The 54937-nt window shown below is 45.8% G+C and carries 46 protein-coding genes, 1 tRNA gene and 6 pseudogenes (1 of these 53 running past the window's edge); 20 read left to right on the top strand and 33 right to left on the bottom strand.

From position 1 onward, the window contains the following. Nucleotides 1-726: 726 nt before the first annotated feature. The 6 genes and pseudogenes from P3T48_RS10720 to P3T48_RS10695 all read right to left on the bottom strand — a co-directional run. Nucleotides 727-1107 carry a hypothetical protein gene (locus P3T48_RS10720; RefSeq protein ID WP_276506671.1) on the bottom strand — a complete coding sequence of 127 codons (381 nt, stop codon included), beginning with the start codon at nucleotides 1105-1107 and terminating at the stop codon, nucleotides 727-729. A gap of 13 nt (nucleotides 1108-1120) precedes the next feature. Next, on the bottom strand, nucleotides 1121-1456 hold the full coding sequence (locus P3T48_RS10715) for a hypothetical protein (protein WP_276506670.1): 336 nt from the start codon (nucleotides 1454-1456) through the stop codon (nucleotides 1121-1123). 588 nt (nucleotides 1457-2044) lie between these two features. Further along, nucleotides 2045-2548, bottom strand: coding sequence for a hypothetical protein (locus P3T48_RS10710; protein WP_089542656.1), 504 nt, complete (start codon nucleotides 2546-2548; stop codon nucleotides 2045-2047). A 647-nt stretch (nucleotides 2549-3195) separates the two neighbouring features. Continuing rightward, nucleotides 3196-3690, bottom strand: a pseudogene (locus tag P3T48_RS10705) (RHS repeat domain-containing protein); the annotation flags it as partial. A gap of 151 nt (nucleotides 3691-3841) precedes the next feature. Continuing rightward, nucleotides 3842-3985: pseudogene (locus P3T48_RS10700) on the bottom strand (helix-turn-helix domain-containing protein); the annotation flags it as partial. A gap of 4 nt (nucleotides 3986-3989) precedes the next feature. After that, nucleotides 3990-4154: pseudogene (locus P3T48_RS10695) on the bottom strand (tyrosine-type recombinase/integrase); the annotation flags it as partial. Nucleotides 4155-4165: 11 nt separating this feature from the next. Here P3T48_RS10695 and P3T48_RS10690 point away from each other — a divergent pair. After that, a pseudogene (locus tag P3T48_RS10690) lies at nucleotides 4166-4459 on the top strand (hypothetical protein); the annotation flags it as partial. Nucleotides 4460-4484: 25 nt separating this feature from the next. Here P3T48_RS10690 and P3T48_RS10685 read toward each other — a convergent pair. The 9 genes and pseudogenes from P3T48_RS10685 to P3T48_RS10650 form a co-directional block, all read right to left on the bottom strand. Next, nucleotides 4485-5045 (bottom strand): hypothetical protein, encoded by a 561-nt coding sequence (locus tag P3T48_RS10685; protein WP_276506669.1) that lies wholly within the window; start codon nucleotides 5043-5045, stop codon nucleotides 4485-4487. 113 nt (nucleotides 5046-5158) lie between these two features. Continuing rightward, nucleotides 5159-5623: a hypothetical protein gene (locus P3T48_RS10680; RefSeq protein ID WP_217756852.1), complete on the bottom strand. Its 465-nt coding sequence runs from the start codon at nucleotides 5621-5623 to the stop codon at nucleotides 5159-5161. Nucleotides 5624-5639: 16 nt separating this feature from the next. Continuing rightward, nucleotides 5640-5819, bottom strand: a pseudogene (locus tag P3T48_RS10675) (hypothetical protein); the annotation flags it as partial. A 1648-nt stretch (nucleotides 5820-7467) separates the two neighbouring features. Continuing rightward, complete coding sequence (locus tag P3T48_RS14425) at nucleotides 7468-8523, bottom strand: right-handed parallel beta-helix repeat-containing protein (RefSeq protein WP_443217188.1); 1056 nt, start codon at nucleotides 8521-8523, stop codon at nucleotides 7468-7470. A 264-nt stretch (nucleotides 8524-8787) separates the two neighbouring features. Further along, nucleotides 8788-9630 (bottom strand): annotated as a pseudogene (locus P3T48_RS14420) (DUF4886 domain-containing protein); the annotation flags it as partial. A 68-nt stretch (nucleotides 9631-9698) separates the two neighbouring features. Beyond that, complete coding sequence (locus P3T48_RS10665; RefSeq protein WP_276506667.1) at nucleotides 9699-11048, bottom strand: alpha/beta hydrolase fold domain-containing protein; 1350 nt, start codon at nucleotides 11046-11048, stop codon at nucleotides 9699-9701. A gap of 29 nt (nucleotides 11049-11077) precedes the next feature. Further along, nucleotides 11078-11236 carry a hypothetical protein gene (locus P3T48_RS10660; RefSeq protein ID WP_276506666.1) on the bottom strand — a complete coding sequence of 53 codons (159 nt, stop codon included), beginning with the start codon at nucleotides 11234-11236 and terminating at the stop codon, nucleotides 11078-11080. 52 nt (nucleotides 11237-11288) lie between these two features. Beyond that, nucleotides 11289-13136, bottom strand: a complete 1848-nt coding sequence (locus tag P3T48_RS10655; RefSeq protein WP_276506665.1) for a right-handed parallel beta-helix repeat-containing protein — start codon at nucleotides 13134-13136, stop codon at nucleotides 11289-11291. 553 nt (nucleotides 13137-13689) lie between these two features. Further along, nucleotides 13690-15717, bottom strand: coding sequence for a glycoside hydrolase family 97 protein (locus P3T48_RS10650; protein WP_276506672.1), 2028 nt, complete (start codon nucleotides 15715-15717; stop codon nucleotides 13690-13692). Between the two features lie 842 nt (nucleotides 15718-16559). Between P3T48_RS10650 and P3T48_RS10645 the strand changes: the two genes are divergently transcribed. The 4 genes from P3T48_RS10645 (at nucleotide 16560) to P3T48_RS10630 (ending at nucleotide 22250) form a co-directional block, all read left to right on the top strand. After that, complete coding sequence (locus P3T48_RS10645; protein WP_022252213.1) at nucleotides 16560-17558, top strand: lysylphosphatidylglycerol synthase transmembrane domain-containing protein; 999 nt, start codon at nucleotides 16560-16562, stop codon at nucleotides 17556-17558. A gap of 12 nt (nucleotides 17559-17570) precedes the next feature. Beyond that, nucleotides 17571-19034: an aminoacyl-histidine dipeptidase gene (locus tag P3T48_RS10640; RefSeq protein WP_158463176.1), complete on the top strand. Its 1464-nt coding sequence runs from the start codon at nucleotides 17571-17573 to the stop codon at nucleotides 19032-19034. Between the two features lie 319 nt (nucleotides 19035-19353). Beyond that, nucleotides 19354-20280: a magnesium transporter CorA family protein gene (locus tag P3T48_RS10635; protein WP_022252217.1), complete on the top strand. Its 927-nt coding sequence runs from the start codon at nucleotides 19354-19356 to the stop codon at nucleotides 20278-20280. A gap of 155 nt (nucleotides 20281-20435) precedes the next feature. Continuing rightward, nucleotides 20436-22250, top strand: a complete 1815-nt coding sequence (locus tag P3T48_RS10630) for a DUF349 domain-containing protein (RefSeq protein WP_276506664.1) — start codon at nucleotides 20436-20438, stop codon at nucleotides 22248-22250. 168 nt (nucleotides 22251-22418) lie between these two features. Here P3T48_RS10630 and P3T48_RS10625 read toward each other — a convergent pair. Continuing rightward, a tRNA-Gln gene (locus tag P3T48_RS10625) sits at nucleotides 22419-22492 on the bottom strand. A 251-nt stretch (nucleotides 22493-22743) separates the two neighbouring features. Here P3T48_RS10625 and rsfS point away from each other — a divergent pair. The 3 genes from rsfS to P3T48_RS10610 all read left to right on the top strand — a co-directional run bounded on the left by rsfS (nucleotide 22744) and on the right by P3T48_RS10610 (nucleotide 26182). Beyond that, nucleotides 22744-23103 carry a ribosome silencing factor gene (rsfS, locus tag P3T48_RS10620; protein WP_022251480.1) on the top strand — a complete coding sequence of 120 codons (360 nt, stop codon included), beginning with the start codon at nucleotides 22744-22746 and terminating at the stop codon, nucleotides 23101-23103. A 94-nt stretch (nucleotides 23104-23197) separates the two neighbouring features. After that, nucleotides 23198-25297, top strand: a complete 2100-nt coding sequence (gene ftsH / locus P3T48_RS10615; protein ID WP_276506663.1) for an ATP-dependent zinc metalloprotease FtsH — start codon at nucleotides 23198-23200, stop codon at nucleotides 25295-25297. 15 nt (nucleotides 25298-25312) lie between these two features. Beyond that, the gene (locus P3T48_RS10610) at nucleotides 25313-26182 is read left to right on the top strand and encodes a phosphatidate cytidylyltransferase (RefSeq protein ID WP_276506662.1); all 870 of its coding nucleotides are present in this window, start codon (nucleotides 25313-25315) and stop codon (nucleotides 26180-26182) included. Between the two features lie 358 nt (nucleotides 26183-26540). Here P3T48_RS10610 and lpxB read toward each other — a convergent pair whose 3' ends face one another. Further along, a complete protein-coding gene (gene lpxB / locus P3T48_RS10605) occupies nucleotides 26541-27848 on the bottom strand; it encodes a lipid-A-disaccharide synthase (RefSeq protein WP_276506661.1) in 1308 nt (435 codons plus the stop codon). A 22-nt stretch (nucleotides 27849-27870) separates the two neighbouring features. Next, nucleotides 27871-28665 carry a 5'/3'-nucleotidase SurE gene (gene surE / locus P3T48_RS10600; RefSeq protein ID WP_276506660.1) on the bottom strand — a complete coding sequence of 265 codons (795 nt, stop codon included), beginning with the start codon at nucleotides 28663-28665 and terminating at the stop codon, nucleotides 27871-27873. 121 nt (nucleotides 28666-28786) lie between these two features. Between surE and P3T48_RS10595 the strand changes: the two genes are divergently transcribed. From P3T48_RS10595 to P3T48_RS10565, 7 genes are all read left to right on the top strand, one after another. Then, the gene (locus P3T48_RS10595; protein WP_022251485.1) at nucleotides 28787-29551 is read left to right on the top strand and encodes a ParA family protein; all 765 of its coding nucleotides are present in this window, start codon (nucleotides 28787-28789) and stop codon (nucleotides 29549-29551) included. A gap of 50 nt (nucleotides 29552-29601) precedes the next feature. After that, complete coding sequence (locus P3T48_RS10590; RefSeq protein ID WP_022251486.1) at nucleotides 29602-30513, top strand: ParB/RepB/Spo0J family partition protein; 912 nt, start codon at nucleotides 29602-29604, stop codon at nucleotides 30511-30513. A 4-nt stretch (nucleotides 30514-30517) separates the two neighbouring features. After that, the gene (locus P3T48_RS10585; protein WP_276506659.1) at nucleotides 30518-31246 is read left to right on the top strand and encodes a DUF5683 domain-containing protein; all 729 of its coding nucleotides are present in this window, start codon (nucleotides 30518-30520) and stop codon (nucleotides 31244-31246) included. A 61-nt stretch (nucleotides 31247-31307) separates the two neighbouring features. Continuing rightward, a complete protein-coding gene (locus P3T48_RS10580; protein WP_276506658.1) occupies nucleotides 31308-32669 on the top strand; it encodes a lytic transglycosylase domain-containing protein in 1362 nt (453 codons plus the stop codon). A 63-nt stretch (nucleotides 32670-32732) separates the two neighbouring features. Beyond that, nucleotides 32733-35021 (top strand): RelA/SpoT family protein, encoded by a 2289-nt coding sequence (locus P3T48_RS10575; RefSeq protein ID WP_276506657.1) that lies wholly within the window; start codon nucleotides 32733-32735, stop codon nucleotides 35019-35021. Nucleotides 35022-35076: 55 nt separating this feature from the next. After that, entirely contained in the window at nucleotides 35077-36066 is a 990-nt protein-coding gene (locus P3T48_RS10570; protein ID WP_276506656.1) for a pectinesterase family protein, read from the top strand. Nucleotides 36067-36102: 36 nt separating this feature from the next. Then, on the top strand, nucleotides 36103-36975 hold the full coding sequence (locus P3T48_RS10565) for a LicD family protein (protein ID WP_276506655.1): 873 nt from the start codon (nucleotides 36103-36105) through the stop codon (nucleotides 36973-36975). On the opposite strand, the gene P3T48_RS10560 is transcribed toward P3T48_RS10565, so the two are convergent. The 5 genes from P3T48_RS10560 to P3T48_RS10540 all read right to left on the bottom strand — a co-directional run bounded on the left by P3T48_RS10560 (nucleotide 36970) and on the right by P3T48_RS10540 (nucleotide 41841). Further along, on the bottom strand, nucleotides 36970-38034 hold the full coding sequence (locus P3T48_RS10560; protein ID WP_276506654.1) for an NAD-dependent epimerase/dehydratase family protein: 1065 nt from the start codon (nucleotides 38032-38034) through the stop codon (nucleotides 36970-36972). The genes P3T48_RS10565 and P3T48_RS10560 overlap by 6 nt on opposite strands. A gap of 69 nt (nucleotides 38035-38103) precedes the next feature. Further along, complete coding sequence (locus P3T48_RS10555) at nucleotides 38104-38820, bottom strand: IspD/TarI family cytidylyltransferase (protein ID WP_022251493.1); 717 nt, start codon at nucleotides 38818-38820, stop codon at nucleotides 38104-38106. A 175-nt stretch (nucleotides 38821-38995) separates the two neighbouring features. Further along, complete coding sequence (locus P3T48_RS10550) at nucleotides 38996-40933, bottom strand: heavy metal translocating P-type ATPase (protein WP_276506653.1); 1938 nt, start codon at nucleotides 40931-40933, stop codon at nucleotides 38996-38998. Between the two features lie 230 nt (nucleotides 40934-41163). Further along, nucleotides 41164-41604, bottom strand: a complete 441-nt coding sequence (locus tag P3T48_RS10545) for an Hsp20/alpha crystallin family protein (protein ID WP_158463234.1) — start codon at nucleotides 41602-41604, stop codon at nucleotides 41164-41166. 114 nt (nucleotides 41605-41718) lie between these two features. Beyond that, nucleotides 41719-41841, bottom strand: coding sequence for a hypothetical protein (locus P3T48_RS10540; protein ID WP_262898450.1), 123 nt, complete (start codon nucleotides 41839-41841; stop codon nucleotides 41719-41721). A gap of 536 nt (nucleotides 41842-42377) precedes the next feature. Here P3T48_RS10540 and P3T48_RS10535 point away from each other — a divergent pair. The 5 genes from P3T48_RS10535 to P3T48_RS10515 all read left to right on the top strand — a co-directional run bounded on the left by P3T48_RS10535 (nucleotide 42378) and on the right by P3T48_RS10515 (nucleotide 46455). Continuing rightward, on the top strand, nucleotides 42378-42575 hold the full coding sequence (locus P3T48_RS10535; RefSeq protein ID WP_228114114.1) for a prevent-host-death family protein: 198 nt from the start codon (nucleotides 42378-42380) through the stop codon (nucleotides 42573-42575). After that, nucleotides 42565-42918, top strand: a complete 354-nt coding sequence (locus tag P3T48_RS10530) for an addiction module toxin RelE (RefSeq protein ID WP_276506652.1) — start codon at nucleotides 42565-42567, stop codon at nucleotides 42916-42918. The genes P3T48_RS10535 and P3T48_RS10530 overlap by 11 nt, the downstream gene beginning before the upstream one ends. Before the next feature lie 525 nt (nucleotides 42919-43443). Beyond that, a complete protein-coding gene (locus P3T48_RS10525; RefSeq protein WP_276506651.1) occupies nucleotides 43444-44742 on the top strand; it encodes a M18 family aminopeptidase in 1299 nt (432 codons plus the stop codon). A gap of 40 nt (nucleotides 44743-44782) precedes the next feature. Then, the gene (locus tag P3T48_RS10520) at nucleotides 44783-45820 is read left to right on the top strand and encodes a glycerate kinase family protein (RefSeq protein WP_276506650.1); all 1038 of its coding nucleotides are present in this window, start codon (nucleotides 44783-44785) and stop codon (nucleotides 45818-45820) included. After that, nucleotides 45817-46455 carry an HAD family hydrolase gene (locus tag P3T48_RS10515; protein WP_276506649.1) on the top strand — a complete coding sequence of 213 codons (639 nt, stop codon included), beginning with the start codon at nucleotides 45817-45819 and terminating at the stop codon, nucleotides 46453-46455. Before P3T48_RS10520 ends, P3T48_RS10515 begins: the two co-directional genes overlap by 4 nt. 22 nt (nucleotides 46456-46477) lie before the next feature. Here the strand turns inward: P3T48_RS10515 and P3T48_RS10510 are convergent, their stop codons facing one another. The 10 genes from P3T48_RS10510 to P3T48_RS10465 form a co-directional block, all read right to left on the bottom strand. Beyond that, nucleotides 46478-46951, bottom strand: a complete 474-nt coding sequence (locus tag P3T48_RS10510; RefSeq protein WP_022251669.1) for a PaaI family thioesterase — start codon at nucleotides 46949-46951, stop codon at nucleotides 46478-46480. A 50-nt stretch (nucleotides 46952-47001) separates the two neighbouring features. Further along, on the bottom strand, nucleotides 47002-47547 hold the full coding sequence (locus P3T48_RS10505) for a 2-oxoacid:ferredoxin oxidoreductase subunit gamma family protein (protein WP_022251670.1): 546 nt from the start codon (nucleotides 47545-47547) through the stop codon (nucleotides 47002-47004). A gap of 56 nt (nucleotides 47548-47603) precedes the next feature. Beyond that, complete coding sequence (locus P3T48_RS10500; protein ID WP_276506648.1) at nucleotides 47604-48371, bottom strand: thiamine pyrophosphate-dependent enzyme; 768 nt, start codon at nucleotides 48369-48371, stop codon at nucleotides 47604-47606. Next, the gene (locus P3T48_RS10495) at nucleotides 48371-49471 is read right to left on the bottom strand and encodes a 3-methyl-2-oxobutanoate dehydrogenase subunit VorB (RefSeq protein ID WP_158463242.1); all 1101 of its coding nucleotides are present in this window, start codon (nucleotides 49469-49471) and stop codon (nucleotides 48371-48373) included. The genes P3T48_RS10500 and P3T48_RS10495 overlap by 1 nt, the downstream gene beginning before the upstream one ends. A gap of 2 nt (nucleotides 49472-49473) precedes the next feature. Beyond that, a complete protein-coding gene (locus tag P3T48_RS10490) occupies nucleotides 49474-49713 on the bottom strand; it encodes a 4Fe-4S dicluster domain-containing protein (protein ID WP_022251673.1) in 240 nt (79 codons plus the stop codon). After that, a complete protein-coding gene (locus P3T48_RS10485; protein ID WP_022251674.1) occupies nucleotides 49710-49889 on the bottom strand; it encodes a tetratricopeptide repeat protein in 180 nt (59 codons plus the stop codon). The genes P3T48_RS10490 and P3T48_RS10485 overlap by 4 nt, the downstream gene beginning before the upstream one ends. A gap of 197 nt (nucleotides 49890-50086) precedes the next feature. Next, nucleotides 50087-51373, bottom strand: a complete 1287-nt coding sequence (locus P3T48_RS10480) for an MATE family efflux transporter (protein ID WP_276506647.1) — start codon at nucleotides 51371-51373, stop codon at nucleotides 50087-50089. Further along, nucleotides 51373-52458 (bottom strand): tryptophan--tRNA ligase, encoded by a 1086-nt coding sequence (gene trpS, locus P3T48_RS10475; RefSeq protein ID WP_276506646.1) that lies wholly within the window; start codon nucleotides 52456-52458, stop codon nucleotides 51373-51375. The genes P3T48_RS10480 and trpS overlap by 1 nt, the downstream gene beginning before the upstream one ends. 188 nt (nucleotides 52459-52646) lie before the next feature. Then, the gene (locus tag P3T48_RS10470) at nucleotides 52647-54803 is read right to left on the bottom strand and encodes a hypothetical protein (protein ID WP_276506645.1); all 2157 of its coding nucleotides are present in this window, start codon (nucleotides 54801-54803) and stop codon (nucleotides 52647-52649) included. Nucleotides 54804-54832: 29 nt separating this feature from the next. Beyond that, a protein-coding gene (locus P3T48_RS10465; RefSeq protein WP_276506644.1) for a transglutaminase-like domain-containing protein crosses the window boundary here: on the bottom strand, nucleotides 54833-54937 show its end. It continues 1719 nt past the right edge of the window; only the last 105 of its 1824 coding nucleotides appear in the window; its start codon lies beyond the right edge, outside the window; it ends in the stop codon at nucleotides 54833-54835.

The raw sequence follows: 54937 nt of genomic DNA, 5'->3' as shown, positions 1-54937 counted from the left end.
GTTATAAAATACCTAAAGGAGAGTCAAAATCTTTCACTATAAATTTGCAAAAAGAACGATATAAATATTCAAGAGGTCAATACAAAATTGTAAAGCCGTTCTCGTTCTCAACAAATGAAATGAAAGATTCTATGATGTACTATTTTTCTATAAAGTAAGTAACATACAAGAACATGTCAGAATTGTGAATGACCTTCATATTTTGACAAGTTCTTGTATATAATAGTTTAGGAGCTATGTACAATGTTTGTCCTTTGTGAAACACATCTATTATTGAAGGTGATAAAAAGATAGTGTTTGTAATAGTTCTACTTTGCAAACAAATTGTGTCTAAACTATTTATCTTGCCAAAGTATTTCTTTTTTTGTTAAAATCTCCTTGTAATCCATTGGATATTTAGAAAATTGTCGTATCTTTGCCCCCGAATTGAGGCGTTCTTTGCATATTGCAAAATACAGAAACGAGCAGGAAAGGTTAAAAAATACTTGACTACAACATCCTGATGCTTGTGCATCCTTCAAGTGGTGAGCATACCTTCTACAAGGTGAAGGATGGCAACCATATTATTCTGATAGATTCGTTTGGCAATGAACCCCAAATAGAGGAAAGAAAGAATTACATTCTGAGGAAGGAAAGATAAAATGCAAATAAACTGTGTTAAACCATAATATTATAGCCTAACACAGTTTATATTACACTACCTCAAAATGGGCTATGTTTTTACGTTTACCCTATTAAATCCTTGATATTTTTTGATTGTTTTGTTAATCTAATCAGAACCGACTTAGCTAAATTATCATCTAATGAATTGTATCTATTGATTAAAAAATCCTTCAATACAGAGAAGCTAATAGTCTCACCACAATCCTCAAATATCAGTTCTTTTTTATTAAAATGGATTATTGAATTTATAAAATTTGATTTTCTTTTTCCTATTATTTTAAATATATGCCCACTTTGGTCAACATATTTTTGATTATTGTAGTATTCTTCAAAGATACTATTATCGTCAGGATAATCCCATAAGTCTCCAATATGGGTTTCTTCCAAATCCTGTGAACTTAAATTACTTAAGGAAATATTAAGTATAGGGAATTGTATTGACATATTACTTGATTATTTATTCAAAAATTCTAAACAGACCATACATTATAGACACAAAACCAACAACATATCCTTTAAGATAATCAATATAGTTTCTTGTAAAACTCGGTGGGAAATTACGCCTGTCTTTGTATGTGATATTTAGGAATATAATACCAAAGGATATTGCACAAATACTATCATATCTTTTAAATAAGATGGTTGTTATTCCTAAGCATATCATCAAAATTGAAAAAATCAAGTAAGTGCCATATTTTACGGCACTTACCGACTTTTTGTGCTTAATAACTGAAAACATTATTGCAATTCCTGTTATAGACGCTAATATTCCCCAACCACAAATATAGTTCATATTGTTTTGCTTTTATGTTATAACTCAAGAACGACTGGATATTGAATTTATTGCATTGAATTGTAGTATTAATCAAAAAACGCACAATAATATGTCTGTCAATGTTTTTCCATTGTCTCACCAAGCAGGGACTATTTGGCGACACGCATGTTCAAGTCATACATGCTTTTCCGCCAAAGGTGCGTCTCTGCAATCCTGCTCTCCATCCTGCTTCTGTCCCGCCATTCAAATAGGCCGATTACACTGGTACATCCTACGACGACGGTGACAATCGTGATGCCAAAAGCCATCCATCGGCAGACATGCCCGGTCTGTTCCTTACGTTCAATTTTGTTGCTGAATTTAATGATTCTACTACATTTTGATATGATTAAAGTTATTTGAACTGGCAAAGTTACGGTTGGAATGTCACAATCAAGAATTTTCGCAGCATTTATAACAACTTTTATGGAATAAAGACCTTTATGGGAATGCGATGAAGATGGAGAGGGTTGCAATCATACAATTGGGCATACAAAGACCTTTGTATAATATCTTATAAAAAGGGACTGTGCCATTTCACACAATCCCTTTTTGAAAGAATTTTAATTAGTCTATATTGACTTCAGCTTTATAGCTCTGATAAATTTCTCCTCTATTATTATATTTAAATAGAAAAGCCGAAATAACAGGCGATCCATAAATGCCAACCATTTTATCTTTTGGTAGGATGTCGCATCTTATCATTCCTTTATATGGCTCCGAAAAATTTGCTATATACATACAAGAATCACAAGTTTCAGGACCGAATATAGATAATAAAGCTTCAGAATATGTTGGAGCGTTCCAAATAAATTTTTTCTCTATTCGATAAGACCAGAGAATTTGTTTGGTCTGAGTATCAACCATATCTGAAAAAATATCCCAATCAAGATCATAAATCGAATCTGAAACACACAGTTCTTTTGAATGGTAATAAACTTGCAGAATATCAAATGCCATATTTATAGCTCTCTGCTCATTTTTATTACCATAAATGATATTCTGAGCTGCTATCGTCAAAGAAGCCCCCAAAATGCACATCAAAAAGAATATTCTCATAATGATTCTCATTTTGTTTTAATATAATGAGCCTTTTTCCCCATGGAACTATTGTACTTCAACGAAGTTAAAGCCGATTCATTAAAAGGAATAATATTACCTTCTTTTGTATGGATCGCTTTATAATTTAACCTTTCTCCATAATTAAACCCTTGTTTGTTGAGTTCATTGCGGATTATATTCATGTTATCAACAACTGGTCCAGTTCCAAAAAGTTCTGTAGAATCATGATAGTCTCCACCTATTGTTGTATGATGAAGTTCATGTAAGAAGGTCATGCCAAAACCAAGCGTATTGCCATCTACACCAACAGCACCTTTAACCATGTTACTGATTTGCTCAAAACTGAGACCTATTTGAGTTCCAGATGTAACAGTACGTTTAGCATGATAGGATACTTCTATCTCGGTTTTGTTGTCAATCATTTTTATCAAGAAATTCCTTGCAGTTTTACTTCCTGCATCTATTTCTTTTCCTTTTTTGTTGGTAATCTTATTAACAATAGGTTTTCCTTCATCATTTTTAGCATATTGCAACTTGTTATCCTTGTCCAAACTGAGTTGTAATCCCGTTTGAGAAGCCAAATCTTTTATTACAGACTGAGTTGTTGACAATTTAAGTTGTTCATCAGCCAAACGAACTTTTGTCATATCAATTTCCATACCTGTAGGATCTGTATATTTCAGCGGATTAGAAATAACATAACAATACGTTGACACATTGGAATATTTTTCCTCTTTGGGATCTATAGAAAGCCAAAGACTCAACCTCGAATCATAGTACCTCGCTCCATAGTAATACAATCCTGTCTCCTCATCAAATTCCTTCGCATTGAAAAGATAAGGTGTATTCCAAATGTTGTTGCGTTCCTCAATAAACACTTCACCGAAAGGAACATACTCGATATGCTGCACCACCTCGCCATCAAGGTTGGTGATGTAACTGCTGCTACCCAAATGGTCTGGGTGGTAGTAGAACTGCATCTTCTCGTATGAGTCACCCTCTTGGAAATTGTTCTTCATTGCTCTTGCCATTACACGTGCTTGCGCAGCCTCCAAACTGCCGTCATTGCAGCAGAAGCCCTTGCCATCGACATAATCGTTGTTGTCCTCGCCATTGTACGGCACTGCAAAGGTTGCCTCCTTTTTTTCTATTTTATCTGTCATATTTATATTCATTTTTCCAATATCACAAATTGTGACTTTGAACATTACCATATTTAACAGCATTCAAAGGTAGTGCTTTTAGCCTATAAGCCACTATTGCACAAACCCTTTCTTTGAAAAGAACGTAAAATCAATAGTATTATTGCGGTGATTGCACTTTTATTAATCGCTTCACTCGTTGTACGGTATTTACCCCTTTACCACTCAACTTTGCCACATCCCGAATGGAATACCCCTTGCGGAGTAAACTTATTACTTCCCTATATTCGGCTTTCACCTGTTCTTCCCTATTTTCCAAGAGACTTGAACATCTTGGTGATGCACTTTTTCTTCTGTTCCATGTTCGGGTGAACATAGAGATTAAGGGTTGTTGTAATATTGGCATGACCGAGCAGTACGCTTACGGTCTTGTAGTCGCAGTTGCTTTCAATGCAGCGTGTCGCAAAGTTGTGATGCGCAGTGTACCATTAATCAGGTGAAACAAGAGCTGAATGCCACATCAAAAATTGTGCAGGACAAACTTCACGCAATGGATAATACACCTCTGAAGAAAGTAGTGACTCATCGCTTCGAGCCAACTTCAAAGTATGTTCTTCTTTTCATTGTAGGCTTGGCTCTATCTCTTGTCATCTCCATTTGGGGCAACCTAACCCAATGGCGAGAGCATCAAGCTTGGGAGGTAGCAGACTTGAAATATCGGGCATTGAAGATGGTTCTTCCATCTGACGACCCCAATGTTCGATACATCGAAAGTCACAATATGACTTGGCAAGAAACATGTCTTATTTGGTTTCATATATGAAATCTATTGTTTCATAGTGTTTCCTATATTCTTTTTTTAATTTTACGACCCTATTATTCTTATCATAAGTAAAGACACATGTATATGAAATAATGACGTCAGACATGTTTGGCTTATATGTATAACTATATTGAGTAATAAGACAATCCTTGACTATAATTTCAATACTTAACACATAGTCAACACTGGCATCAAGATATGTGTAATACTTATTGATATTTTGTATAGAAATCTTTTTTTTTCCCCCTATTGGCTTTGTAAATGACAAGATTTCGCTTGGGTCATAACTTGATAAAATATCAGCAATAACACATGCATCCTTATATATGACCTCGGGATATTTTAGCTTTATTCCATAATCTGTTAGGCTATTAGATTGATTTAAAAATATCTTTTGACGCGTTTTGTCATCTGTGGACAATTTAATCAATCTACCCTTTTTATTATATACCCCGATTTTTTTCCCGTGTAGAAATAAACTTCTCTCTAACTTATAACCATTACTTAAAATGTTTACAACAGTCTGTGATTTCAATTCCAAACTGTTTAGAATTGAAATTACAGAAAGTATTAATATCGCGCAAAATCTCATTACTAATTTTTATTTAGTTCCTTGCTTTAGGATTTCTATTCTTTGTCAATTCAATGAATTTCTTATATTCCATTGAAACCAGTAAGGGTCTCGTCTTTTTTTATTTCATACAAATACGTGTACCCTGTTGGAATATTATAATTTATAAATACACATTTTTTTTTATGTCTTATAGCCTTTGCGTAACTCGGAGATTTATCGTCAAATAATGTAGTCTTAAAACTATAGTACATTTTTTTTATTGGTGCGCCAAACACAAAGAGATATGTATGATTGTTAAAATCAAGTTTATTTGTATCAATAATGGCTTCTACTTTTATTGCATTGTTAATTAATTTCATATTTGACAAGAACTCTTCTTTTGTATTTACAAATTTATAAGCATCTGGATAAAATGGAGTTTTAGGTATCGGAAGCTTGTAACAAGCACTATACTTAATATAATGCTTGTTACAAATAATAAAAGATAGTCCAAAGACTATTACTACAAAACATAATTTCATATAAAGCATCCTATCTTTTGCCATTTTTCTCTCTTCTTAATGGATTATTTGAAATGTTATTGCGTTCCTCAACGAAAACCTCACCGAAAGGTACATACTCAATATGCTGCACCACCTCGCCGTCCACATAGTCGTTGTTGTCCTCGCCATTGTACGGCACTGCAAAGGTTGCATAATTATCCTTGATAACCTGCAACTATTGGACATATTTTTGCTTATATCATGTAATATAATATCACCATTATCCCATAGAACATAAAACCAATACCGCAATAGTAGCCCTTAAGAACTGAAGGATGAGGAATTGTTATTTTGAAATAAGTCCTATTAACAGGACTCTTTTTCTGTTCCATATATGTATCAATAAATATTTCTATACCAAATAATATTGCACAAAATGCATGACAGATGTAATAAAAAAAACTTATCACACCTAAGAACAGTCCTATCAATGAAGCTATTCCATATATATATGTGGAAAAACTTTTTTTACTCCTATTTCTGTATAAATATATAAGTATCCATACACTACTCAAGAGCGTTATGCAATTAATAAATATTATGCACCATAGAGGTATCGTATCCATTATTTATTATCTTTTGTATTATTATTTTTAGAGTCCTTTTCTTCTATTACCTTATCGGTGATTTTTTCAGCTCCAGAGATTTTAAATTGGCGACTTTGATCTATCATGCGCTGTCAATTTGGAGTGTTTGAAAAATATAAAAACGTATGCCTCTGCCGCGCAGGGAGAGACCAGTGAGAGAGAACGGACTGTTACTACGGAGAAGAATTGTGATATAGGCTTGCTCCGTAAAGTCCTATTGTCACGTGGCAGGCCAATAGGCTTTACCACCAAACTAATGCTGCAAATATACAAAAATAATCTTAATAAACGGATATAATCTTTAAGAAATTTGCTGATTTGGTGTTTTTTTTCTTATGATTTTGGTCGATTTTGCAGAAATCTTTTACATCTGTTGTATGTACTGGAGTTAGTTTGGCAAAAATACACAAATGGTCACGGCTTCACTTTCTTATATAAGAATGTAAATCATGGTTTGAAACTGTACACACTCGGAGTACAAACGAAAACAAGATATGCTTGTGTCGAAAAGGTATATATGAGCTGATGGTAGAGTCGTCATCAACAACAATGGCCCTTATTTGATAAACTCAGCAGGAATACTTGCTATTCATTTTATGATGGGGTTATGTTCACAAGTTTGAGATTTCATGTAAAAAAGTCCTAATTTCTATGTTTCTCTTCTTGCAAATTATGGGATATTTAGAAAAATATCGTATCTTTGTCCCCGAATTAAGGCGTTCTTTGCATATTGCAAAATACAGAAACGAGCAGAAGTCCGCTCGTTTCCATATTGTTACCTATATAATATGGGCAAACGCCCAACTTCTTGATTTTCAATCAAAGTCCAATTTAGAGCGAGTTAGATTTATTAACATTACATTTAACTGCTGTAATTACTCAGCACCCATATTGTCATGAGTTGTTACGTTAATATTGTGAGTCAACGTGTATTATCAATAAAACTTAAAGTGGTCAACTAAAATCGTTAAACCACAAACTAAAATCGTTAAACCACAAATGCAATAGGCTTCAACTGCTTACGAAGCCGCTTTCATTGCTCTACGCAATAGGCTTCATTGACTATCGAAGCCGCTTTCATATTGTGGTTTAACGATTTTAGCCCATCATGATGAGCATTTTTGCCCATAAGGATGAGCAGAATTGCTCATCCTTATGAGGAAAAGTGCCCGTACCATTGGGCAGAAATGCCCAAAGCCTTGGGGAGTCTTGGGCAAAACCATGGGGAACCTTGGGCAAAAAGCATGGTGACACTCCATATCATAGCCTATACTTTTTACCACGATATATGCAAATACCTTTCTGCCGCTTGCTTACACTAACACCCAATACATTATAGGCAAAAGGACTTTTTACAACATCTGTCATCACCTTTTCCACATTGTGAATACCAGTACTTACCGCCACGAAAGCTCCAGGAAAACTATTATCCAGACGAGAGTTACCAAGTTGATCTACGGAGACATCAGCTGCATCAAATCCCCATTCATTCACCTTGTCATTGAGGTCATTTACCTGCACTCCTGCCTTGACCGAAGCCAATGGTTTCAATACACCATTAGTTAGTGTCGCATCACCAAAAACCGCAGCATAGTCATCAAGTAAATTTCCATCACCTTCTTCAGTGGCAAGATTATCGCCACAAATAATTGAGTTGATAAATTTCAAGTTCTGTACTCCAGCAAGTTGCAACTGTCCATCTCCCTCGTTGCCAGCAAGTGTACTGCTAATAATAAGCAACTCATTCTTGTAATCATTATTCTTTCCGTTGGCAAAGACAGCTCCGCCAGAAGTTGCGATGTTGCCATAGATGGTGGAATTAACAATCGCGGTACGTTGAGCATGCTGTACACAAACTGCACTTCCTGTACCTTCTTTTACTTTGTTTCTTGCAATCAGACAACGCTCAAACGTACTATATCCCTTTGTTCTGTTGTTGGATGACAGACGAATGGCTCCTCCACGGCTTCCAGCCTCATTGTCGGTAAAATCACATTCGAGCAAATGAGAAGTGCTATATTCTGCACGAAAGGCTATACCACCATAACCAAGAGATCTGTTTTGATAGAAACGACAATTCTTTACGACAGCATTTCCACAATCTTTGAGATACAATGCACCGAGCTGTGCATTACTGGCCGTGTTGGAACAATAAGCTCCGGTGAACTCGATGCCCTGGATACATAACTCTTTCTCCTTTTCCAGGGAGCCCGTAAAATCAACCGAGATTATTTGACTCAAATCGCCTGCGTCAAAGGTATTCGAATGATTGGAATCACCTGAGAATACTGTGGAATTAAGAGAAGGATAAACCATATTCGGAATGTTTACACCCGTCAAACTTGGATCACACCCTCCTATAAGTTTACAAGGCTCCGTGATTGTAATTGTGGTCTGAGGATAGTAGGTACCTCCTGCAAAATAATAAGTGTCACCAGGATTGCCATTGGCTATATGGCTCATAAAACCGCTCAAGGAAAAAGCTTTGTCCCATGATGAGCCATCTCCATCTTCTGTCAATCTGGAATCATTGTCAGGCCTCACAAAATAGACTTTAGCACCTATTGTATTCTGGATATAATTCAAGTCTGTTACTGCATCTGGTGTTTTGCACGCTTCATGAGCTGCAGTCTGAGCTGCAATTTTAAGACTTTCACTCATATTAGGAGCCACAAAAGAACATCCTATAGGGTTGACACCCAATACAGCCTCCAGCCAAGTGCAGGCAGCCGTATACCTACCATAATAAACATTCAGATGCTGTCCGTCACGATTCATCCTATCACCGATAAATGTGGTACGGGCATTCTGAACAGCCGTTCCCACCGGTACAAGAATATCAAAACCATAATTAGTGACACACTGCCGTGCTGCATCAACTATGGCATGATACATGGTAAGCTGATCCTTGTTGTAATTAGCAAAACCAGAATGAGTACAGTTGGCTGCATAAGCCCATGTCTGATGCCATATCAACTTCACATTTTCAGGTGCCAAATTTCTGATATAGCTGATAAGGTAACTAAGATATGGAGTATAGGTTTCATACAGACCAGACAAAGGACTGCCTTGCTGTAAACTGACATAATCCCACTTTTCGTCTTTCAATGCTGTTTCTAAGGTGACACCTTCCTTAGAAGCCTTCATTCCGTCAACCCCTATCTTACGATAAGAATACGCAGCCGTATTGTTCTGGGCATTGTTGTAATGACGTTCCAGGGTACAGCCACCAATGTACATATTGGCAATAATTGTTTGCTTCCCGGAGGCTTCTGCCAGTTGGTGTAGATAATTCTCTATAGCATCTTGCGAGAAACTGTTTCCTATAGCAAGTATACGAATAACACCATCATCGCTTGCATAGGCATGAATGTTGATTACTAATAATAAAAGTAATGACAGAAAATATTTCATCGTTCTCATAACTATGTTATTGTTTTGGTTAGAATAAATATTACTTTCAAATTTCATCTATATGTACATTATAGTTACTACATATAGCCGTGTTTACACAAAAAAGCCGACAACAGCAACAACAGCCTGTCGTAGTCATCAGTCAAAGGTTTACGATAATAGAATATCGGATGATGCCTTCCCTCGAAAAGGTGGAACTCACATTCGTTCCCTTTTCGGCGCACTTCATCAACATATTGTTCTGCTACCTCCTTCTTCGTAAATTCATCTTTCGTCCCCATGCAAAGAAGCATCGGAGGCATACCATCGCGCACCGATTTCATCGGCAAAGCCAAAGTTGGATATTCCAGCAACAGCAAATCAGGAACAGAAAGGCTGTCTGCCCCCATGCGGTCTATGCTACCCAAAAGGGCAGACATACATCCTCCCGCAGAAGCTCCACCCACAGCCACTCGATGGGGGTCGATATCTAATGTTCGAGCATTTTCCCTCATCCATTTTACAGCATCCTTGGCATCTTCCAAAGCATCTTGCCATGAAGAACCATATAGATAAGATATACGATAATCAAAAGATACCGCCAGCACGCCCTTACTTGCCAGATAAGCAGACTCTTTGTAGAACTGTAAAGGAGAGCCATACTTCCAACCACCCGCAAAGAACCAAGCCACGGCCGAATACTGCGCCTGCCCTTGCGGACGAAAGACATGGGCATACAGACTTTCGCCCGAAGGCAGCAACTTGTAAGCCACTCGATTCACCCGATAAGCATGAGGCGGCTGCATCAAAAGCTTGCCCAAGGCTGCAAACCACACATTCGCCATCTGTTCACGCCCCAAGCAGTTAGGATGCACTTTGTCCTGAATGGTCATTGTCGCCCAATGGAATCCCTTGCTTTGGTCCACCAATACAACATGATCATTATGTAAAGCCTTCACCATTTTGGCAATCTCTTTATTCAACTTGGGAATATAAGAGTATTTGGGTAGCTTACCACTCTCCACCACTTGTGCCATCAAGATAGTCGCATTCGGATTAATGAGCAAAATGGAAGAAATAATCTTACGATAGGCAGTAATCATTCCTTTGACGGGGTTCTCCTCTGAAAAGTGGTTGTGCCCAGCATGAAGCAACACAAAATCAGCAGGATACTTGCTGTAGATACTGTCTATTTTGGCAGCAAGAAACTCTACGTTTTTACCACTGAAGCCACAATGATTCAACTTGCCGATACGACACTCGCTTTGACGCGGCCCGATGAAATCGAAGTCATAACCAGCCGAGTACAGTTGCTCCCATAGAGGATAGAGATAAGAAGAAAAATTACTTCCCCCTTCCGTAATAGAATCACCCAAACCCATGACAGTAAAGCGTTTCTGCTGCCCCTGTACAAAAGCAGTCGTACTCCAAAGGAGCACAACTGCCATGAATATTCTTTTTATTAAATACATTCCAATTAATAATTCAATCCCCAGACATACTGCACAGAGTCGGCTTCTTCCTCATCTTCGTCAAAATCAAATGGGTCGGTAAAAGGCTTCGCTAATTGCTCAGCATCACTCACCTCATTATTAAAGCCAATAGAGGCTGCCAGGATTATACTGTCTACCGACATCTCACAAATACTTATGGAAGGGCATATATATTTCTTTTTCATCATGAATGCTTTATTTTACAACAAACTTCTTGCCATTCACGATACAAATGCCTTTCTGCAATCCCTTCTGCTGCATACCTTGCAGATTATATATCTTGCCTGCCATCTTGCCTACCTCTGTCACTTCTTTGATACCAGTATCCACACCACCCAGAGCAAAGCCCTTAGCAGCACTTGCCTCTCCTGCTACTGCAAGATAAGCCTTGTTGGCACTATTGGTGAAAGCTGCACCATTCTCAGCATCCCAATAGAAACCTATGCCTTTGTCTTTATCATTGGCAAACTTATAAAACTTGGCACCAGCCTCATCAGAAGTTGTCAGCGACTCATCGCTTGTACCCTTCAACAGATTGACATCCTCGGTAGTTTCCTCTAATTTCAATGCCACCTCATAGTCATTCTTTGCACCATTTAACAAGAGAGCCGACTTAGCTGGCACGACACTACCCGAGCCATACTTGTAATCAACAACCAAGGTTCCTTCTACTTTTGCATCGGTCACTACGCCACCCTTTACTCCTTCTGGCATCATGTAACCGAAGTCATGATAATATGTAGCATATTGAGCATCCGTAATTCTGAACTTACCCTTCAAAGGCTCTGCCACTACTGCTCCAGGAACAGCAATATCACCACGAGAAACGCCATTGATATCCTGTTTCAAGTCTTGACCAAGGCTCCAACCTTTCGCTATTGCCTCCATCTGCACTTGGGTTGCACCATAAGGTGCTGCCAAAGGACCATTTGTCACTGCATTGCTACCAAAGATGCTACTCAAGGTGTTGTCATCACTTACAAAATCAGAAGTTTTCCATGCTGTAGTAGAGGCATCGTCAACTTGATACATACCTATTATATTATAGCCTTTGGAAAGAACCTGCTTAGGCTTTTCCTGGAGAGAAATAGCAGGAGTCGTTCCATCACCGACTATTATGGAGTTAGCTATACGAATAGCTGCATCTTTTCTGCCCAACACTTGTGCGCCACCCATATTCCCGGCTACAGTAGAATTGATAAGTGTAATCTGGCGTGCATAATTGCTATCGGCACCTATAGAGAAGATGGCACCAACCTCACCCTCTGTACCAGAAACATTTTCTGTAATAACAGAATTGATAATATTCAACTCTTGACCATGATTAAAAAAGATGGCACTACCAAGAGTTTTTGCCTTATTGCCAGAAACAAGACAACGAAGCAAATTTGTATATCCCTTCGTTGAAACATCTGAAGTCAGTTTTATAGCACCTCCACGACCAACAGACTCATTATTTGTAAACTTGCAATCAGTAAAGTTTACCGTACTACGCTCTAATAAGCATGCGGGTCCACCATGATTATTATCCTTTGAATAAACAGAAATATTCTTATCAAAGATACAATTCTGCACATCAACCCAACCACTGTTATCCACTCGTAACGCCGATGTTCTTGTCTGATTCACATATGCCCCGGTAAATGTGATATTTTTTAGAACGAAATGCTTAGAAGTATCACCATTCTTTGTCGCCAACTGGATGAAAAGCAAAGTTGAAGCATCACCTTCAGTAGCAACACCATCACCATTTACATCTCCAGAGAAAACTGTAGGTGTCCCAGTAGTAGCTCCAATAAAAGAATACCCATTAGAAACAGTAGGCACTTTAGCTGGAACATAATACGTTCCTCCTTGAAAATAAAAAACATCTCCATTCTTATACTTAGTGTTGATGTTACTATACATCTCGGTAAAGGCAATGGCATTTTCCCAAGAAGAGCCACTTTTTTCACCAGAACCATCAACGCTGACATAATAATCAGTTGCAAAACTTGCAGATGCACAAAGCACACCTGCCAACATCAAAGTAAATCTTTTCATATTCATCCAATTTAGGTTGTTAGTAAAAAACTTTAGTTATTTACCTTATATGTCGCAAAGAAAAGAAAAAGATATAGGTAAAATATATAAAAAATATCTATATATATTCCTATCAACGATTCTATAAGCTATTTGACATACTAATAAGGAAAGAAATTTATCAGCAGCAAGAACTGAGAAGACAAGACTAAAACTTGTTGAAAAGATCCAACCTATAAGGAAAACTGTTCTACTCAACTTTCGCAAACGGAAAGTCAGAGGTGAGTTAAGAGAAATTAAGGGACAAATGCCTTTGTGGACTTGCCCCATCCCCATTCCCTCAAGGTTGTTGTCCCTTAACTTCCCGAACGACCGAAGGGAGTGATAACTTCCCTTTACTTCTATAACTTCCATACATGCGAGACTTCTGTACCTATATAATAAAAGCAGTAACAGCTTCATTTTGTTACTGTTACTGCTTTTCCATATGATCACAAAGTAAATTTCTGTGTTTCGATGGTTTATCCGACAGCCATCCTGCCGTTTTGTCGCTTATATAAGTCGTTCTACGACATTATTCTACTATAGCTGTCCAGCCGCCACCTGGTGCAAGATGTATCTGGAGCTTATCGCCAGAAGTTACCTGTCGATAAGTATGTTTGTAATCTGTGGCCTCACGGTCTGCATTGATACCATCGGCAAAGATATTGGCCTTGCCATTCATTTTTTCCAATTTACCTGTTGTGTCATTCGGTGTTACTAAACGGGAAAGATCGACAGTAAGATCACGAGCCTGCCAATTGTTCATCGCGGCTATATACCATTTATTGCCTTTCCTCTTGGCTACAACCACGTATTCACCGAGTTTTCCATCCAAAGGAACCACCTGATCATAAACTGTAGGTATCTGCGAGATAAAGTCGGTACACTCCTGATTCTGCATATACTTGGTTGGACTATCGGCCAGCATCTGCAAAGGTGCATCAAAGATCGTGTACATCGCCATCTGATGTACTCTCGTACCCAGACTCATCGGATGGTCGTTGTTGCCGAAAAACTGCGAGCGGACGGCATTCACCATAGCTCCCGGGGTATAGTCGAAGGAACCAGGAAGAGCACGGAGGAAAGGAATCGTCACATCGTATCTTGGCTGATCATGCAGTGGACCAACACCTGTACGAGGTTCCCACTTGGAATTTTCCAATCCTTTCACTCCCTCGATATTCACGATGTTAGGATAAGAGAACTGTACGCCAAACGGACGCATACCATGCAGGTCGAGCAGAAGTTGATGCTTTGCTGCACATGCCGCGATTTCATAAACAGAATTGATGGCCTTCTGGTCATCTCGGTCGAAGAAATCTACCTTGAATCCCTTCACACCCATATCGCCGTAATGCTTCATGATTGCCTCCATTTTATCATGTCCACGCTGTACGAGATTACGCCATGAAGACCAGAGTATCACTCCCACTCCATTTTCTTTGGCATAATTGATGATGCCTGCCATATCCATCTTGTCGGAGAATGTCAGCAAATCTTCCGGGTCACTCCATCCTTCGTCGATGATGATATATTCCAGATGGTTGTTCCTGGCGAAATCCACAAAGTACTTGTAAGTCTCTGTATTGATACCCGCACGGAAGTCTACACCTGTGATATTGGTATTATTCCACCAGTCCCAAGCTACTTTTCCCGGCTTTATCCACGAGGTGTCCTTGACACGGCACGCAGGACCGAGAACTTTGGCAATATCATTACCCACCAGTTGCTTGTCCTCATCCGTAACAAGGACTATACGCCAAGGCAACTTGGTTACTTTTTCTGCTATATAATTAGCCCGTTCGGTAGGAACTAAGTTCAGACGGGCATAGCCTCCTATCTCCTCTTTTAATGGTAATGGAGGAAAGGCTGCATGTATCGAATAATCCGTAGATGCATCTGAAGAGAATACTCCTGAAGCTGTAGAGGAAGGTGTTCCTTTCAAGAGATACATACCAGGATAATTTTCCACATCAGCTTCCATCACCACTGCCTTCTTTCCGTCAGGTAAGCAAACAGCAAGAGGGGTGATGGCAAGAGAATCCTTATACATCTTAGACAGTGGGGCCTCGTCATAATATGACTCGAAGGAATAACACCAACGTTCCCCTCCCCGATTATCATTCACGTAGGGAACAAATGCCTGATAATCGCCAGCGAAGCGATATTCCGAAGTTTCATTAAGCACCTTGTTGATCATCTTTTTAGGGATGATGCGATAAGCTGCAGCATTCATAAAGGCCCGGAATTCCACATCGTACCCATTGCAGGAAAGGAGCAGTCGCTGATAACCACCATTATCATCGTTTTTCCAGTTGGTGACAGATGCTTTACGCACTTTGGGATTCACACCAAAAGTTTGCTTATCAGTCTGTAAGGAGATAACTGATGGCTGCAGCACTTGAGTTTTTCCCTTGACTACAGCCCATGTTATAGACTTATCCACATGGACGTTGACAACCAAATCTCCCAATAATGATTGAATCGTATATACTTTAGCCGTTATTGGCAAGCCGCATACGAGGGCTAACATGAAGGATGTAATAAATTTAGTACGCATCATAATAAATGGTTTTAGTGACACATGTACGGAAGTTGAGTTGTTTGATCTTATCTTTTTATCGAAGACCCTGCAAAGTTACGATAATATCATGAAACTGCAAACAAAAGGGGGAAAAAAGACTAACTGATCACACCTTTTCGGAGATATTATGCCACAAGATGCCAAGCGGCTAAGTGACGATAAAAAAACATACCAATTTATTTTTTCACCGTCACTAAATAGAAAAACGGATTTCAGCTCTCGTGAGCCAAAACCCGTTTCCATTTCTATAATCTCTCTAATAAATTGTTCTTTAGAAAAAGGTGGAGTGCTTAGTCAAGCTTGTTCTCCACATTCACTGCCTGGGCAATCATTACTGCCACAACGGCAAAAGTCATCATGAATACCATAATCTTTTTTACCTTTAAACTAATTAATACTTATTGAATATATATAGCGTTATGCTTTATTATCCTTTTGACGATGCAAAGGTACGGCATTTTCTGTGTGTGCGCAAACATTTCGAACAATAAAGTGTAATTTCTACTCTTTTTTTGACTCAGGTCAAGTTCTTGTCCGGTATTTTAAAGCTTTTGCCCTTACAGGGCGACAGGTTTGCTGACGTAATTACCCAGGGCGATGCCCTGGGCTAAGAGCTTCTGCCCCTTCAGGGCATGCTAACTATTCTAACTTCCCCCCAAACCCCTTAGCCCTGGGCTAAGAGCTTCTGCCCCTGAAGGGGCGTGTGGGGAAAAACTTGCGAAACTTGAATTACAAAGAAACCCTCAATCGTTTATTTATGCTAAAAAAATCCGAGATAATACACTTTTGACGATAAAATGATTACCTTTGCATGAGTTATGGACATAAAAAAGATAGTAAACAATACATGTAAGGTGGCTTTCTCGCTCATTTTGGGCGGTGCCATTCTTTACTGGATGTATCGTGGGTTCGATTTCAAACAGGTGGAGCACGTGCTGTTTCATAAGATGAACTGGACCTGGATGCTACTGTCGTTCCCCTTCGGCATCCTGGCCCAGCTCTTTCGTGGCTGGCGATGGAAGCAGACTCTCGAACCCGTTGACGAGCATCCTCGTACCAACGTATGCGTCAACTCCATCTATCTTTCCTATGCGCTGAGCCTTGTCATTCCCCGCATAGGCGAGTTCGCACGGTGTGGAGTACTGAAGCGATGGGACAATGTGTCATTCCCCAAGTCGTTGGGCACCGTAGTCACCGAACGTGCCATCGACTCGCTCTTGGTAATGATCATTGCCATACTGGTGTTTCTGATGCAGATTCCGGTATTTCTCAATTTCTTCAATACTACAGGAACGAGTCTCGACGGCATTCTGTCTAAGTTCAGCGCTACTGGCTATCTGGTATGCGGGATTTGTGGCATTGCCGTACTCATCCTGTTGCATGTGCTGCTCAAGAAGCTATCTATATATAATAAGGTGAAAGCCACTCTTGGCGGACTGTGGCAAGGTGTCATCTCGCTGAAAGGTGTCAGCAACGTACCGCTGTTTGTCGCCTTCACCCTGGGCATCTGGGTTTGCTATTTCCTGCACTATTTCCTCACGTTCCAGTGCTTCGAGGCAACCTCGCACTTAGGGCTGACGTGCGGCCTCGTCACCTTTATCGTGGGAAGCATAGCCGTGATAGTGCCCACACCGAATGGTGCCGGCCCATGGCATTTCGCCGTGAAGACAATGCTCATTCTCTACGGCATACAGTCGGACGACGCGCTCTTCTTTGTGCTCATCGTTCACTCCGTACAGACGCTCTTGGTCATCCTCCTGGGCATATACGCCTGGTTGGCCCTGGCATTCACTAAGAAAACAAACAACATTCATTAAAATAATCATATTATGGCTGACATTAAGAATCTTAAGCCAGAAGAAATCTGGCGCAACTTCGACGCACTCACACAGGTGCCACGTCCATCAGGACATCTTGAAAAAGTACAGGCTTTCTTGCTCGACTTCGCCAAGAAGGCTGGCGTAGAGGCTTTCCAGGATCCAGCAGGCAACATCGTTATGCGTAAACCCGCTACTCCTGGTTTCGAAAACAGAAAGGGAGTTATCCTGCAGGCCCACATGGACATGGTGCCACAAAAGGCCAAGGACAGCAAGCACAACTTTGAGACCGACCCTATAGAGACTATCATCGACGGTGACTGGGTACGTGCCAACCGCACCACTTTGGGCAGCGATGACGGTTTGGGCGTAGCTACCATCATGGCTGTGATGGAGGCCAAAGACTTGCAGCACGGTCCGGTAGAAGGACTTATCACCCGCGATGAGGAAACCGGTATGTATGGTGCCAACGAATTGCCAGCTGGTGAGCTCAATGGCGACATCCTGCTGAACCTCGACACCGAGTCATGGGGCGAGTTCGTGATAGGAAGCGCCGGCGGTATTGACATCACTGCCACACTCGACTATAAAGAGGTGGAAACCGACAAGGAAGATGCAGCCGTAAAGGTTACGCTGAAAGGTCTGAAGGGCGGACACTCTGGTATCGAAATCAACGAAGGCCGCGCCAACGCCAACAAGTGCATGGTTCGCTTTGTACGCGAGGCTGTCGCCGAACTCGATGCTCGCCTGGCTTCATGGCAGGGCGGCAACATGCGCAACGCCATCCCATTCGAGGCAGAGGTGGTGCTTACCCTGCCTAAGGAGAATGTAGAGGCTCTGAACGACATGATTGCCGACTGGAAGGATGAACTGAAGGACGAGTTCAAGGGCATCGAGAATGTAGAGAAGATAGAATTCTTTGCTGAGAACGTAGAAACTCCTAAGATGGAGGTTCCTCAGGAGATACAAGACAACCTCATTGACGCTATCTATGCTTGTCACGACGGAGTACTGCGCATGGCTCCATCCATGCCCGATATCGTAGAGACATCTTCCAACCTGGCCATCATCGCCATAGGTGAAGGCAAGGCTTCTGTCAAGATTCTGGCTCGTTCCTCACACGACGGCTACAAGGAGTACATCGCCACCATGATGGAGAGCTGCTTCTCTATGGCTGGCATGAAGGTAGAGTTCAGCGGAAGCTATGGCGGCTGGAATCCAAACCCAGAGAGCGACATCCTGGAGCATGTACTCAAGGTTTACAAAGAGCAGAATGGTGTAGACGGCAAGGTTCAGGCTGTTCATGCCGGACTGGAGTGCTCTATCATCCTGAGCAAGTATCCTCATCTCGACGTGGTATCATTCGGTCCTACCCTGCTCAGCCCTCACACCCAGAACGAGCGTTGCCAGATTAGCTGTGTGGCTCCTTTCTGGAACCTCATGAAGCAGCTGCTTACCGAAATTCCTGAGAAGTAAGGACGGAAGAGGGAGACCTGTTCTCCCTTTTCAACCTGACTTTTGTTACATTTATGATAAAAAGATAGCCGAGGAAGAAATTTCTCGGCTATTTCGTTTACAATTTCAATATTTTTAGTTACCTTTGCACGCGAATTTGCCAATAGAGTGTTTTCTTTTTGGCACATGTCAAATCAAAATAAAACAAAAATGGACGATTATCACGCGGAAAATAACCAATTTCAAGCGTGGAGATTCATAGGATAAAGCCTCACCCGAAGGCAGCCTCATGCCAATCTCCATAGCTCAGAGTTTATTATTTTTTTTGGAGATTAGCACAATGAGAACATTCTGGAACATCGAAAAGAACCTTACTGCCATCAATGAGTGGCAGCCCAACTGCTGGATACAAGTAACTTGTCCCACCGACGAAGATCAGAAACTACTGGAAGAGAAATTCAACATTCCCGACTACTTCCTTTCCGACATCAGCGATACCGATGAGCGTGCCCGCTACGAATATGACGACGGCTGGATGCTCATCATTCTGCGTATTCCCTATGTCAAGGAGATAAGAAGCCGAACTCCTTACACTACAGTCCCTTTGGGCATCATACACAAGCGTGATGTCACCATCACCGTGTGCTATTACGAGACTAATATGATGATCGACTTCGTGAGCTATCAGCAGAAACGAGGAGAAGGATTCACCGACTACGTCGACATGATCTTCCGACTGTTCCTGTCGTCTGCCGTATGGTATCTGAAACGACTCAAACAGATCAACTCTCTCATAGAGAAGGCTAAGCGCAACCTCGACCACGGTGTCAACAACGAGAGCCTGATAGGACTGAGCCGCCTGCAAGACTCGCTCACCTACTTCATCACCTCCATCCGTGGCAACGAGAATCTGCTGTCGAAACTGAAATTCAAACTGCAGGTAGACGAGTTGGACGCCGACCTCATTGAGGACGTCAACATCGAGATGACACAGGCTCGTGAAACCACCAATATCTATTCCGACATCTTGGAATCGACAATGGACACTTATTCGAGCATCATCAACAACAACATGAACACCACCATGCGTACGCTGACCTCCATCAGTATCGTGATGATGTTGCCAACGCTGATCTCTTCTCTGTTCGGTATGAACCTCATCAACGGAATGGAGAACAGTCCCTACGGATTTATGTTCGCACTGGTCATCTCATTCATCGTATCAGGACTCACTTGGGGCTTCCTGCGCTACAAACGACTGCTCTAAAACACAAAATATATTAAAAATATACCGTTTTATTAGGATTTGTCGTTTATTTTGACTAAGTTTGCAACTTATAATACAAACATTTTTGTGTGGCGGGCTGACTCTACGACAGAGCCACCCCCAAGGAACTCGAATCATAAACTAAATCAAGTGACATGATGGACTCTCAAGAAAATACCCTCAATCAGGGTACCATTGAAGAACCACAGGTGGAAGCCACAGTGGCTGAGACACCTGCAGTAGAGAACACTTCAGAAGCCGAGACTAAAACCTATGCTACCAAACAGGAAGTACTCGACCGTGTAAAGGAAATAGCGCACAGCGACGAAGCTCCTCAGAAAAACGAGCTAGACCTGCTGAAGACTACTTTCTACAAACTACATCTCGCTGAAAGAGATGCACAGATGAAAGAGTATCTGGCTGGTGGCGGTGACCCCGAGAAGTATGTTCTCCTGCCCGACGAGGCGGAGGAGGCTTTCAAGGCGGAGATGCAGATCATCAAAGAGAAAAGAGCCAAGATTTTCCTCGCACAAGAGGAAGAGAAACAGGCCAATCTGCAGAAAAAGCTCGACATCATCGAAAAGATAAAAGCCATGGCAACGTCGCCCGACGAGGCCAACAAATCATATCAGGAATTCAAAGCCCTGCAGCAAGAATGGAAAGAGATTAAGGCCGTTCCTGCCGACAAGGCCAACGAGCTCTGGCGCAGCTATCAGCTCTACGTAGAGCAGTTCTACGACCTGTTGAAGCTTAACAACGAGGCTCGTGAATACGACTTCAAGAAGAATCTTGAGGCTAAGACCAAACTCTGCGAGGCTGCTGAGAAACTCGACGAGGAAGAAGATGTCATCTCTGCTTTCCACCAGTTGCAGGAACTCCACGCACAATATCGCGAAATAGGACCTGTAGCCAAGGAGTTGCGTGAGCAGATTTGGAGCCGGTTCAAGGCTGCCAGCACGGTTATCAACAAGAAGCATCAGCAGCACTTCGAGCAGTTGCGTGCCAAGGAGGAGGAAAACCTCGAGAAGAAGACAGCACTCTGTGAGAAGATAGAAGCCATCAACCAACAGCAGTACAAGCTCGCTTCCGAATGGGAGAAAGTCACTAAGGAGGTTATCGAGCTGCAGAGCGAATGGAAGAAGATAGGCTTTGCACCTCAGAAGATGAACGTGAAGATCTTTGAACGCTTCCGCACTGCCAACGATGAGTTCTTCGCCAAGAAAGCTGAATACTTCAAGGTGCTGAAAGAAGAATATACTGCCAATGCCGAAAAGAAAAAAGCGCTCATCGAAAAGGCTAAAGAACTCGCTACAAGCACTGAATGGCGCAAGACGGGCGACAAGCTCATCAACCTGCAGAAGGAATGGAAGCAGATTGGTGTTGTGCCTCGCAAGTTGGGCGATCAACTGTGGCAGGAGTTTATCAATGCATGCAACCAGTTCTTCGAGGCTCGTAACAAGGCTAATGCCGGTACACGTAGCACAGAGCACACCAACTTAGAGAAGAAAAAAGAGGTAGTGGCAAAGCTCAATGCCCTGCTAGGGAATGCTGGCGACAACGTACAGCAGCAGGTACAGTCACTCATCGACGAGTACAAGGCGATAGGTCACGTGCCCTTCAAAGAGAAGGATGCTATCTACAAGCAGTACCACGATGTGCTCGACAAAATATACAAGAACCTGCATATCAGCAACGCCAAGCGCCACCTCGACAACTTCAAGAACAACTTGAAGAACGTGGCAGAAAAGGGCTCGGATGCTCTCGACAATGAGCGCGGACGCCTCTTGCGCCGCTTCGACCAGTTGCGCTCCGAGATTACCACCTACGAGAACAACCTTGGTTTCCTCAATGCTGCCAGCAAGAAGGGAAACAGCCTCGTAGAGGAGATGAACCGAAAGGTGCAGAAGCTCAAAGACGATCTCGAACTCGTAAAACAGAAAATAAAGGCTATCGATGCCGAAAACAAATAAAAAAGAACAGCCGGAGTGCAAACCAAGCACTTCGGCTTTTTTTATTGACGAGAAAACAACAGAACCTTTACTGAAAGTCGCACCGAATATTGATGGACGGGAAGGAAAAGACTCATCCACAAAAACTCCCTAAAACAAAAAAGCATCTTTCTAAAAGAAAGATGCTCTTGGTTGGGATACCCGGATTCGAACCAGGAATGACAGGACCAGAATCTGTAGTGTTACCATTACACCATATCCCAATGTCTTTTTGTTGTTGCAATGTCATTTCTTAATTGCGAGTGCAAAGGTAATACTTTTTTCTGAACCCACAAAATTTTTCTCAACTTTTTTATCGAAAATCGTTATTTTTTTCATTTTTACGCCTTTTCCCTCAAAAAACACGTGGTTTTGCGCCATACCAACCTTAAAAAAACAGAAAAGTTGGAGGAAAGTAACGCATACTCATTTTTTTGCACTATCTTTGTAGTCGAATAAACATAATAACAACTCAATGAATACAGCAAAACAATTAGTAGAGACAATTAAAGAAGGAATACAAGAGAAAAAAGGCAGCAATATCGTCATTGCCGACCTGAGCGAGATAGACGGCACCATAGCCAAGTACTTTATTATCTGCCAAGGCGGTTCACCCTCCCAGGTAGAGGCTATTGCAGAATCAGTAGGCGACTTCTGCCGTAAGAAGTTGGGCGAGAAACCTGTCAACGTAGCAGGATTAGGAAACGACCAATGGGTAGCCATCGACTTTGTGGATGTACTCGTACACATCTTCCAGCCTGAGGTAAGACAGTTCTATGATCTGGAACACCTCTGGGAAGACGCCAAACTGACAACCGTGCCAGACGTGATGTAACAGTTGCGCGCGTACATTATTATATATAGATACATAAGAAAGCAAGAAACAAAAGTCTTTTTTAAAACAAAAAAAAGGAAAGGAAACATTCAATATGGAACAAGGCAACAACAAGAACAATCCCGGCGGGCCCCAACCCCCCAAGATGCCTAAGTTCAACATGAACTGGCTCTATATACTTATCATCGTCGGACTGATGGTAGCCTACTTGAGCGGAGGCACAAACTCTTTAGGAGGAAGTGCCACACAAGAAGCCACCTACACACAGTTTAAGCAATACGTGGAAAAAGGTTATGTGCTGAGCGTTGTAGCCAACAAGACCGAGAACACCCTGAAACTGTATATCAACCCCAAGTACTCACGCGAGGTGTACAAAACCTCAGCCAAGAACTTAGGCACCAACCCTTATGTGGAGGTGCAGTTTGGTTCGGTTGATGAGGTGGACAGGTTTGCCAACGCCATGGTGCAAGCCAAGAAAATCAATTCGTTCAGTTATAAGAACGAGTCAACGGACGGTTTCCTCAAAATCTTGTGGAATATCTTCCCGCTGATTCTTTTCTTCGTCTTCATCTGGTGGATGTCGGGACGTATGGGCGGCATGGGCGGCTCAGGCGGAGGAATCTTCAATGTAGGCAAGAGCAAAGCACGCATGTATGAGAAAGGCAATGCCATCGGCATCACCTTCAAGGACGTGGCAGGACAGGAAGGAGCCAAACAGGAAGTACAGGAAATCGTAGACTTCCTGAAGAACCCCAACAAATATACCGACTTAGGTGGTAAGATACCTAAGGGAGCCCTTCTCGTAGGACCTCCGGGAACTGGTAAGACGCTCCTTGCCAAAGCCGTGGCAGGCGAAGCTGGCGTACCTTTCTTCTCGATGAGTGGTTCCGACTTCGTAGAGATGTTTGTCGGCGTAGGTGCATCACGTGTGCGCGATCTCTTCCGTCAGGCTAAGGAGAAAGCACCTTCCATCATCTTCATCGACGAGATTGATGCAGTAGGACGTGCCCGCAGCAAAAATCCATCCATGGGAGGCAATGACGAGCGCGAGAACACGCTCAACGCCCTGCTTACCGAGATGGACGGATTCGGAACAAACAGCGGTGTCATTATCCTGGCAGCCACCAACCGTGTGGACATGCTCGACAGCGCCTTGCTGCGTGCAGGACGATTCGACCGTGAAATACACGTCGACCTTCCTGACCTGAATGAGCGAAAAGCCATATTCCTGGTTCATCTAAAACCTGTAAAGGTAGACAAGAGTGTTGACGTAGACCTGCTGGCACGACAGACACCAGGATTCTCGGGAGCCGATATTGCAAATGTGTGCAACGAGGCTGCCCTTATAGCAGCACGCCACGACAAGAAGAGCGTAAGCAAACAAGACTTCCTCGATGCTGTAGACCGTATCGTAGGCGGACTGGAGAAAAAGACCAAGGTGATGACAGCAGAGGAGAAGCGAAGCATCGCACTCCACGAGGCTGGCCATGCCACCATTTCATGGTTCTGTCAGTATGCCAATCCACTTATCAAGGTAACTATCGTACCACGCGGACAGGCTCTCGGAGCAGCCTGGTATCTGCCCGAAGAACGACAGATCACCACCAAGGAACAGATGCTCGACGAGATGTGTTCGCTCATGGGAGGACGTGCTGCCGAGGAACTCTTTACGGGCCATATATCATCGGGAGCCATGAACGACCTGGAAAGAGCCACCAAGAGTGCCTATGGCATGATAGCCTACTTAGGTATGAGCGACAAGCTGCCTAATATATGCTATTACAACAACCAGGAATATTCCTTCCAGCGTCCATACTCCGACACCACTGCCCGCATGATAGACGAAGAGGTGCTCAAGATGGTGAACGAACAGTATACCCGAGCCAAGAACATCCTCGTAGAGCACAAAGAAGGCCATAACGCCCTTGCCGAGCTCCTCATCCAGAAAGAGGTGATCATGGCAGAAGACGTAGAGAAGATCTTTGGCAAACGTCCATGGCTTAGCCGTTCACAGGAAATCATGGAGGACGAGCAGCCCAAGATTGATGACAAACTGAAGGAACTGCCCGAGGTTCAGGCAGCCATCAAGGCTCACGAACAGGCACAAAAGGAAGACAACTCGTCTGAAAGCACCGAAAACAATGATACCGACGTGCAGAACGACGAGAACTCAGAAGAAACAAACAACAAATAAAATAAGGAATCACAAATGACCGACAAACAAAAGAATCTTATCGTGAGGTCTATCACGGGCGTCTTGTTCGTGGTGTGCATGGTGTCTTGTTTCCTCAACCCAAGAGCCATGATTTTCCTCTTTACCATCATTACAGGACTCAGCATCTGGGAATACTGCGGACTGGTAAACAACGAGAAGGAAGACGTCACCGTCAACCGTCTGATCTGCACCATTGCCGGAGTATACTTTTTCCTGGCCGTGGCAGGACTGCGAATGGGCATCGTAGGCAATTTCATTGTCTTTGTTCCCTATCTGCTCACCATCGTATATCTGTTTATCAGCGAACTGTATACCGGCAACAAAGATGCCATCAACGACTGGGCCTACACCATGCTCTCGCAGATGTACATCGCCCTGCCCCTCTCTATGATCAATATTTTGGCTTTCGAATACTCAGCTTTCGACGGCCAGATACACTACGACATGCTGTTGCCACTGAGTATTTTCATATTCCTTTGGACAAACGATACCGGAGCCTACTGCAGCGGTTCGCTCTTCGGCAAGCATAAACTCTTCCCACGCATCAGTCCTGCCAAGAGTTGGGAAGGAAGCATAGGCGGAGGTATATTCGTTCTGATTGCAGCTGCCGTGATTGGTTACTTGGCAAATGACGGCGAGGCTCACCGACTCAGCATTGCCGGATGGATGGGATTGGGCCTGGTTGTCGTGTTCTTCGGAACATGGGGCGACTTGGTAGAGAGTCTCTTCAAACGCACTTTGGGAGTAAAGGACAGCGGCACACTGCTGCCAGGACATGGCGGTATGCTCGACCGTTTCGACTCTTCGCTCATGGCCATTCCCGCAGCTGTCATCTATCTCTATACACTGCAGCTTTTCGTATAAAAAAAAGAGGCTCATGAGTTTTCCCTTTAACTCATGAGCCTTTTTTAGGAACTTTTTTGTCTTAGTAACTTATTGAAGTTTCGCATATGGTTCAAGTACGGGCTGAAGGCCCAAAAGCTCATAGCCCAGGGCATCGCCCTGGGTATAATGGCAATCAACAAGGCGCCCTGTAAGGGCAAAAGCTTTGTATATTGCCAGGTATTTGAAAGCTTTTGCCCTTACAGGGCGACAGGTTTGCGTCCATAAACACCCAGGGCGATGCCCTGGGCTAAGAGCTTCTGCCCTTTCAGGGCGTGTGGGGCTTACTTGCGAAACTTGAATAACTTATTGATAATCAATAGCAAGTTTTCATATTTTACTACGGCTCATTTATTTCCTGCTGGCTCACCCGCTCTGCCTCTTCAGCTTTCTGCCGGGCGATGGCAGCTTCCTGTTCAGCCTTGACACGAGCCAGCTCTGCAGCTTTGGCGGCAGCCTTGGCAACAGCCTCAGCACGTTCTTTAGCCAGACGTATCAACTCAGCACGATGCTTTCTCAACAAATCTACCATGATAGAAGCAGCTTCGTCGGGCGCCACCTTACTTCCCAACTCTCTCAGCACTTCCTGATATTCAGCAAGCATTCTTTCGCGTGCAGGCTGCCCTGGCATAATCTTATACAGCTCGTTGGCTATTCCGTCTATCGTAAACTTATCGGCGAACATCTCTGGAACCACTTCCTTATTGGCCACCAAGTTGACAAGAGAAATATAGTCAACCTTCAGCACGTGATTGAAGGCAAAACGAATCAGTTTTGGCAAGGGAGTTTCATAGCACACCACTTGCGGAACATTAAACAGGGCTGTCTCGAGCGTGGCAGTTCCACTGGTTACAAGAGCCGCCGTGGTGTGAGACAAGAGCTGGTAAGTCTTATTCTTCACCACTCTGACAGGAGTACCTTCCAGGAATTTATCGTAATATTCATCCTCTATCGACGGAGCTCCAGCCAATACCATTTGATAATCTTCAAAACGTTCAGCCACCTCTATCATGGCAGGAAGATTGTCCTTAATTTCCTGTAGTCGGCTACCAGCTAAAAGAGCGACAATCGGTTTTCGACTGTCAAGATTATTTTCTCGACAAAACTCCTCATGCGTCTGATGATATCCTACTCTGAACTCTGCCACTTCCTGAGCAGTGGGATTGCCCACATAGTGAACGGGATACTTATGTTTCTGCTCATAGAAAGGCACCTCGAAAGGCAGTATGGAGAACATCTCGCTCACATCACGTTTGATGCTTTTAATACGCCACTCCTTCCAGGCCCAAATCTTAGGCGATATATAATAGTAGACAGGTATCAACGTATTCTTTTTCAAGAACTTGGCTATATTGAGATTAAAGCCTGGATAATCGACTAAGATCACAACATCGGGTTTCCACGCCACAATATCCTCCTTGCATCTTTTCATGTTCGAGAAGATGGTGCCCAGATGCAGCAACACAGGTACAAAGCCCATATAGGCCAGTTCCTTATAATGCTTGACACGAGTTCCTCCCTCAGCAGCCATCAAATCGCCGCCGAAGAATCGAAATTCAGCCAATTCGTCATATTTTTTCAACGAGCGCATCAATCTGCTGGCATGCAGATCGCCACTCGCCTCACCTACTATCAGATAATATTTCATCCTTATTGTCGAATATTCTTAGTTAATCGTCAAGTTCAGAAGCTTCCGTGTTGAGCGACCTGTTGTTCTCAAGCCACTCATAGTCGGTCACATCTATTTTTGTAGGCGTAATGGCAATGTAGCCATGACTGAGCGCCCACTGATCAGTATCTACAGCCTCAGGCTCATCATTGCGATATTCGCCCACCATCCAGTAATAGTCATACCCCCGAGGATGATGCTCCTTCACCACTTCATTGATCCACGAGCCCCATGTCATACGGCAAACCTTAAAGCCCTTGAAAGGAGGATTGACGGGAAAGTTGACATTAAGACAAGTTCCCTTGGGCAGTCCTTCACGAAGCACTCGCTTCACGATGCTTATCACTCCGTCGCGCAAGGGTGACAGATCGGCGTTCACATCATAGTTGCAACTACTGAACGCCACCGAGGGAATATACTTCATGCAGCCTTCCTTGGCTACGCCCATTGTGCCCGAATAATGATTGTTCACACTCGAGTTGTCGCCATGGTTGATACCACTGAGTATCAGGTCGGGAACCCGAGAATCCAACAACTGGTCGAGAGCTATCTTCACACAGTCGACAGGCGTTCCTGAGCACGACCACACTTCCACCTCCTCGCCCATGTTGTGTCTGCGTTTCAACAGCAGTGGTGATGTTACCGAGAAGGCGCATCCATAGCCCGACCGTCCACTCTCAGGAGCCACCACAAGCACCTCACACCAGTCTTTCAGAAATCCAACAAGCGTCTTGATTCCATTGGCATGATAGCCGTCATCGTTGGATATTAATATTAAAGGTTTCTTATTTTCCATAAAAATATCGCTCTTTTTGGTGCAAAAGTACGAAAAAACCTTTAAAGTAACGTCTTTCTCGCATAAAATATGTATCTTTGCAGAAATTTTGTGATGATTTTTAATATAGAAAATTAAGAATATGGGAAAAATAATCGCATTGGCCAACCAGAAAGGCGGTGTCGGCAAAACGACAACCACCATCAACTTGGCAGCATCATTGGCCACACTGGAGAAGTCGGTTCTTGTAGTAGACGCCGACCCACAGGCAAATGCCTCCAGCGGCTTAGGAGTAGACATCAAGGAGGTAGACTGCTCTCTGTACGAGTGCATTATCGACCATGCAGATGTTCGTGATGCCATCTATACCACCGATATTGATGGACTCGACATCATCCCCAGCCACATCGACCTTGTCGGTGCAGAGATAGAAATGCTCAATCTGCAGAACCGCGAAAGGGTTATCAAGAATCTGCTCGCCCCTATCCGCGACGAGTATGATTTCATCCTTATCGACTGCTCGCCATCTCTGGGACTCATCACAGTCAACTCGCTGACAGCAGCCGACAGCGTCATCATTCCTGTTCAGTGCGAATACTTTGCCCTGGAAGGCATCAGCAAGTTGCTCAACACGATAAAGATTATCAAGAGCAAGCTCAACACCAAGCTCGAGATAGAAGGCTTCCTGCTTACCATGTACGACAGCCGTCTGCGTCTGGCCAACCAGATTTACGACGAGGTGAAGCGCCACTTCCAGGAGTTGGTGTTCAAGACCGTCATCCAGCGCAACGTGAAGCTGAGCGAAAGTCAAAGCCACGGTCTTCCCGTCATCCTCTACGACACAGAGTCGAACGGCGCCAAGAACCACTTGGCATTGGCAAAAGAAATTATCAACAAGAACTCATAAAGTAAGAAAAAAGAGTGAAGAAAGACTCACTCCTTACTAAGAAATAGAAAATGGCAGTACACAAGAAATACAATAACGGAACCAAGAGCAATGCCCTGGGACGAGGTCTCGACGCACTTATCTCTACCGAAGGAGTGCGCACACAGGGCAGCAGTACCATCAACGAGATTCCTCTCGACCAGATAGAAGCCAACCCCAACCAGCCTCGTCGCGAGTTCGACGACGAAGCACTCCATGAGTTGGCAGAAAGCATCAAGGCCATAGGCATCATTCAGCCCATCACCTTGCGACAGGTGGCAGAGAACCGCTTCCAGATTATCGCAGGTGAGCGTCGCTGGCGTGCCTCCCAGTTGGTTGGTCTGAGAGCCATACCAGCCTATATCCGTACCATCAGCGATGAGAGTGTGATGGAGATGGCACTCGTCGAGAACATACAGCGCCAGGACCTCAACGCCATAGAAATAGCTTTGGCATACGAGCACCTGATGGAGAACAACGAGATGACTCAGGAGAAGATAGCCGAGCGCGTGGGCAAAAGCCGCGCTGCTGTAGCCAACTACCTGCGCCTGCTCAAGTTGCCAGCTCAGGTACAGATGGCACTTCAGAAGAAAGAAATCGACATGGGCCATTGCCGCGCCCTCTTGGCACTCGACAGCCCTTCACTTCAGATCAAGCTGTTCCATGAAATTCAGAAAAACGGCTACTCTGTACGCAAGGTAGAGGAGATGGTACAGCAAATAAAGGACAGCGAGGACAACGAGACAGCCAAAAAGGTAATCAAGGGAAAAGCCGAACTGCCCGAAGAGTTCACCCTGCTGAAGAACCGCCTCTCGCAGTTCCTCAACACCAAGGTTCAGTTTACCTGCTCACCCAAGGGCAAGGGAAAAATCAGCATTCCCTTTGCCAACGAGGAGGAATTAGAGCACATCATGAACGTTTTCGACCAATTAAAACAAAACTAATTAGGTGAAATCGAAAATATCACATATTTGTATATCAGTCTTGTTGACCAGCCTACCCTGGGCTGCTCAGGCACAGAAGGCTGTCTCAGCCAGTCAATCCACTGCAGACGAAAATCAGCCTGCCGTAGTGGCACCTGCAGATACAACATTCTCTGCCAAAGACAGTCTCAAGCTCAACAGTATGCTCCAGGTTGCTACCAAGAAGCCCAAGCGCGACTGGTCCACATGGCGTCCTGACACCAAGCGTGCCATGTGGCTTGCCATCGTTCTGCCAGGAGCAGGACAGATATACAACCGTAAATACTGGAAACTACCTATTATATATGGTGGTTTCGTAGGCTGTGCCTATGCCATCACCTGGAACAACCAGATGTATCACGACTATTCACAGGCCTATATGGACATCATGGACGATGACCCCACTACCGACAGCTACAACCAGTTCCTGCACTTAGGAGCCACCATCGATGCCAGCAACATGGACCGATACAAGGAAATCTTCCGCAAGCGCAAAGACCGTTACCGCCGCTGGCGCGACATGGGTGTGTTTGTGATGATTGGCGTTTACGCTTTCTCCATCATCGATGCCTACGTGGACGCATCACTCTCCGAGTTCGAAATTTCCGACGACCTTACTCTGAGAGTAGAGCCTGCCTTCATGAACAGCAACCCGCAAAGCCGCAACCCCTTCCGATCAGGAACATTGGGACTTCAATGCTCACTCACTTTTTAAAGTGAGGAACACAATTGTGTAGAATCTTAAAGAAACTTATAGAAAAGAAAGAATAACATAAATGAAAAAAATACTATTATTAGCAGCTGCAATGTTACTTGGTATGCCAGTACAGATGCTGGCGCAAACCGACGACACTGAAGAGAAAAAAGAAGATGTAATCACAGTCACCGACAAACAGGGAAACGAGGAAGAGATAGAAGTCCCTGTAGGACTGGAGGACAACCTCGACAGCCTGTTGCATCTTTATAATGCTAAGACCTATATGATGCAAGACACATCTTGCAACTATCGTGATGTCAACCCTGTCTTCGACAAGGAGGTTTACATCGACCGACTCAAGCGTCTGCCCACCATCATTGAGATGCCTTACAACGATGTGGTGCAGAAGTTCATCGACCGCTACAGCGGCAAGCTCCGCCGCTCTGTGAGCTATATGCTGGGCGCAGGCAATTTCTATATGCCAATCTTCGAGGAGGCTTTAGAGGCTTACAACCTTCCCCTCGAGCTCAAATATCTTCCTGTCATCGAGTCTGCCCTCAACCCTACTGCCGTTTCACGCGTAGGAGCCACCGGCCTCTGGCAGTTCATGATAGGCACAGGCAAGCGCTACGGACTTGAGGTCAACTCGCTCATCGATGAGCGTCGCGACCCAGTGAAATCCTCTTATGCTGCCGCCCACTATCTGAGCGACCTCTATAAGATTTTCGACGACTGGAGCCTGGTCATCGCTGCCTACAACTGTGGCCCCGACAAGGTCAACAAGGCCATCCACCGCGCCAAAGGTTCTGCCGATTACTGGAACATCTATCCCTACCTCCCCAAGGAGACACGCGGATATGTGCCAGCCTTCATCGCAGCCAACTACATCATGAACTACTATTGCGACCACAACATCTGTCCTATGGTGACCGAATTGCCTATTAAGACCGACACCGTGGTTGTCAATAAAGACCTTCATCTGGAGCAGATTGCCCAGGTGCTCAACATCAACATCCAGCACCTTCGCAGCCTCAATCCACAATACCGTCACGACATAGTCAATGGTCTCAACAAACCTATGACAGTACGACTTCCCTCATCTCTCGTTGGCCCCTTCATCGACCAGGAAGACTCCATCTACAACTTCAAGACCGACGAACTGCTGCTCAAGCGCTCTGTCGTAGAGGTAAACCAAGAAGAGCCTAAGGTAAGCCGCCACAGCTACCACAGCAGCCGCCATCGCTCCTCTGCAACACGCAGCAGGAGCCGCAAGAGCAGAAGCAAAAAGAGTAAGCGCGGAGGAAGAAACGTAACCATCAAGAGTGGTGACACCCTGTCGGAGATAGCAGAACGCAACCACACTACCGTGGCTAAACTGCGCAAGCTCAACAAGATTTCGGGCAACCATATCCGTGCCGGCAAGAAACTCAAGGTGAAGTAATATACACATTATTATATATATAGTTATTAATCTGACTAACACAAAGCGCAGGAGGCAAGAACTATGGACGATCAGAACCTTAAAGACTTAGAGAGAGAACAGGCCGACAACAAGCTCATTGGCGATGCATTCCAGCATCTGCTCGACACCTATGTAGCTTCACGTCACCGCAAGAAGGTAGACATTGTCACCAAAGCATTCAACTTTGCACGCCAGGCACACAAGGGCGTACGTCGCCTCTCGGGTGAACCCTACATCATGCACCCTATCGCCGTGGCTCAGATAGCCTGCGAGGAAATGGGACTGGGATCCACCAGTATCTGTGCCGCACTCCTGCACGACGTGGTAGAAGACACCGACTATACAGTAGAAGACATCTCCAACATCTTCGGAGAGAAGATAGCCCAGATTGTAGACGGACTAACCAAGATCAGCGGTGGAATCTTTGGTGACAAAGCATCGGCACAAGCCGAGAACTTCAAGAAACTGCTGCTCACCATGAGCGACGACATCCGCGTCATCCTTATCAAGATCTGCGACCGTCTGCACAACATGCGCACACTCGCCTCGCAGCCTGCCAACAAGCAGTACAAGATAGCCGGCGAGACACTTTACATCTACGCTCCATTGGCCAACCGTCTGGGCCTTAACAAAATAAAGACCGAGCTCGAAGACCTCAGCTTCCGCTACGATCATCCACAGGAATACGCCAACATCGAGCACAAACTTGCCGACACCGAGGCACAACGCGACACCCTCTTCTCGCAGTTCACACAGCCCATCAGGGAGGAACTCGACAAGATGGGCATACAGTATAAGATCAAGGCACGTGTAAAGAGCCCTTATTCCATTTGGAACAAGATGCAGAACAAGCACGTGAGCTTCGACGAAATATACGACATCCTTGCCGTCCGCATCATCTTCACACCCAAGGAAAGAGCCAACGAGGTCAACGAATGCTTCAATATCTATGTGGCCATCAGCCAGATATACAAGAGTCATCCCGACCGTCTGCGCGACTGGCTCAACCATCCTAAAGCCAACGGCTATCAGGCACTCCACGTCACCCTCATGAGCAAGCAGGGACGCTGGATAGAGGTACAAATAAGAAGCGACCGTATGGACGAGGTGGCCGAACAGGGATTTGCTGCCCACTGGAAATACAAAGAAGGCGAAGACGCTGAATACACAGAGGACGAGAACGAGCTCAACGAATGGTTGGGCACCATCAAGGAAATCCTCGACGATCCACAGCCCGACGCCATGGATTTTCTCGATGCCATCAAGCTCAACCTCTTTGCCTCAGAGATCTTTGTCTTCACCCCTAAGGGCGAGATCAAGACCATGCCAGCAGGCTGTACAGCCCTCGACTTCGCCTTCCAGATACACACCTTCTTAGGAAGCCACTGCATCGGAGCAAAGGTAAACCATAAGCTGGTGCCACTGAGCCATAAACTGCAAAGCGGCGACCAGGTAGAAATCCTCACCAGCAAGAGTCAGCACGTACAGCCTTCATGGATCAACTTCGTGAGCACAGCCAAGGCCAAGAGCAAGATTCAAGCCATACTGCGACGCGACAACCGCGAGATACAGAAGAAGGGCGAGGACATTCTGAACGAATGGCTCAAGAAGAACAGTCTGGAGGTCAACAACTCCATCCTCGACAAGCTCTGCGACTATCACCACATACAGAAACACGAGAACTTCTTCCAGGCATTGGGCGACCACTGCATTCTGTTGGGCGAGAAAGATCTTGACGAACTGCAAGGCAAGAACAAGAAAGACAAGAGCTCAAGCAGTTGGCGCAACTATATCCCATTCCTCGGCAAGAGCAAGGACAAAAAGGCTGACGAAAAGGACAACAAGCCGCAACAGCTCATGGTGGTGGGCAAGGACTTCAACAAGAAGAAACCCCTCATCATCACCGAGGAGAACATCTCGCAGTTCATCTTCCCCTCATGCTGCCATGCCATTCCTGGCGATGACATCATGGGCTACATCGACAACAAGAACCGCATCGAGATACACAAGCGCTCCTGCTCTGTGGCAGCCAAGCTCAAGTCGAGCTATGGCAACCGTATCGTCGACGCCAAGTGGCAGATGCACAAGCTGATGTACTTTGACGCCACCATCGAGATAAAGGGCATCGACCGCAAGGGATTGCTCCTCGACGTGAGCCGTGTCATCAGCGACCAGCTCAATGTCAACATACACAAGCTCACCATCAGCAGCGACAATGGCATCTTCGACGGTTGCATCGAAATCAGAATTCACGATCGCGAAGATGTAAAGGTGATCATGGATAATCTGAAGATCATCGACGGCCTGCAGGATGTACAGCGCATCCTGTAAACCATAGGACAGAAAAAACTATAAAACAAATATCAACCTACAAAAAACAACGACAATGAAAAAACTAATCCTGTCTATCCTCACCACGTTGGCAGTCCTCCCAGTGCTGGCAGCCAACAAGTACGACAACCCCGACACACTCTTCGTTTCACGTGACGGAACCTGCGAGTTCCGCACCATCGACGAAGCCATAGAGGTGTGCCGTGCCTTCATGGACTACACCAAGGTCATCTACGTCAAGAAAGGCGTTTACAAGGAGAAACTCATCATCCCATCATGGCTCACCAACATCACCATCTGTGGCGAAGACCGCGACCAGACTATCATCACCTGGGACGACCATGCCAACATCAAGATGCCAACAGGCGGACTCGACTCCGAGGCTGCTGTCAAGGGCAAGCCCATCGGCACTTTCCGCACCTACACACTGAAGGTTCAGGGCAGCTACATCACCCTGAAGAACATCACTATCGAAAACAATGCCGCACGATTAGGACAAGCTGTAGCCCTGCACACTGAGGGCGACCACATCCTGGTACAGAACTGCCGACTCTTAGGCAATCAGGACACCGTATATACAGGCGTTGCCGGCACACGCATCGCCTTCTACGACTGCTACATCGAGGGAACAACAGACTTCATCTTCGGTCCTTCCATCGCCTGGTTCGAGAACTGCGAAATCCACAGCAAGTCCAACAGCTATATCACAGCCGCGTCCACACCAGCCGGTCAGCAGTATGGCTACGTGTTCCATAAGTGCCGCCTCACCGCCTCGCCCGAGGCCACACAGGTTTATCTGGGCCGTCCATGGCGTCCATACGCCTACACACTCTTCATCGACTGCGAAATGGGCAGCCATATCCGTCCTGTAGGCTGGGACAACTGGCGCAATGCAAGCAACGAGAAGACCGCCCGCTACTTCGAGTACGGCAACCATGGTCCTGGCGCCTCAACCAAAGCCCGTGCACCCTGGACACATCAGCTCAGCAAGAAGGAAGCCGCACGCATCACCATCGCCAACGTCTTTGGTGAGGACTGCTGGTAAATAAGTTTTCCACCGCTATAAACTATACAAGAGACAATGGACATCAAGAATATCAAGAAAGAATGGAACGCAGCCATACTCGACATACTGAAGACATTCATCAGTATCTGCCACACACACAACCTGCGCTACTACTGCTGTGCAGGAACAGCCATAGGGGCTGTGCGCCATCATGGTATGATACCCTGGGACGATGACATCGACGTCATCATGCCACGCCCCGACTACGACCGCTTTCTTGAGATAGCACGCCACGAAGACTTCGGCAACTACGAGGTGGTAACGCCCTACAACAACGAGCGTTACCCTCTCTATTTCTCCAAGCTGGTCAACAAGAACACCACACTCATCGAGGAGAAAGAGCGCCCTTGCATCATCGGACTCTTCGTCGACATCTTCCCACTTGATGCCACTGCCGACGATGTGGAACAGGCCAAGGCACTGCAGCGCAAATATGTGAAGCACATCAACTGCCTCAACGCCATTTCCACCCGAAACACCTTTGGCGAATACCTGACATTGCTCACCCATCGTAAGACCTGGGGACGTTTTGTCGTCAAGACGGCAGCCTTCTTCTTCCGCAACCTCATGCGCAGACATTTCATTGCGAAAATGGATCATCTGAGTCATCTCTACGACTTCGACAAAGCACAGAACGTACAGGTTTACACAGGCTCCTATCATGAACGCGAAATCTTCCCTAAGGCATGGCTTGGCAACGGCAAACCATTCCCCTTCGAAGACACCACCGTACTTCTGCCTGCAGAATACGACAAGTATCTCAACCACTTCTTCGGCAACTACATGCAGTTGCCGCCAGTAGAACAACGGGTAGAGAAACACCTGCGCTATTATCTCAACATGGAGAAAAGAGAGACATGGCAGGAGATTTCAAAGAAACTTCTATAACTTCTGAGCAAACGAAACTTCTATCGTGTGCCCGAAACCACTCTCCACATCCCAGAGCGGTTTCCATCCCAATGCCTTCAGCTTATCGGTATTGAAGGTTGCCTTGGTGACTGGGGTCGTATTCCCCTTCATCACGTCGTCTTCGGCAATGTCGAATACCACCTTGCGGTCAGCCTTCCTTGCTATCAACTCAGCCAACTCACGGATAGATATATTCGACTCCGAATGCGCCACATTATAAGCATTTGCCCTCTCGCCGTCGAGCAGGAGGCGCAAAATGGCATGGGCAGCATCCACTACGTAAAGCCACGACCGGAAAGCCTCACCACGACTCTTCAGCACAATATCCTCACCGCGCAACACGTTGCGGATAAACTGCGCATACACTCTGTTGTCGCTCTCCGTAAAGCCAGGACCGTAAGTATGGCTCAACCTGGCTATAACGACATCAGCGCCATACTCTGCCCCATAAGCCATACAGAGCGTCTCGGCTGCACGCTTCGACGAAGGATAACAAGCCCTCACCGATGCACAGTCCACGTAACCGCTGCTTGTCTCTGAAAACTCGCTGCCGTCGCCCTCGCCGTAAACCTCGCCCGAAGAGATGTACACCATGCGCTTCATGCCATGCTGCAGGCCAAACTCTATCAGATGAGCAACACCATCAAAATTCGCCTTCATCACCTCCACAGGTTTCTCGCGGAAGAAGTTGGGACTCGCATTACTTGCTGCATCGATGACAAAGTCTATACCCTGCGCTGACAGACCATGAGTCTCACACTGTTCGTCCATAGGCTGCGTAACATCCATCTCGACAAAGCCAAAGTCGGCCTCGTCCCAGTAAGCAGCAAACTTCGTTCTGGCACGCAGCCTGTTGCGTCCTGCCGCCACAACCCTGTAACCTCTGTCAGGATTCAGCATCAGCACGTCGACCACACAACTGCCAATCAGTCCTGTAGCACCCACTACGAGAATCGTCTTCCCATTGAGACGCTTCAAGTCGAGCCCCTCATCGAAGAGGCGGTCTATATCTTTCCTGTATATTGTTTTTTCCGACATTGCTAAATGATTTTTCGCAAAGTGAGGAGTTAAAGAAGTTATCTCTTTTGAGGAGTTAACTTGAGTAACTTACTTAATCCATCCCTCGGGCTGCACCTTCATCAGGGCCTTGAGAATCTCAAGGTCTTCTACAGTTGTAATCTTGATATTCTTCTCCGATCCCGGCACGATGTGCATCTTTCTTCCACCCAGCTCAGCCATCAGCGTACACGATGCCACCGAGTTGTCGATGCCTTTGGCCTTAGCCTCCTCGTGCGCAGCTATCAAGTTGCCCAGCCTGAAAGTCTGAGGCGTCTGCGTACGGATCAGCTTGTCGCGCGGAATACTTGTCGTTGTCGTAAACCCGTCCTCACTCTCCAGGATAGCCTCACGACACTTGATGCCCGTAATCGCATAACCATACTTCTGGCAAATGGCGATGTTGGAAGAGATAATATCCTGCGAGAGCAGAGGCCGCACGGCATCATGCACCAACACGAGGTCATCGTCGCTGCATCCAGCCTCTTTCAGGCCATAGATACCATTGTGTATCGACTCCTGCCCATTGGCTCCACCAGGGAAAATCCACTTCAGCTTCGTAATACAAAACTGGTTGGCGTACGACTGCAGCACCGTTTCCCATCCTGCCAGGCACACCACGGCGATTCCCTGTATGTCGGGATGCTTCTGAAATGCCATCATCGTATGGATGATAATCGGACAATTATCCACGTGCATAAACTGTTTGGGAATGTCCTGTCCCATTCTGTTGCCAGAACCGCCGGCTATAATAAGAGCATAGTTCATATCAATAATTCTTTTATCTTGTTTCACACAAACACGCACCATGCATGTTGTCGTGGTGCAAAGATACAAAAAATAAAACAACTATTCCCCTTTTCTCGAAAAACTATCAATCATTTCGCCAATTTCTTCTTCATCCACGGCCTGCTGTCACATCCAACGACGGACGGAATCGGATTCACACCCACCTCAGCCTTAGTGAATTGAGCACGACACTCAGACTCGAGCAAGCCATAAGTCCACTTGCCCACATCGGAGTAATCTGGAAGTCGATGCCAAAGATGTGGAGCGCACCTGCCGCCAGGGGAATGCACACGATGTTGTAGACAAAAGCCCAGAAGAGATTCTGCCAAATCATGCCCACAGTCTTGCGGCTCAGCACGACAGCATTAGGAAGAGCCATGAGATCATCGCCCATGAGCGTTATCTGAGCCACATCCATCGCCACATCCGTTCCCCGCCCTATCGCGATGCTCACATCTGCCAGGGCAAGAGCCTGCGTGTCGTTGATGCCGTCGCCCACCATAGCCACTCGCTTGCCTTGCTGCTGCAACGTCTTCACCAAAGCCTGTTTGTCACCAGGCAGCACCTTGCTGTGATAGTTGCCGATGCCTGCTTCCTGCGCCCAGTAACGGGCAGCCTCCTCCTTGTCGCCACTCATCATGTACACCTCGATGCCTTCCTGCCGAAGTGCCGTCATCGCTTCCTTGGCATGGGGTTTGAGCGATTCACGCTCCTGCAGAGACAGTTGGTCTTGTCGGGTGAAATCAATATTGGGATTGGGAATAGTAAGCGTTCCCGTCTTGTCGATTACAAGTGCATCCACCTTTCTGAGATTCTCCAAAGCCGATGCGTCCTTGATGAGGATTTGCTTCTGAGCCGCCTTTCCTATACCTACCATCAAGGCCGTGGGAGTGGCCAGTCCCATGGCACATGGACAGGCAATCACCAAAACGGCAACAGCCGACAGGATGGCTTGCGGCAGCGCCCCGTTGCCACCCACAATCAACCACACCAGGAAGGTAAAGAAAGCTATCGCTGCCACTACAGGCACAAACACCACGGCAGCCTTGTCTACGATGCGCTGCACCGGTGCCTTACTGCCCTGTGCTTCCTGAACCATTCGGATGATGTGCGCCAGGGCGGTGTTCTCGCCAATCTGCTTGGCTCTCATGCGAAGCTTTCCCTGGCTCGGAATAGTGCCAGCCAGCACATTGTCGCCAGCCTTTTTCATCGCCGGAGTCGGTTCGCCGCTTATCATCGCCTCATCCACATAGGCAGCATCGGCAGTCATGAAACTCTCAGCCTGGGTCACCACGCCATCCACTGGAATCTTCTCGCCGGCTCTTACCTCTATCATGTCGCCTATCTGAATGGTGGAAATCGGCACTTCCTCCATCTTGTAGTCATTGGTGCCTTCCATCTTCTCGCGAGTCACCAGTCGGGCGGTCTTCGGCTGCATGCCCATCAGCTGTCGGATGCTGCTCGCCGTACTGTCCTTCGCCTTTTCTTCCAGGCATCTGCCGGTCAGCACGAAGGTGATAATCATCACGGAAGCATCGAAATAAGTGTGCCATTCTATGCCTCTCGCTCCCCAGACCATTTCTCCGAAGAAGGTGTTGAAGGTGCTGAAAAGGAAGGCGATGAGGGTGCTGAGCGCCACGAGTGAATCCATGTTTGCCGTATGATGCAGGAGCTGCTTCCAGGCGGAAACATAAAACTGTTTGCCACAATAGAGTAGGTTGGCGAGTGTCAGGAGCAGACAAATCTGGTTGGCGAAGGAACCGGTATGGGAAATCCATCCAATGGAGAAACACATCGTCAGGATGGCGAAGAGCCATGAAGCAAGGGTTCGGCGGCGCAGGAGGGTGAACTCGCGGCGGTTGATTTCCTCCACGCTTCTGTCGTTTTCGATGACGAGGTCGTAGCCGGCGTTGCTGATTTCCCGTTTCATATCTTCCAGGGAGATGATGTCGGGGTTATAATCTACCAGGGCAGTTCGGCTCGCCAGGGAAACCGAGGCGGAGTTGATGCCTTTTAGCGACTGTAGTTTCTTTTCAACATTGGCAGAGCATACGCTGCAAGCCATGCCTATTACTGGAATTGTTTTCTTCATTTTTGTCTTTTTAAATGCGTAAGATACTTATAGTGTGAGCACTAATGCCCACAAGCTTTTCGCTTTACAAAAGTACAAAAATAATTCGTGATGCTAACAATATGTAATATTTTATTAGAATAAATTAGGAGAATGTGTCATCTTATCTAATGCAAAAAGGGCAGACTCCAAACCCACTTGGAATCTGCCCTGATCATTTATGTAAAATCATCAACTTATGAAAATTCACATTACTTTACTTCGATCTTCTTGGTTGTCTTAGCCTCTTCTTTAGGAGTAAGCTTTGGAATCTCAACCTCAAGAACACCGTCAGTTACCTTTGCTGAAATATGCTCACGGTCGGCATCCTCAGGCAAGGTGTAACACTGCTGGTAGTTGCTGTAAGAGAACTCACGACGCAGATAGTGCTCGTGCTTGTCTTCATCCTTATGTTCCATCTTGTTCTCAATGGCGATGCAGAGATTGCCGTCATTGTCGAGATTGATGCGAACCCATTCTTTCTTCAAGCCAGGAGCAGCAACCTCCATGGTGTAGACTTTATCGTTCATCTTGATATTGGTGGCAGGAGCTGTAGCGACATTTACGCGTGGCATCAAGTCGGTATCAAAGAAAGTGTCATCAAACCAATTACTCAACCAATTAGAATCATTATTTCTACGAGCTAATAACATAATTAAAACCTCCAATTTTCTTTTACTCGTCCTCTCGGTGTCTTGCGATTCCGTCGGGATTTCTATTTGTTATACTTTTGTTTATTATTCACTTTTGTTTGATTGCCTCGAGCCTCAAGACTCAGCCAACTCATTGATTGTCATCGTCTTGTAGCTTTCCGCTTTCACGGATGGATAGTGCAAGATACGTGCCAGTTCACGATGCAGTCCTTTTGTTGCCAGTTCTGTCGCAGGCAAATGCCAAACGTGTCAGCAAAGCTTAAAATAATTATACTTTGCTGACAAAGCTGTCGGCAAAGTATAAGGTGATAAAACAAATGACTTTGAACCGGTGAGTCATAAGTCAAATCCTATACACTCAGAAAAGTCACGCAGATGTCACAGTTTTACACAGAACTTAAAACGTTGAATATAAGAGCTTTGTATTAAAAATTTAACGAGTGATTTCTGTATCTGTTTTCAGAACATCTAACAGGACTTCCTGTCAATTTGGTTACCAAATAATGTTAATTGGCTACCAATTAATTGTTGTTTCAATAAAAAAGTGTATCTTTGCAGAAGATAAGCTGCATCTCAGCATAATATTCAAGCAAGCTTGATATTCTGCATTCGATTTGCATTATCTTTGCAAAAGATAATGCTGCACTCGGCAATCTGAAAACAAGTTTTCATTGCGCTCGTTTGCATAATCTTTACATCATAAACAAATATATTGAATGATGGTTGTAGTTAGCACAAGAGACTTTCGCACTAATCAGACAAAGTATCTGAATTTGGCAAAAGCAGGAGAGCACGTAGTCCTAAAATCGCGTGCTGGCAATTTCCGCATCTTCCCCGATGACGGAAGCAATACCATTGACGCACCGCGCGACTTGATGAAAGAACTCAGAAACGCTTTGACGGAGGTAAAAGAAGCCATTGCAGGAAAGCGTAAACTTCAATCTGCTGAAAGTTTGCTCGATGAGTTGTAATATTACAATATCGGTTTCTGACGACTTTGCAAAAGAAGCAAAACGTCTCGCTAAGAAATATCCAAGTTTTAAACAAGACTATAAGGATTTTCTTTTAAGCATTAAGAATAATCCCCTGCAAGGCGATGAGATTACAAAAAACATACGCAAAATCCGTATGGCTATCAAAGCTAAAGGCAAAGGAAAATCTGGTGGAGCAAGGGTCATTACTTTCAATATCCTTACAGATATAGAAAATGGTCATGTGGTTTTTCTTCTTCTCTATGATAAAGAGGATGCTTCAACAGTCAAAGTCAATGTTGTCAAGCAACTTGTGCGAGACATGGGATTTGATCTTGAATAGAATCTATAATGAAGCTGTTGGACTCTAATGAATTCCAACAGCTTCTTGTCGTATATGCAAGAGAAATCATTAAATAGTTGTGATTTAAAGATTTATCTTTGTTCTATTTGCAAAAGCAGTAACTTTAAAATCGAAAATGACTAATGACTAATGATTAAATCTTGCGAAAGGTCATCAAAAGTAGAGTTTGACCACTTTGACCATGACCACTTTGACCACAATACAAAATAATCAGGCACACCCCTTATGGAGTGAGCCTGATTGTATTAGATTTTCCTGTCACTTTTCACCAGAGTTGCTTGTCACCTCTGCTGTCAAGTCGCCCTTGGTGAGGCGGAAGGTGCGGCCCAGGGCGTGCCAACCGTACACATCAAAAAATGGTCGACCTCCAACTTAATAAATGTTATAAAGGAATTCTTTTTCGCCCATTAGGTTGTTTTGTGGGGTATTTATTGTAAATTTGCAGTATAATTAATAAGGTATACATATTAACCCAAGATAGAATTAACGAAAACAAAATAAAACATGATCAAGAGATTATTGTCATTTCTCGACGCTTCGCCAGTCAATTTCCTGGCTGTCAAGAACCTTACCGAAGAGTTGCAGCAACATGGTTATCGCCGCATTGACACTACCGAGGCCTTAGGCATGGTAAAGGCCGGCGACAAGTTTTTTGTCACCAAGAACGATTCCTCTATCTATGCCTTCCAGATAGGCAGAAAAGCCCTGGCTGAAACGGGATTCCACATGATTTGTGCCCATTGCGACTCACCCACATTCCGCATCAAGCCTCATGCAGAGATAGACTGCGAGGGAGGTATCGTGAAGCTCAACACTGAGGTGTACGGAGGTCCCATCATGTCGACATGGTTCGACCGTCCGCTCACCCTCGCTGGAAGAGTCATCGTAAAGAGCAAGGACGTGATGACCCCCACTACCCTCCTGCTGCACGTGAAGAGACCATTGCTGCAGATAAGCAACCTGGCCATTCACTTCAACAGACAGGTGAACGACGGGGTGAAGCTGAGCCGACAGAAAGATGTGCTTCCTATCCTGGGAATCATCAACGACGAGCTGGAGAAAGGCAACCTGCTGATGAACATCATCCTCGAGGAACTGAACAAACAGCAGACCGTGGCTCGCGAGGACATTCTCGACTTCGACCTCTATCTGGCTGATGCCACTCCTGCCTGTACCTTTGGCGCGCACAATGAGTTGATCTCTTCGGGAAGACTCGACGACTTGTCTATGTGCTTTGCCGGACTTGAGGCGCTGTTGGCTTCACAACCCACCGACACCACACAGGTGCTTGCCATCTTCGACAATGAGGAGACGGGCTCGCAGACCAAGCAGGGAGCCGGAAGTCCTTTCCTCTCCTACATGCTCAAGCGCATCGCCCTGGCTCAGGGCGGAACCGAGGAGGCTTATTATCAGGCTGTGGAGCGTGCCTTCATGATTTCGGCAGACAATGCCCATGCATGGCATCCCAACTACTCCGAGAAATACGACCCTACCAACCATCCTATGCTGGGAGGCGGACCGGTCATCAAGTTTAATGCTGCCCAGAAGTATGCCAGCGACGCTTATTCTGCATCGGTCTTTGCCGGCCTGTGCAAGAAGGCAGGTGTGCCTTGCCAGCGCTTTGTGAACCACAGTGATGTGGCAGGTGGAAGCACACTGGGCAACATCCTTGCCTCTTCCATTCCGCTGCGCGGTGTCGACATGGGAAATGCCATCCTTGCCATGCACAGCTGCCGCGAGACAGGAAGCACTGCCGACCATGAGTTCTGCGTCAAGGTGTTCACACAGTTCTACCAGGAATAACATGACACGATGAAAGGCATTCAATTGTATCAACAAAGATATGATGAGAAGTGGATATCGGAAGATTGTCATAGCATGCGACTCTTATAAGGATTGCCTTAAGAGCAGGGAGGTGAATGACACAATAGCAGGAGCTTTGTCGGCTCCCGAAATCATAACCCTCGAAATGAGTGATGGGGGCGAGGGAATGCTCGATGCCTTTCTCTCGGCAATGAAGGGTGAACGGGTGAGGATTCATGCTCATGATGCCCTGATGCGATGGACGGAGGCTGAGTACGGAATAGTGGACAATACTGCTATTATCGAGATTGCGCAGACAGCAGGTCTGGCTTTGATAGAGTCCGAACAGCGCAACCCGATGAAGGCTACGTCCTGGGGTGTGGGCGAGATGATCGTGAATGCCTATCGCCGGGGCGTGACCCATTTCATCGTGGGATTGGGCGGAAGTGCCACTTCCGATTGCGGTATAGGAATGCTCAAGGCTATGGGCGACGACTGGAAGACGATACGCAGGGAATGCAGCTTTGTGCTGGCTTCAGACGTTACCAATCCTCTTTGCGGCGAGAACGGCGCAGCTCATGTCTTTGCTCCTCAAAAGGGAGCAGACTCTAAGATGGTGGAAATGCTGGATGCCCGTGCCCGGAAGTTTGCCGAGGTGAGCGCCAAGCATTTCGGTTATGACAGGAGTGAGGCTCCGGGAGCTGGTGCTGCCGGTGGTTTGGGCTACGCCTTCCTGCAATATTTCAATGCCAAGGCTCGTCCTGGGGCTGAGCTTCTTTTAGAGAAAATTGGGTTTGACGCCTTGATTCAGAATGCTGACCTTGTGATTACAGGCGAAGGACATAGCGACCGGCAGACCTTGATGGGGAAACTGCCACAAAGAATCCTTGCGCATGTTACCAATCAGAAAATCTGGCTTGTATCGGGTGGCGTGAGCGACAGGCAGGCGATGCTGGATGCCGGTTTCGACAGAGTGATTCAGGTTACTCCGGACAACATGCCTTTGGATGTGGCATTGAAGCCTGATGTGGCACGCAACAACATGATAAAAGCGATCATAATGGAAGAGAAACAATGAAATACATCATTTTTGATTTTGACGGAACTATCGGCGACTCACAACGGCTGATAGTAAAGACCCTGCAGGACACGATGCGGGAAAGAGGACTCAAGGTGAAGTCGGACGAGGCTTGCGCCAAAACGATCGGACTTCGGCTCGACGAGGCATTTGTGGCACTCTTTGGCATGAGTGCCGAAGAGGGTGAAGCCTGTGCTGCCACTTATCGCGAGATATTCATGAAGAACAAGGAAATCATGATTGTCGAGCCTTTCCCTCATGTGATAGAAACGCTCCGTAAACTGCATCAACGTGGCTTCGTACTGGGCGTGGCAAGCAGCCGCAACCATTGTTCGCTCGACGGCTATGTCAGGCAGATGGCGCTCGACAACATCTTCACCTCTATAGTGGCGGGCGATGATGTGGAGCATGTGAAGCCTGCCCCCGACATGGTGTGGCGGGCTCTGAAAGAGATGAATGGAGAAATAGAAGAAGCCTTGGTCGTTGGCGACATGACATTCGATGTGGACATGGCGCACAACGCTGGTTGCAAGGCATGCGCCGTGACTTATGGCAACGGAACCCGCGAGCAACTTGCCTCAGCCGACTGGATCATCGACGATTTCGCAGAATTGCTGCAGAAATTGGATTTTTAAATATTGAGTCCACTTTCGTATATTACCCTTCTCCTTCCACCTTGCAGCCATTGAATCCCATTTCCCTGGCTTTATCCGGACCAAAAGTAAAGTAAACGGCTTCGCCCTCGTCGCAAATCTCGCCTGCTGAATTTTCAAGGGTAAGATGAATGGTGGCTATGTTACGACGCTGGCTGGCTAAATGTCCACGAACCGTAATTTGAGTATCTGAGGTAAGAACAGGCTTCTTATATTTCACATTGAGCTGCATCGTCACGCCTGTAGTCTGAAGCTTACGGTTGATTACCCATCCTGCCACTTCGTCCATCAGCATTCCGATGATGCCTCCGTGAAGGGTGTTCACCCATCCCTGATAGTTAACACCTGGAGTCCAGACAGTGAGCACATCATCGCCATCTTCCCAAAACTCGAGATGCAATCCCACAGGATTGCCTGGAGCACAACATACACAGTTGTACTCCGGTTTGCCTAAATAAGGATTCAATATCTTCTTCATGACTCTAAAAAAACTCCTTAACTTCTTAACTCCTTTAACTCCTCAAAAAATTAATCTTGTTTTTCGATGATCTTCATTCCTTCTTCCACAGCCTGCATGTTGAGCGGTATCATGGCGTGATGACGCTCAGGCAACGACTTGTAGAGAGCCTTGTTCAGTCCGTCGGTGCTTACTACCGGACAAACCTTGAGCAGTCCGCCAAGTACAATCATGTTGAACACCTTGGAGTTCTTCATCTCGGCAGCCTTGTCCATGGCATCAATGCGATAGACGGTAATGTCCTTGCGCTGTGGCGGATTGATGACTCCATAGCCGTCATAAATAAGGATCCCTCCAGCCTTCACCTTGGGCTCAAACTTATCGAGCGACGGCTGGTTGAGCACGATGGCCACATCATAATGGCTGAGGATAGGCGATGAAATTCGCTCATCGCTCACGATGACTGTCACGTTGGCTGTACCGCCTCGCTGCTCGGGTCCATAGGCTGGCATCCACGTAACCTCCTTATCCTCCATCAGTCCTGAGTAGGCCAGGATCTTTCCCATAGAGAGGACGCCCTGTCCACCAAAACCGGATATAATGATTTCTGTCTTCATTTGTTTCTATTTGTTTTAGGGAAGAGCAAATGAATTTTTCACTCTTCATTCTTCACTTACAGTCCCGTCGTATCCTTCAGGTCTCCCTTCACATACTCCTTGAACATATGCTCCTCCATCCACTTGTTGGCTTCTACTGGTGAAAGCTTCCAACCGCTGTTGCAGGTGGAGACGATTTCCACAAGACTGGAACCGAGTCCCTTCATGCTTGCCTCGAAAGCTTTGCGGATGGCTTTCTTGGCTTTGCGGATGCTGGCTACGCTTTCCACACTCTGACGGCTCACATAGCAGGTTCCCTGAAGATGTGATGCCAGCTCGGTAATGTTGAGTGGATAACCATGAAGGTCGGGCTGACGTCCGTAAGGACAAGTAGAGGTTTTCTGTCCAAGCAGCGTTGTCGGTGCCATCTGTCCTCCCGTCATGCCATAGATGGCATTGTTGATAAAGATGGCTGCTACGTGCTCACCACGGTTGAGGGCATGGATGGTTTCGCAGGCTCCGATACAAGCCAGGTCGCCATCACCCTGATAAGTAAAGACGAGGCGGTCGGGCCAAAGACGTTTTACTGCTGAGGCACAGGCAAGAGCTCGTCCATGAGCTGCTTCCTGCCAGTCGATGTCAAGGTAACGATAGGCAAAGACGGCACATCCTACTGGACAGATACCCACGGCTTTGTCTTCCATTCCCATTTCCTCGATTACCTCGGCCACGAGCTTATGCACCACACCATGAGAACAGCCCGGGCAGTAATGCATCGGGGTGTCGTTCATCAATGTTGGTTTCTTGTAAACCAGGTTTTCTGGTGATATGATATTGTTCGTCATTATTTTGTACTTTGAGTATTGCTGATAAGTTGTTTTACAGCCTCAACGATTTCTTCTGGTTCAGGAACGATTCCTCCCAAGCGTCCGAAATGTTCTACGGGGACTTTTCCATTGACTGCCAGACGCACGTCTTGTATCATTTGTCCGGCATTGATCTCGGCTACAAGTATGCCTTTACAGCGCTGTGCAAGTTCATGAAGCTGCTTCTCTGGGAAAGGCCATAGGGTGATGGGACGGAAAAGTCCTACCTTGATGCCTTGCTGACGGGCAACCTCGATACTCTTCTCTGCTACACGGGCGGCACTTCCGAAAGCCACGATGACATAGTCGGCATCTTCGATATGCTCAGTAGCATAACGCACTTCTTTCTCGCGTATGGTTTGGTATTTCTGCTGCAGATGTAGGTTGCGCTGCTCCATCACCTCTGGCTTAAGCTCGAGCGAGGTGATAATGTTGGGCTGGCGGTCTTTGCTTCTGCCTATAGTTGCCCAAGGACACTCGCGTGCGATTTCCTCTTCGGTGCGACGGGGCTTCATAGGTGGCAACACCACACGCTCCATCATCTGACCGATGACGCCATCACTCAGTATCATGGCAGGATTGCGATAACGGAATGCCAGGGTGAAAGCCAAGTCTACGAAGTCGGCCATTTCCTGTACCGACGCCGGGGCAAGTACGATCACGTTGTAGTCGCCATTGCCTCCTCCACGCGTTGCCTGGAAATAGTCACTCTGCGAAGGCTGGATGGTTCCCAGTCCTGGACCGCCACGCTGCACATTGACGATAACGCCAGGCACTTCGGCACCTGCCATATAGGCGATGCCTTCCTGCATGAGAGCCACGCCAGGACTCGACGAAGTGGTAAGCACACGCTTTCCGGCTCCGGCTCCTCCGTACACCATATTAATAGAGGCTACCTCGCTCTCTGCCTGGAGTACAACCATACCTGTCGTCTCCCAAGGCTTGAGGAGCGCAAGGGTCTCAATGATTTCTGTCTGTGGAGTGATAGGATAGCCAAAGAAGCCATCTGCTCCACATCGTATACAGGCATGGGCGATAGCCTCATTGCCTTTCATAAGGGTTACTTCTTGCTCTGCCATTGTTAGATTTCCTCCTTTTTTCGATAAACGGTGATACAACCGTCCGGGCACACGATGGCACACGAGGTACAGCCTACACAAGCCTCGGCATGCGCTGGTTCTACGTAACGATAGCCATGCACATTCACCTTCTTTTCGGCAAGCGCTATGACATCGTGAGGACAGGCCTCCACACAGAGCGCACAACCTTTGCATCGCTCTGTATCTACCACAATTGCCCCTAAAATTTTATTCTTTGTCATGGGTTATAATAGTCTTTACAATAAAAGCCGAGGATATTATCGAGCATTTCCTTGGCTACGACGGCAGGGCTGTCGGGGTCAAGGGCTATGGCTTCCATATAGCAATCGAGAGCATGCTTGTAATCACCTTGTTTGCGATAGGCATTGCCCTGTAGATAATATTCCTGAGCTGTCATTTTTCTGCTGATGTTCTTTTAAATTTGCTGTGCGAAATTAATAAAATAAGCTAACTAAAAAGAATTATCAGCCGAGATTTAAACTATATTAATGTTGTTTTGCGGAAAAATGCGCACACCATATTTCAGTGTGCAATTTTTAAAGAATAATGTACGTTATTTCTAATATTATATTCTATAAGAACATACTCCGCCACTTAACGCAGCTGGCCGCGGTAAATGACGAACAATACTACACCTCGTAACAGAAGGTAGAGAACGAAGGCCAACCACAAGGCATGATTGCCCAGTAAAGGATGCAGAACGAAGAACAGAACGAAGAACGAAGCTGAGGCAATGGCGGTGGAACAGAGCATCGACTTTGACTGGGTGATACCGACAAAGATGCCGTCAAAGACAAATGCCGACATGCCCGACAAGGGAATCAGCACTGCCCACCAGAAATACGCACCGGATGCCGTTATTACCTTCTCATCACTTGTGAGTAACGAGAGAAAGTTCTCGCCACCTATTATATATAATAAGGTGAAACCGACGGCTACGCCTACACCGAACATCATCGTTCTCTTCACTACTTCCCGGAACGCCACCCTGTTTCCGGCTCCATAATACTTGCCACTCAATGCCTCTGCCGCATAGGCGAAGCCATCCATAAAATAAGAGAAGATGGTGAAAAGCGTCATCAGCAAGGTGTTGACAGCCAACACCAGCGTACTCTCGCGGGAACCTGCTGCCGTAAAGAAAAGATTCACTGCCACCAGACATACGGTACGGAGAAATATGTCCCTGTTGAGCGAGAAGAATCGTTTCAGTGGTTCGGAATCAAAGATATGGTGACGATAATCATACTTGCCCAATCTGCGATAGTAGAGGCGATAGAGCACACAAGCCATCAGAAGTCCCCACCATTGGGCGATGACCGTTCCGAGTGCCACACCTTCTACCGTCATCCTGCAGACGAAGACAAGCATCAGCGAAGCGATGATGTTCACCACATTCTGCGTCAGCGACACTACCATCGGGATGCGGGTGTTCTGCATACCGATAAACCAACCCGTGAATCCATAAAGTCCAAGCACAGCGGGAGCACCCCAGATGCAGACATAGCAATATCTGCGAGCCAACTCCACGACATCCGCCTCGGGTGACATCGCCCACAGTCCGCATCCTATCATCCATCGCTGAAGGATAAAGAACAGCAGACCTATCCCCACACCGATACTCAGAGAGCGCACCAAGAGTCGCTGCACCTCGGAAAAGTCTCGTCTTCCCAATGCCTGCGAGGTCATTCCGCTGGTTCCCATGCGCAGGAAGCCGAACAACCAGTAGATGACATTGAAGAGCATCGAGCCCACAGCGATGGCTCCGATATAAGACGCATCGCCGATATGACCGACAATGGCGACATCCACCAAACCCAAAAGCGGTACCGTGATATTGCTGATTATCGACGGTACCGCTAAATGTAATATCTTCCTATTCATTAAATCTTAAACTTCGCAGCCTGCTCCTCGATGTAAGCTGCATCGCTGAAGTAGTCGATACGCATGGCTTTGCGAACCTCATCCATGGTCTGGGCTGCAAAGGCACGGGCATCCTCACTGCCCTTCTTCAGGATGTTGAACACCTCAGGAATATCCTGCTCGTACTCATGACGGCGGGCACGGATAGGAGTAAGCATCTTGTTGAGCACACTGTTGAGGAATTTCTTACAAGTGCCGTCACCGATGCCTCCCTTCACATACTGAGCCTTCAGTTCGTCGAGATTCTGGAACTCTGGCCAGAACTCAGCGAAGTCCTCGGGTGTAGAGAATGCCTCGAGATAAGTGAACACGGCATTGCACTCCAGATGTCCAGGTTCTTCCATACTCATACGTGGAGCACCGTTCGACATCTTCTTCACCTTCTTCCATACCGTCTTCTCGTCGTCGCTCAGATAGATACAGTTGCCAAGACTCTTACTCATCTTCTCTTTACCGTCGGTACCTGGAAGACGACGGCAAACCACATTCTCAGGGAGCAGGATCTCTGGCTCTACAAGCACAGGAGCATAAATCTGATTGAAACGGCGCACCAACTCACGTGTTACCTCCAGCATTGGTTCCTGGTCTTCACCAGCAGGAACGGTTGTAGCTTTGAAGGCTGTGATGTCAGCAGCCTGACTTACTGGATAGCAGAAGAAGCCAAGAGGAATGTTGGCCTCGAAGTTGCGCATCTTGATCTCGGTCTTCACCGTTGGGTTGCGCTGAACACGAGATACGCTGATGAGGTTCATCAAATAAGTGGTGAGCTCGGCAAGCTCAGGAATCATACTCTGAATATAGAGTGTGCACTTCTGTGGATCAAGGCCTGCAGAGAGGTAATCGAGAGCCACTTCGGTGATGTTCTGACGTATCTTCTCTGGGTTGTCTGCATTGTCAGTAAGAGCCTGCACATCGGCCATAAACACGAACATCTTGTCGAAGTCGCCTGCATTCTGCAGTTGTACTCGGCGCTGAAGTGAGCCGATGTAATGCCCCAAATGGAGCTTGCCTGTTGGACGGTCGCCCGTCAATATTATCTTTCCCATATTATTACGATTGTTTCTGTTATACGAAAAATAGTCAGCCTGTCTGCTATTTTTAGTGCAAAGGTACAGCAAAAAGGGCAAAACACAAAATAAATAGTTACTTATTTTGTGTTTTTGCCCCTTACGCGTCACTTACCATGTATATTTTGATCGGCAAATCACAGTTGTGTTGTGACAGCGAAAACAAATTACTTCTTGGTGATCACCACTTGTTTCTCATTGAAAGCACTGCAAGCATCTACCAACTTCAAGACTTTGTCCCAGTTGGCTACAGGTTCCTCACGATGCAAGAAACTCTTGCTTACATGCACTATGATCTTGCCAGCCCCGGCACTTGCCTTCACCGCAAACTCGCCACAATCGTTGCTGACGGTGGTATTCAGTTTCTTCAATGACTCAGCTGAAGCCTGATAGCCTTTGGGCAAAGCCACCTCTATATTCCACTCATCAGCAAATGCCATTCTACGCCAGATACGATCCTTGCGGATGCGGTCATTGCCTTCCAGTTTCATCTGCTCTCCTATCAGCTTGCCCACAGCCAGCATCATGCTGCTTCCTGCACGTTTCACCAATCCTTCCATCTCGTAATCTACATGATAAACGAAGTCTGCGCTGTCTTTTCGGATGCCCACACAATCGAGTCCATAACCATTTACCTTGACTGGCTCCGCTTCATGATAGCCTTTTATCTCTTCCTTGAACTGGTCGGGTTGCTCCTTTTGCTTGTACTCGGCAAAGTCAGACTTCATGACGGAAGCATCTTTCTTCAAGAAAGCACTATAAGGATCAGACTCATCATACTTCAAATAACGCCAAAAAGCGGCAAGATGGTCGGGACCATACAGATAATAATCTGGCGAGCTAACCATTTGTCCGTATTCTTTCTGTGCGCCAGAATAGTCTATGCTGCGGTGAATATTCATCTTGGTACCATCGATGTTGACCTTAATGGTGACGACAGACTTGTTAGTGGCAGCTGTACTTACAGGGATTTCGAATGGCGCATCAACATCCTGCATATATGCCTTACGCCCCTGGAACTTATAAGGGATGTCCGATGCCACCTTAGGAAAGGTACCAGGGAAATAATACAGGTTGGTTCCCTTGAGGCGGAAGAACCAAGTGGTAGAATTATAGTTGATGAGCTTGTCGACAGGCAATTCGCCAACAGCAGTCGTGATGCCCATTTCCACTTCTACCCCTAACTTACGCAAGAAGTTGGGCACACGGTTGAAGGCTTCTTGGCTTGTTCCACCAGTAACATATTCATAAGCATAAATACGGTCTGCTTTCTCGTCGGCAGGCATCGACTCATCCTTGGCCGACTTATACACACTGCGTTTCTGCGCAGAAAGACCTGCTGCCGAATAGCCGTTCTTGCTAACATAAGACTTCATCAGCTTCCAGTCATCTTGTAGGATGGGCGCAACATCAGGGTTAGCTCGAACACCTTTCTGACGCATGGCCTTCTCGACCACCATGGTCTTCGACTTAGTGGGCGTAATGTACATCAAAACATAAGGAGACTGCAAGGAAGAGTTATACCAAGCAGACGGCTCTCCATCGACAGGTTGGTCCATCACCAAATCAAGCACGGCGTTTTTATCCTTGTCCGTGGTCTGCTTAAATTCGGGAGCCCCATTCATCGAGCGATAAACCGTAGACAAACTTTGGTCTAACACGCAATGCACTCTGCTATAAAGAATCGGCTCGTCTTGGCGAAAATAAAAAGTAAAAGGATCCAACCGCTGTTCCTGCGTGTCAATCTGGTTGAGAGAAAATACGTCAATACAGTCGCCGACCTCCAATCCTGGCACGGCAATCTTCTGGCTCAAGTCCTTGCCTTTCTTACCTTCCTTGACATCCACATAGTCATCGAAGTCGACCACTTGCACCTTGCCATCTTTCTTGAGCACACGAATACCCAGGACGGTATTGGTCTTATTGTGATATGCCCCTACCCACTTTTTTGATTTCGTGCGGAAAGAAAACTCAGAATAATCCTTCAAGGCTTTCTTGTCGTTGAGTTGTATCAGCATACGCTCCATGTCTTCGCAGTCTATCTGACGTGTCAGACGGAGGTTAACAAACAATTCCGTTGTTGCCTTACGGTAATAATCGGTACTCAACTCCCGGTAATAAGAGAGGATAACAGCCGATTCGTTCTTGTACTTCGCTGGCACTGTGCGTTTCTTGAAGTCAGCAGGAGTATTGTCCCACACTTCTTGACGCACTTTCTGAGCCAACTTGAGGTAATCAGCCTTGTCGTCAGCCTTAACAGGCAAACATACGAGTTGCATTGCCAAAAGGAAGAAAGCAACTCCCATCATTCTCACATGTTTCATAGTTCAACCTTTAAAATGTATAACATTGCTTATTTAGTATGCAAAACTACTTGCTCGTTGCAAGCATCATTCCATTCGGAAATCAATTTGTTCCATTCCAGAATATCCTTCAAGGCTACTCGCCTGTTCTTGAT

The sequence above is a fragment of the Segatella intestinalis genome, from assembly GCF_029348455.1.
GTDB lineage: Bacteria > Bacteroidota > Bacteroidia > Bacteroidales > Bacteroidaceae > Prevotella.
This window is presented reverse-complemented; position numbering and strand designations above follow the sequence as displayed.

Excerpts from the sequence above, each read along its gene's own strand:
- P3T48_RS10560 (WP_276506654.1), bottom strand. The coding sequence starts at position 38,034 with ATGTCGGAAAAAACAATATACAGGAAAGATATAGACCGCCTCTTCGAT.
- P3T48_RS10515 (WP_276506649.1), top strand. The coding sequence starts at position 45,817 with ATGAAATACATCATTTTTGATTTTGACGGAACTATCGGCGACTCACAA.
- P3T48_RS10635 (WP_022252217.1), top strand. The coding sequence starts at position 19,354 with ATGAGAACATTCTGGAACATCGAAAAGAACCTTACTGCCATCAATGAG.
- P3T48_RS10565 (WP_276506655.1), top strand. The coding sequence starts at position 36,103 with ATGGACATCAAGAATATCAAGAAAGAATGGAACGCAGCCATACTCGAC.
- P3T48_RS10510 (WP_022251669.1), bottom strand. The coding sequence starts at position 46,951 with ATGAAGAAGATATTGAATCCTTATTTAGGCAAACCGGAGTACAACTGT.
- P3T48_RS10575 (WP_276506657.1), top strand. The coding sequence starts at position 32,733 with ATGGACGATCAGAACCTTAAAGACTTAGAGAGAGAACAGGCCGACAAC.
- P3T48_RS10665 (WP_276506667.1), bottom strand. The coding sequence starts at position 11,048 with ATGGCAGTTGTGCTCCTTTGGAGTACGACTGCTTTTGTACAGGGGCAG.
- P3T48_RS10530 (WP_276506652.1), top strand. The coding sequence starts at position 42,565 with ATGAGTTGTAATATTACAATATCGGTTTCTGACGACTTTGCAAAAGAA.
- P3T48_RS10490 (WP_022251673.1), bottom strand. The coding sequence starts at position 49,713 with ATGACAAAGAATAAAATTTTAGGGGCAATTGTGGTAGATACAGAGCGA.
- P3T48_RS10590 (WP_022251486.1), top strand. The coding sequence starts at position 29,602 with ATGGCAGTACACAAGAAATACAATAACGGAACCAAGAGCAATGCCCTG.
- P3T48_RS10655 (WP_276506665.1), bottom strand. The coding sequence starts at position 13,136 with ATGAAAAGATTTACTTTGATGTTGGCAGGTGTGCTTTGTGCATCTGCA.
- P3T48_RS10610 (WP_276506662.1), top strand. The coding sequence starts at position 25,313 with ATGACCGACAAACAAAAGAATCTTATCGTGAGGTCTATCACGGGCGTC.
- P3T48_RS10550 (WP_276506653.1), bottom strand. The coding sequence starts at position 40,933 with ATGAAGAAAACAATTCCAGTAATAGGCATGGCTTGCAGCGTATGCTCT.
- P3T48_RS10715 (WP_276506670.1), bottom strand. The coding sequence starts at position 1,456 with ATGAACTATATTTGTGGTTGGGGAATATTAGCGTCTATAACAGGAATT.
- P3T48_RS10720 (WP_276506671.1), bottom strand. The coding sequence starts at position 1,107 with ATGTCAATACAATTCCCTATACTTAATATTTCCTTAAGTAATTTAAGT.
- P3T48_RS10645 (WP_022252213.1), top strand. The coding sequence starts at position 16,560 with ATGGACATAAAAAAGATAGTAAACAATACATGTAAGGTGGCTTTCTCG.
- surE (WP_276506660.1), bottom strand. The coding sequence starts at position 28,665 with ATGGAAAATAAGAAACCTTTAATATTAATATCCAACGATGACGGCTAT.
- P3T48_RS10630 (WP_276506664.1), top strand. The coding sequence starts at position 20,436 with ATGATGGACTCTCAAGAAAATACCCTCAATCAGGGTACCATTGAAGAA.
- rsfS (WP_022251480.1), top strand. The coding sequence starts at position 22,744 with ATGAATACAGCAAAACAATTAGTAGAGACAATTAAAGAAGGAATACAA.
- lpxB (WP_276506661.1), bottom strand. The coding sequence starts at position 27,848 with ATGAAATATTATCTGATAGTAGGTGAGGCGAGTGGCGATCTGCATGCC.
- trpS (WP_276506646.1), bottom strand. The coding sequence starts at position 52,458 with ATGGGAAAGATAATATTGACGGGCGACCGTCCAACAGGCAAGCTCCAT.
- P3T48_RS10505 (WP_022251670.1), bottom strand. The coding sequence starts at position 47,547 with ATGAAGACAGAAATCATTATATCCGGTTTTGGTGGACAGGGCGTCCTC.
- P3T48_RS14425 (WP_443217188.1), bottom strand. The coding sequence starts at position 8,523 with ATGGTTTATCCTTCTCTTAATTCCACAGTATTCTCAGGTGATTCCAAT.
- P3T48_RS10650 (WP_276506672.1), bottom strand. The coding sequence starts at position 15,717 with ATGCGTACTAAATTTATTACATCCTTCATGTTAGCCCTCGTATGCGGC.
- P3T48_RS10595 (WP_022251485.1), top strand. The coding sequence starts at position 28,787 with ATGGGAAAAATAATCGCATTGGCCAACCAGAAAGGCGGTGTCGGCAAA.
- P3T48_RS10660 (WP_276506666.1), bottom strand. The coding sequence starts at position 11,236 with ATGTCGGTAGACAGTATAATCCTGGCAGCCTCTATTGGCTTTAATAAT.
- P3T48_RS10500 (WP_276506648.1), bottom strand. The coding sequence starts at position 48,371 with ATGACGAACAATATCATATCACCAGAAAACCTGGTTTACAAGAAACCA.
- P3T48_RS10555 (WP_022251493.1), bottom strand. The coding sequence starts at position 38,820 with ATGAACTATGCTCTTATTATAGCCGGCGGTTCTGGCAACAGAATGGGA.
- P3T48_RS10680 (WP_217756852.1), bottom strand. The coding sequence starts at position 5,623 with ATGGCAAAAGATAGGATGCTTTATATGAAATTATGTTTTGTAGTAATA.
- P3T48_RS10525 (WP_276506651.1), top strand. The coding sequence starts at position 43,444 with ATGATCAAGAGATTATTGTCATTTCTCGACGCTTCGCCAGTCAATTTC.
- P3T48_RS10570 (WP_276506656.1), top strand. The coding sequence starts at position 35,077 with ATGAAAAAACTAATCCTGTCTATCCTCACCACGTTGGCAGTCCTCCCA.
- ftsH (WP_276506663.1), top strand. The coding sequence starts at position 23,198 with ATGGAACAAGGCAACAACAAGAACAATCCCGGCGGGCCCCAACCCCCC.
- P3T48_RS10640 (WP_158463176.1), top strand. The coding sequence starts at position 17,571 with ATGGCTGACATTAAGAATCTTAAGCCAGAAGAAATCTGGCGCAACTTC.
- P3T48_RS10495 (WP_158463242.1), bottom strand. The coding sequence starts at position 49,471 with ATGGCAGAGCAAGAAGTAACCCTTATGAAAGGCAATGAGGCTATCGCC.
- P3T48_RS10480 (WP_276506647.1), bottom strand. The coding sequence starts at position 51,373 with ATGAATAGGAAGATATTACATTTAGCGGTACCGTCGATAATCAGCAAT.
- P3T48_RS10710 (WP_089542656.1), bottom strand. The coding sequence starts at position 2,548 with ATGAGAATCATTATGAGAATATTCTTTTTGATGTGCATTTTGGGGGCT.
- P3T48_RS10580 (WP_276506658.1), top strand. The coding sequence starts at position 31,308 with ATGAAAAAAATACTATTATTAGCAGCTGCAATGTTACTTGGTATGCCA.
- P3T48_RS10470 (WP_276506645.1), bottom strand. The coding sequence starts at position 54,803 with ATGAAACATGTGAGAATGATGGGAGTTGCTTTCTTCCTTTTGGCAATG.
- P3T48_RS10520 (WP_276506650.1), top strand. The coding sequence starts at position 44,783 with ATGATGAGAAGTGGATATCGGAAGATTGTCATAGCATGCGACTCTTAT.
- P3T48_RS10545 (WP_158463234.1), bottom strand. The coding sequence starts at position 41,604 with ATGTTATTAGCTCGTAGAAATAATGATTCTAATTGGTTGAGTAATTGG.
- P3T48_RS10485 (WP_022251674.1), bottom strand. The coding sequence starts at position 49,889 with ATGACAGCTCAGGAATATTATCTACAGGGCAATGCCTATCGCAAACAA.